The organism is Tepidimonas charontis (assembly GCF_007556685.1).
In the GTDB taxonomy this organism is placed as follows: domain Bacteria; phylum Pseudomonadota; class Gammaproteobacteria; order Burkholderiales; family Burkholderiaceae_C; genus Tepidimonas; species Tepidimonas charontis.
In genome coordinates this window covers 1-56,478 of sequence record NZ_VJON01000002.1, presented here as the reverse complement: position 1 = coordinate 56,478, position 56,478 = coordinate 1, and the positions used below count along the sequence as shown (strand labels likewise).

Below are 56,478 nucleotides of genomic sequence, written 5' to 3'. Positions count from 1 at the left end.
ACCGCGACCACCGGCCCTACGCGGTGTGCGCTTTGGTCGGCAGTGCGGTTTACCTGGGCTTGGCGGCGTTGAACGTCGGCTCGGAATGGGCCAGTTTGGCGGGCGCGTTGGTGGCCACCGGCAGCCGTCTGTTGGCGGTGGCGCTGGATTGGCGGCTGCCCAGCTGGAGCCCACGCTCGCCCCAGTAAGTGCCCGCTCGCCTGGTGCCGCCAACCCAGCGGGCGCGGTGTACTCGACACCGCGCAACGGCTGGCCCAGGTCGCGTGCTCAGGCGTTGGCAAGCTCGGACATGGGCACGCAGCTGCAAAACAGATGGCGATCGCCCCAGACGTTGTCCACGCGTCCCACCGGCGGCCAGTATTTGTTGCCGGCGCCGCCGTGGGCGCGGTGGAAGGGCAGCGCCGCACCGAGTTCGCGCGGGTAGGGGTGCGGCCAGTCTTCGCTGAGGCAACGGCTGGCGGTGTGCGGGGCGTTTTTTAGCGGATTGTCGTCGCGCGGCCACACGCCCAGCTCGACGGCGCGGATCTCCTCGCGGATGGCAATCATCGCGTCGATGAAACGATCCAGCTCCGACAGCGGTTCGCTTTCGGTCGGCTCCACCATCAGGGTGTTGGCGACGGGGAAGGACAGCGTTGGCGCGTGAAAGCCGTAGTCCATCAGCCGCTTGGCGATGTCCTCGGCCATCACACCGCAGCTGTCTTTGAAGCCGCGGCAGTCCAGGATGCATTCATGCGCCACGTGCCCGTTGGCGCTGGCGTACAGCGTGGGGTAGTGCGGGCGCAGGCGGGCGCTCACGTAGTTGGCCGCCAGGATGGCGGTTTCGGTGGCGCGTTGCAGCCCCTCGGCCCCCATCATGCGGATGTACATCCACGAGATGGGCAGCACCGCGGCGTTGCCCAGGGGCGCGGCCGATACCGCACCGACCGGCGCGTCCTTGCTGGCGCCGCCCGCGTAGGCACCTGCGGCGTGCGCAGTGGCGTGGCCGGGCAGGTAGGGGGCGAGCTCGGCAGCCACACACACCGGCCCCACGCCGGGCCCACCACCGCCGTGCGGGATGCAGAAGGTTTTGTGCAGATTCAGGTGGCTGACGTCGCCGCCGAATTCACCGGGGGCGGCGGTGCCCACCAGCGCGTTCATATTGGCGCCATCGATGTAGACCTTGCCACCGTGCGCATGCACGATGTCGCACAGGGTTTTGACGCCGGTTTCGAAAACCCCGTGCGTGCTCGGATAGGTGATCATCACGCACGACAGCCGCGCGCTGTATTGCTCACACTTGGCGCGCAGGTCGTCCAGGTCCACATTGCCCTGGGCGTCACAAGCCACCGCCACCACCTGCAGGCCAGCCATTTGCGCGCTGGCCGGGTTGGTGCCGTGCGCTGAGGTGGGGATGAGGCAGATGTCGCGCTGTGCCTGTCCGCGCGCCGCGTGGTAGGCCTGGATGGCGAGCAGCCCGGCGTATTCGCCCTGTGAGCCCGCGTTGGGCTGCAGGCTCACGGCGGCATAGCCCGTGGCTTGGCTCAGCCAGGCGCGCAGCTGCTCGTCCAGCAGGCGGTAGCCTTCGAGCTGGTCGGCGGGAGCAAACGGATGCACCTGGGCGAATTCGGGCCAGGTGATGGGGATCATCTCGCTGGTGGCGTTGAGCTTCATCGTGCACGAGCCCAGCGGGATCATTGTGCGGTCCAGCGCCAAATCCTTGTCCGACAGGCTGCGGATGTAGCGCAGCATGGCGGTTTCGCTGTGATGGGTGTTGAACACCGGGTGAGTGAGATAGGGGCTCGTGCGGCGCAGCGCGGCCGGGATGAGCGGGCTGACCTCGGCGGCCAAGACGTCGAAATCGGGCTGCGTTTGGCCCGGCGCCGCAAAGACCGTCCACAGCGCCTCGACGTCGGCGCGCGTGGTGGTCTCATCGAGCGCGATCCCCACGTTGCCGTGCCCCAGGTCGCGCAGATTCATCCCCTGCTCGCGTGCGCGCGCCAGCAGCGCCGCGGTGGCCAGTCCGGTGTGCAGGCACACGGTGTCGAACGCTGTGCCGTTGGCCAGGGTATAGCCCAGGGCGCTCAAGCCGTGCGCCAGCACCGCTGTCAAATGCGCCACCCGCTCGGCGATGCGGCGCAGCCCATGCGGCCCGTGGTAGACCGCGTACATGCTGGCGACGACGGCGGGCAGCACCTGGGCCGTGCAGATATTCGAGGTGGCTTTCTCGCGCCGGATGTGCTGCTCGCGCGTCTGCAGCGCCAAGCGGTAGGCGGGTTGGCCGTGCGCGTCCACGCTGACGCCCACCAGGCGCCCGGGCAGCGAACGCTTGAACGCGTCGCGGCAGGCCAGAAAAGCGGCGTGCGGGCCGCCGGCGCCCATCGGCATGCCAAAGCGTTGGCTGCTGCCCACCACGATGTCGGCTCCCCACTCGCCCGGGGGGGTGAGCAGCGTCAGCGCCAGCAGGTCGGCCGCGACGATGAAGGCCGCGCCCTTGGCGTGCACCGTCTGCACGTCGGCGCGCCAGTCGTCGATGCGCCCGTGGGTGGCCGGGTACTGCACCAGCACGGCGAAGTAGTCGTCGCGCGCCAGTGCGTCGTGCCACGCCTCGGCGCTGGCGGTGACGAGCACCCGCAGGCCCAGCGGCCGTGCGCGCGTGCGCACCACCTCGATGGTCTGCGGGTGGCAGTCGCCCGAGACGACGATGGTCTGCCCCGGCGCCTTGACCGAGCGCCGCGCCAGCGTCATGGCTTCGGCGGCGGCGGTGGCCTCGTCCAGCATCGACGCATTGGCGATGTCCATGCCGGTGAGGTCGGAGACCATGGTCTGGAAGTTGATCAGCGCCTCCAGGCGCCCCTGGGAGATTTCGGCCTGGTAGGGCGTGTAGGCGGTATACCAGGCCGGGTTTTCCAGGACGTTGCGCAGGATGACGGTGGGGGTGTGGGTGCCATAGTAGCCCTGGCCGATGAAACTGCGCAGCAGGCGGTTTTTTTGCGCGATGGCCTTGAGCTCGGCCAGCGCCTGGGCTTCGCTGGCCGCAGGCGGCAGCGCCATGGCGCGCGCGCGGGCGATGGCGCGTGGCACGATGCCTTCCACGAGCGCTTGGCGCGAGGCCTCGCCAATGGCGGCGAGCATGCGCTGCTCGTCTTCTGGCGTGATGCCGATGTGGCGAGCGATGAATTCACCGGCACCGTCGAGCGCCGGCACGACAGACGTGGTCATCGTGGGGCTCCGATTACTGCGTCAACTGACCGTAGGCCGTCTCATCCAGCAGGGTGTCGAGCTCGGCGGGCTGGCTCAGGCGCACTTTGAAAAACCAGCCGGCGCCCAGCGGGTCGCTGTTGGCCAGGGAGGGGTCGGCACGCAAGGCTTCGTTGACCTCGATCACTTCGCCGCTGACGGGCATATAGACGTCGGCGGCGGCTTTGACGGATTCCACCACCCCGGCGACATCCTTCTGTGCATACGTCTTGCCGACTTCGGGCAACTCGACGAAGACCACGTCGCCCAGCGCGTCCTGCGCGTGGTGGGTGATGCCGACGGTGCCGACGTCGCCTTCGACGCGGATCCATTCGTGGTCGGGGGTGAATTTCAGGGTCATGGCTGGCTCCAGGAGAAGAGGGTCGGAAAGAAAGGCGTCGGGTCGTCCACGCTGCCGCGTGCACGCCCATCAACCGCGGTGGTAGCGCGGGGGCACGAAAGGCAGCGCCGTCACCGTCATCGGCACCGGCCGGCCACGTACGATGGCGTGTAGCACCGTGCCGACCGCCGCGTGCGCACTGGCCACATAGCCCATGGCGATCGGCTGGTCGAGCGTGGGCGACAGCAACCCGCTGGTGACCTGGCCCACCGCCTCGCCGGCCGGCGTGTGCAAGGGCGCTGGCTCACGCACCGGCACGCGCTCCTGCGCGATCAGGCCCACGCGCAGGCGCTGCAGCGGTGCGCTGCCGTCGAGCTGGGCCAGCACGCGCTCGGCGCCCGGAAAGCCGCCCGCGCGCGCGCCGCCGCGCCGGCGCACTTTCTGAATCGCCCAGCCCAGCGCCGCTTCGGCCGGCGTGGTGGTGGTGTCGATGTCGTGGCCGTGCAGACACAGGCCCGCTTCCAGGCGCAGTGAATTGCGTGCGCCCAGGCCGATCGGCTTGACCTCGGGCTGCGCCAGCAGCGCCTGCGCGAAGGCGGTGGCGGCGTCGCCCGGCACCGAGATTTCGAAGCCGTCTTCGCCGGTGTAGCCGCTGCGCGTGACGTAGAGGTCGGCGCCTTCCCAGGTGGCGGGCATGCCGGTCATGAACACCAGACGCTCGACCCCGGGCAGCACGCGTTGCAGCGCTTGCACGGCCAGCGGCCCCTGCAGCGCCAACAGTGCGCGCTCGGGCAGCGGCTCGACGTGGCAGCGTTGTCCGATGCGTGCTTGCAGGTGGGCGATGTCGGCGGCTTTGCAGGCGCCGTTGACCACCAGCCACAGGTCGTCACCGCGGTTGACGAACATCAGATCGTCCAGAATGCCGCCATCGTCATTGAGCAGCAAGCCGTAGCGCTGGCGGTGCAGGCCCAGCCCCAACACGTCCATGGGGATCAGCGTCTCGAGCGCGGCGGCGGCTTGCGCACCGTGCAGCCGCACCTGCCCCATGTGTGAGACGTCGAACAGTCCGGCCGCTTGCCGCGTGTGCTGGTGTTCGCGCAGCAGCCCCTGCGGATATTGCACCGGCATGTGGTAGCCGGCAAACGGTACCATGCGCGCGCCCAGCGCCAGGTGCAGGTCGTACAGCGGGGTTTTGCGTAAGGTGTCGGTGGCAGCGGACATGGGCGATGCTCCAGAAGGTGGCAACATCCGGCCTCCCGACGACGGGGAGCCGGGGCACACCTGCTGTCCGCTTTACCTGAGAGATTCACGCCATCGCGCCGCCAGCTCGGCTGCCATGGCATTTGCTCCTTCGGTGGGTGCGGCCCCCGAACGGGCCGACCGGTGGGTCCAGCGGTCGTCATGACCCTGCACCGCACCGCGGCCCCGCTGGGCGCGCGACACCTCTCTCCAGCAGGCAAGCGCCCGCACGCGAGCGCTGCATCAGTCCTTTTGCCTGAGCGTTCGGCGGTGGGCCTGCGCCTTCGGCGGCCGCTGGGCGGGCTGCAGTGCGTGCCTGCAAGCCCGGGCTGGCTCTCTCCTGATGAACCGCATTGTAGCGGCCAGACGTGCGCGGTGTCAGGTCCGGCCCGCGCAGTCGTTCACGGCGCGCGGTGTGCGGCCGCGTCTGCACGCTCGTTCACATACCGGCGTAGTTGGGGCCACCGCCGCCTTCGGGTGTGACCCAGACGATGTTTTGCGTCGGGTCTTTGATGTCGCAGGTTTTGCAGTGCACGCAGTTCTGTGCGTTGATGACGAGTTGCGCTGCGCCATCCTTTTCGACGAACTCGTACACGCCAGCCGGGCAGTAGCGGCTCTCTGGCCCAGCGTACTGGGCCAGATTCACCGCCACCGGGACGCTCGGGTCCTTCAGCGTCAGGTGCGGCGGTTGGTTTTCCTCGTGGTTGGTGTTGGAGAGGAAGACACTGCTGAGGCGGTCGAAGGTCAGTACCCCGTCAGGCTTGGGGTAGCGGATCGGCTCGACCTGGCTGGCGGCATGCAGGCGCGCGTGGTCCGGGGTGTGTCGGCGCACGGTCCACGGCGGGCTTTGGATGCCGAGCTTGGGCAGCAGCCAGTGCTCGATGCCGGTCATCAGCGCGCCGATGGTGTTACCTTTTTTGAACCAGGATTTGAAGTTGCGCGCGCGGTGCAGCTCCTGGTACAGCCAGCTTTGCTCGAAGGCGGCCGGGTAGGCCTGCAATTCGTCGTGCTGGCGGCCGGCTTGCAGGGCCTCGAAGGCGGCCTCGGCGCACAGCATGCCGGTCTTGATGGCGGCATGGCTGCCTTTGATGCGCGCGGCGTTCAGATAGCCCGCATCACAGCCGACCAAGGCGCCGCCGGGGAAGACCGTTTTGGGCAGGCTCAGCAGGCCGCCCGCGGTGATGGCGCGTGCGCCGTAGCCGATGCGCTTGCCACCTTCGATGTGCGCGCGAATGGCCGGGTGCGTCTTCCAGCGCTGCATCTCCTCGAAGGGGCTCAGCCACGGGTTCTGGTAGTCCAGTCCGACGACGAAGCCCAGCGTGACCTTGTTGCCTTCCAGGTGGTACAGAAAGCCGCCGCCGTAAGTATGCTCATCCAGCGGCCAGCCAGCGGTGTGTACCACCAGCCCGGGTTTGGCTTTTTCCGGTGGAATCTCCCACAGCTCCTTGATGCCGATGCCGTAGGTCTGCGGATCTTTGCCCTCGTCGAGCCGAAAGCGCGCGATGAGCTGTTTGCCCAAGTGCCCGCGCGCGCCTTCGGCAAATACCGTGTATTTGGCGTGCAGCTCCATGCCAAGCTGGAAGGCCTCGGTGGGCTGGCCATCTTTGCCCAGCCCCATGTGGCCGGTGGCCACCCCTTTGACGGCGCCCTCGTCGGTGTAGAGGATCTCGGCGGCGGCGAAGCCCGGGAAGATTTCCACCCCCAGGGCTTCGGCCTGCTCGGCCAGCCACTTGGTCACGGCTCCCAGGCTGATGACGTAGTTGCCCTCGTTGTGGAAGCACTCGGGCAGCAGCCACTGCGGGATGCGCAGAGCACCGTCGGCTTCCAAAAACAGGACCTCGTCGGCGGTGACGGGCTGGTTCAGCGGGGCGCCGCGCGTCTTCCAGTCGGCAAACAGTTCGGTGAGGGCGCGCGGGTCCATCACCGCCCCCGACAGGATGTGTGCGCCCGGCTCGGAGCCCTTCTCCAGCACACACACGCTGACCTCGGCGCTGCGCTCGGCCGCCAGCTGCTTGAGGCGGATGGCGGTGGCCAGGCCGGCCGGGCCACCGCCAACGATGACGACGTCGTACGCCATGGCCTCGCGCGGGCCATACTGTTCGATCAGATGCGCGGGCGTTTGCATGGGGGTCGGTCCTCCGGGTGGAGCGGCGCATCGCGGCTGCCGCTGTCAGATGGGTGTCAGGGTGGCGCGAGATTGTAGTCGGCGCTGTCGCACAATGTTTGTCAAGCCATTGACACGAAAGCCATCATCATGCGACTGGAACTGCCTGCCGAGCGAAGCCTCGTGCACACCATGACGATCCCCATTCGGTGGGGCGATATGGACGCCATGGGGCACGTCAACAACACCATCTATTTTCGCTACATGGAGACGGCGCGCCTGCAGTGGATGGACGAGTGGGGCATGCCGGCCAATCCGCGCGGGCAGGGCCCCGTGATCGTCAACGCTTTCTGCAATTTTTTGCGCCAGCTGCAATACCCGGGGGAGGTGATCGTGCGCAGCTACGTCGGTGCGCTGGGGCAGCGCTCGTTCGACATGTTTCACGAGATGAGCCGCAGCGACGACCCCGGTACGGTGTACGCGACCGGGGGCGCCACCGTGGTGTGGGTGGATTTTCCGGCGCAGCGCTCGCAGCCGCTGCCCGATGTCTTGCGTCAGCGCTTGGCAGCGGGCTAGGCGGGGCCCGCCGTGTGGGCCGCGGCACGCCAGCGCGGCCATTCGTTCAACGTGTTTTGGGGATGCGGCCAATCAGGTAAAACTCCGGATTGGGCACCATGCCGCTGAATGAGGCCATCCGGTTGGACAGACCGAAAAAGGCGGTGATGGCGGCGATGTCCCAGATGTCTTCGTCATCGAGCCCATGAGCGTGCAGGGCAGCGAAGTCGGCTTCTTCGATTTCGTGCGAACGCTGGCACACCTTCATCGCGAAGTCCAAGATGGCACGCTGGCGCGGCGTAATCTCGGCTTTGCGGTAGTTGACGGCGACCTGGTCGGCGATCAGTGGTTGCTTTTCGTACACGCGCAAGATGGCGCCGTGTGCCACCACGCAGTACAGGCATTGATTGGCGGCGCTGGTGGCCACCACGATCATCTCGCGTTCGCCCTTGGTGAGATTGGAACTGCGCCCAACGGTCTCGGGCATCATCAGCGCATCGTGGTAGGCAAAGAAAGCACGCCACTCCGCCGGCCGGCGGGCGAACATCAGAAAGACATTGGGTATGAAGCCGGCTTTTTCCTGTACCTCCAAGATGCGCGCGCGGATGTCGTCAGGCAGGGTGTTGAGGTCGGGCAGCGGGTAGCGATGGCTCATCGGGTGGCTCCTCGAAGAAGGCGTCGGCGTGGCCCACGGGCCGTCGAGACGAAGTGGGTGGGCACACGGCGTGATGCGACTCCAGTGCGGACGAGGACAGCCGCAACGGGCACCTGCGGCGACACGATATCGTACGTGGATCTGCGGGGCACCCCATCCGAGCGCCCTCGAGCGCCGCTCAGTCTTCATCGAGCGAAGCGCTCCAGCGTGCGTTCCAGCTCGGGCGTGCCTGCCCCGCACGCTCCCACGCTTGCAGGCGGCGCCGGTCGCGCTTGGTGGGGCGACCCTGGGTCAGGGTGGCAGCAGGCTCTGGGGCCAGGCGGCGCTGCTCGGCCCAGCGCTCGCGCGCCGCCAGCGACTCCGGCGTTTCCTCGTAGAGCAGTGCCGCTTGGGCGGCCGGCCCGCGCACGCGGCTCAAGCCCCGCACGATCACGGTGCGCCAGACGTCGCCCGTGCGCAGGCGCAGCGTGTCGCCCACGCGCGGCTCGCGGCTGGCCTTGGCGGCAGCATCGTTGACCCGAACCCAGCCGCGCTCGATGGCCTCGGCCGCCAGCGCGCGCGTTTTGTAAAAGCGTGCGGCCCACAGCCACTTGTCGAGCCGGATGCGGTCGGACGTGGCGTCGTCACGGGAGGATGGTCGCTGGGCTGACATGATCGATTCGACAGAGCAGTCGATGACCCTGAGGCAAGCAGGCGTGCGGCCTGCGTCGCTGGCGCATTAGGCGCTGGCCCCCATGGCCAGCGCCCGCTCGCGCGTAGCCTGGGCGGCAGCGGGGTCGGGTGCAACCGTGGTGGGCCAACCCGCCAGATGCCGCTCAGCGATATCGGCCAGTGCCCGCAGCCAGGCCGGATCGTCGTTCAGGCACGGGATGTAGTGAAAGGTGTGCCCGCCGGCGGCGAGAAAGGCGGCGCGCGCTTCCAGGTTGATTTCTTCCAGTGTTTCGATGCAGTCGCCGGTAAAACCCGGGCAAATGACATCGACGCGGCCCACCCCTTGCCGGGCCAGCGCCACCAGCGTCGGCTCGGTGTAGGGCTGCAGCCATTTGGCCCGGCCAAAGCGAGATTGGAAGGTCACCACGTACTGCTCGCGCGCCAAGCCCAGCGCTTCGGCCAGCAGGCGGCCGGTTTTGTGGCATTCGCAGTGGTAGGGGTCGCCGCGCAGCAGCGTGCGTTCGGGCATGCCATGAAAGCTCATCACCAGCCGCTCGGGCCGGCCATGTTGCGCCCAGTGCGCGCGCACCCGTTGGGCCAGCGCGCCGATGTAGCCCGCGTCGTCGTGGTACTGGTTGACGAAGCGCAGCTCCGGCACCCAGCGCAGCTGGCGCGCCCATTCGTAGACCGCGTCGAAGGCGCTGGCGGTGGTGGCGGCGCAGTATTGCGGGTACGCGGGCAGGATGAGGATGCGGGTGCAGCCGGCCGCCTTGAGGGCGTCGAGTTGGTGCCGGATGGCGGGCTCGCCGTAGCGCATGGCCCAGCGGACCGTGACGTGGTGACCCCGCTCGCCGAGCAGTCCCTGCAGATAGGCGGCTTGGCGCTCGGTCCAGACCTTCAGCGGCGAGCCCTCTGCCGTCCAGATGGTGGCGTACTTGGCGGCCGACTTGGCCGGCCGCACGTTGAGGATGATGCCGTGCAGGATCAACCACCAGATCGGGCGGGGGATTTCGACCACACGCGGATCACCCAAAAATTCCGCCAGATAGCGGCGCAGTGCGGCTGCCGTCGGGGCAGCCGGGGTGCCCAGGTTGACCCACAAAATGCCGGTGGCGGCCGTCTGGCCATGCGAGTAGGGGGGCTCGGTGCGCATGCTCATGCGCTATTCTCGCCCAGGGGCCAGCGGCGTGCAGCGCGCCCCGTAATGACCAGCGTGGGCAACCGGTTGACCGCGCGCCGGTCGATGTCGTGTCGATTCGTTCAAGGAGTGGCTCGTGCTGACGATTTACGGTATTTTCGCCTCGCGCGCCGTGCGCCCGTTGTGGGCCGCGCAGGAGCTGGGGTTGTCTTACACCCATGTGCCCACCCCGTATCAGGGCGGCGCCACGCGCACGCCCGAGTTTTTGGCGCTCAACCCCAACGGGCATATTCCAGTGCTGGTGGACGAGCGCCCCGAGGGCCGCGTGGTGGTGTGGGAGTCGATGGCCTGTGCGCTGTATCTGGCGCGGCACCATGGTCGCGGCGATGGCAGCGACATCGCGCCGGCCAATCCGGCTGAAGACGCCGAGGCGTTGCGCTGGGCGTTTTGGGCCATGACCGAGCTGGAGACCGATGCGCTTGCCGTGTTGATGCACCGCATCGGTTTGCCGCCGCAGCGGCGTGACGCTGGCAGACTGGCCGTGGCAGAACAGCGCTTGCGTGGGCCGTTGGGCGTTTTGGACGCGCACCTGGCGCGGCAGGCCGAGCACGGCTGTGCGTACTTGGCTGCCGAGCGCTTCACGATCGCCGATCTGTGCGTGGCCTGCGTTGCCAACTGGACCCGTCCGTCGCACGAGCTGATGCATGCCTTCCCCCATGTGCACGCCTGGGTGCAGCGCTGCCATGCGCGCCCGGCGTATCAGACGCTGAAGGCTGCTGACAAAGCGGCGGCGGCCGCCAGCCCGGAGCGCACTGCGCCTTCCAGCGTGGCGGGGTAGGGGCCGTCGATCGCGTCGCCCGCGGCCATCAGGCCGGGTGCGATGGTGGCAGGCGGTCGCTGCAGTCCAGCGGTGCAGGCGAAGGTGGCGCGCTTTTCGATCACCGTCAGCAGCGGCTCGGTGTGGGCCAGTCCGAGTTGCGTGCGGGCTTGCGCCTGTACGGCGCGCGTCAGCGCTTCGCGGTCGGTGGCCAGTGCGGGTTCCGGGGCGCTGGCCACCCACGCCAGATAGGGCGACGGCGCCCCCATGCGCCGGTGCCAGAACACGAACTGGGCCGGTGCCGACGCCGGGTCGCTGCGCAGCGCCAGCAGTGGCGCTGTTGCCGGCCAGCGCCACTGTGGCGGTGGGCGCAGATAGACGGTGGCAATCGGCAGATGGGTCAAGGCGCGCGCGCTGGCGCACCAGCGTCGAATGGGGTCTTCGTCGGCGCCCAGCGGTGCCAACAGGCGCGCTGCCTCCCACACCGGGCAGGCCAACACCACGGCGTCACTGGATAGGGTCGTGCCGTCGGCCAGCCGCACCTGCCAGCGCGCATCGGTATCACCGTGCTGCAGCGCCACCGCCCGTGCGCCCGTCAGCGGCCGCGCGCCGCGCCGCCGCAAGGCCGCAACAGCGGCGTCGGGCAGCAACGCGCCCAGGTCCACCCGTGGCACCAGCAGGTCGCTGGCCGCATACGGCGGTGGGGTACTGCCCAGCAGCGCATCGTGCAGCACGCGCAGAAAGACGGCGCCACTGGCCTGCGCCGGTGGGGTGTTGAGCGCGGCCACGCACAGCAACTCGAACAGCTCGCGGCGCACGCGCTCGGGCAGCGGCGCGCACAGGTCGGCCACGGTGGTCGCGGGCGTACAGGCAAAGCCTTGGCGCTGCCAGCGCAGTGTCACCTGCAGCGTCGCCAGCCGCTCGCGCAGGGTCCAGCCGCGCGCGCCCAGTAGCCCCACTGCCACCGCCAGCGGGGCCAGGGCGGCGGGCAGGTGCGCGCCCCAGCGCGGCAGCGCCACGCCATCGCCCTGCGGGGTGCGCAGCGTCAGCGGCAGGCGCTGCACACACGCTTGCGGCACCACGCCCAGGCGTCGTAGCAGTCCGAGGGTGGCGGTGTAGGCGCCGATCAGCAGATGTTGGCCATTGTCCAGAAACCAAGCGGCGCCATCGGCGTCACGTACGGTCAGTCGCCGCGCTCGGCCACCCCAGTGGCGCGCAGCCTCCAGCACGGTCACCTGCCAGCCAGTGTCAGCCGCGGCGACAGCCGCAGCCAGCCCCGCCCAGCCACCGCCGACGATGGTCAGCCGCCGTCCACTCACAGCCGCCCCAGTGCCTGCACCTTCCACGCCAGCCAAAATTTGCGCAGCGGTGTCAGCGCCACACGCTGCGTCAGTACCAAGCCGGGCTCGCGTGCGATCTCGCGCAACAGGGTGCGGTAGATGCTGGCCATCATCAGCCCCGGCTTTTGCGCGCGTCGGTCGGCCAGCGGCAGCAGGGCAACGGCCTCGTCATAGGTGGTCAGCGCTCGCTCGATCTGAAAGCGCAGCAGCGCGTCAAAGCGCGCTGCAAAATCGGGCCCGGCGCCGATGCCACGCTTCAAGATCTCGTGCGCTTTGACGCCGAAGCGCTGCAGTTCGTCGATGGGCAGGTACAGCCGCCCGCGCAGCGCGTCTTCGCCGACGTCGCGAATGATGTTGGTCAGTTGCAGCGCCAGCCCCAAACGATGGGCGTAGGCGGTGGTGCCGGGGTCGGTTTGCCCGAAGATACGCGCCGACACTTCACCCACCACACCAGCGACCAGATGGCAGTAGCGCTGCAGGGCCGCAAAGTCCAGGTAGCGGTTTTGGTGCACGTCCATCTCGCAGCCGTCGATGATGTGCCACAGCGGTTCGGGTGTCAGTCCAAAGGCGCCGATGTGCGGCTGCAGAGCTTGCAGCACCGGGTGCTGCGGGCGGCCCTGTGCGGCAAAGGTCAGCGCCACCTGCTCGCGCCACCAGTGCAGTTTGGTCTGCGCTACCTGCGGGTCGTGCGTTTCATCGACGATGTCGTCGATTTCCCGGCAAAACGCGTAAAAAGCGGTGATGGCGGCGCGACGCGCGGGTGGCAAAAACAAAAACGCATAGTAGAAGCTGCTGCCGGAGGCGGCAGCGCGCTCCTGGACGTAGGCCAGCGCGGTGGCCGGCACTGCCGTGGAAGGGGACCCCGTGGGGGCAGGAGAACGATTCATGGCACGGGACTCCGCGGTCGGCGCGTGGCCCGCATGGTCAACACGTACAAGGGGGGAATCACGAACAGCGTCAGCGCGGTGGACACCAGCAGCCCCCAGACGATGCTGGAGGCCACCGGCCCCCACAGCAGGCTGTGTCCGCCCAGACCAAAGGCCAGCGAGATCAAGCCGCCGATGGTAGTGGTGCTGGTGATGAGCACCGGCACCACGCGCCGCCGCGCCGCCCACAGCGCGGCGTGGATGATGCCCATGCCGGCGCGCAACCGCTCGTTGGCGGCGTCGATGAGAACGATGGCGCTGTTGACGGCGATGCCGGTCAAAGCGATCACACCGTACAGGGTGTACAGCGACAGCGGGTTGCGGGTGACGGCCAGCCCGATGGCCACGCCGGCAAACGCCAGCGGCACCGTCACCAAGATCAACAGCGGCTGCCCGTAGCTGCGGAACTGCGCGGCCAAAATCAAATAAATCAAACCGACGCCGAGCAGGAAGAGCTGCTGCATCGCGCCCAGGCTTTCTTCGATGTCTTCCAGCTCGCCCGAAAAATCGAGGTCGATGCCGGGGTGCTGCAAGTGCAGCGTCTCCCAGGCGGCGCGGATGCGGCGGTTGGCTTCGGCGGTGTCGAGTACCTCTTTGTCCAAATTGGCCTCCACCGTGATAGCGCGGCGCAAATTGTGGTGGCGGATGAAACCGCGCACGGGCTCGATGTCGGCGTGCACCAATTGGCCCAGTTGGGTGACCTGCCCGTTGGGCAGGGCCACCGGTGTGCGCAGCAGCGCCATCGGGTCGGGCAGGGGCTCGGGGGGCTCGGGGTGGCGCACGCGCAGCTCGATTTTGTCGCCGCCGTCGCGTGTGAACGCCACCACCTCGCCGTCGATGGCCAGGCGCACCAGGCGCGCGGCCTGGGCCGCAGGCACGCCCAGGGCGCGCGCGGCCTCGGCGTCCACCTGCAATCGCAGTTGTGGCCGGCCGGGCACGTTGTCGTCTTGCACGTCGCGTGCGCCGGGCAAAGCGGCAATGACCGCCTTGAGCGCGTCCGCCGCCGCTTGGATGCGCTCGAAGTCGTCGCCGCGTACCTTGACGCTGATGGCCTTGCCCGCCGGTGGCCCGCCCGACAGCAAGGTGAAACTCTTGCGTCCCGGGCCCGGAAGGTTTTCGATGTCGGCGCGCATGGCCTCGACGATTTCGCGCACCTCCCGGCTGTCGGGGGTACGCGGGTTGAGCGACACGAATACCTGCCCGTAATGGTCCCCATAGACCGGTTCGGTCTCGGTGAATTTCAGCCCCGCGGTGGAGGTGACGGCACGGGCCTCGTGCCCGGCGGTGGCGTCACCGACGCCGCGCAGGCGCGCGCGCACCGCCTGCTCGACGCGCTCGACCTCGGCCAAGGTGTCCTCCAAAGTGGCGTTGGCGGGCATGTCCACATTGACGTAGAACGCGCGCACCGGGTCGAAGGCGAAAAATTGCACCCGCACTACGCCAGTGACCACCAAGGCGCCGGCGCTGGCCATGATCAGCACGGCGACGGCCAGAAAGAGACCGGGGCGCCGCAACACCACCGCCAGCGCCTGCCCGTAGCGTAAGCGCAGCGCGCGGTTGAAGCGTTGGCGCCAGGCCTGCACGCGCGACGGCCGATCCAGCCGCAGCCGCAGCATGCTCACGTGCACCGGCATCATCCAGAACGCTTCCGTCAGCGAAATGAGCAGCGCCAGCGTCACCACGAACGGGATGACGAACATGAATTTGCCGACGATGCCCGGCAGCAGCATCAGCGGCAAAAACGCAGCCAGCGTGGTGGCCACCGACGCCACCACCGGCTTCCACACCTCGGCAATGCCCTCCAGACTGGCTGCCAGCGCGGCCTGCCCGCGCTCGATGCGATAGTAAATGGCTTCCACCACCACCACCGCGTCGTCCACCAACATGCCCAACGCGATCACCACGCCCAACAGCACCGAGATGTTGAGCGTGTAGCCCAGCCAGTGCAGCACCGCGAACGTGCCCAGCAGCGAAAACGGAATGCCCAGCGCTACCAGCACGCCGATGCGCCAGCCCAGGAACAGCCAGCTCACCGCCAGCACCAACAGCATGCCGTACAGAGCGTTGGTCTGCATGACGTCGATGGCCTCGCGCGTGGGGATGGTCTGGTCGTCGGTCAGCGTCAGGCGCAAGCCCAGCGGCGCCAGCACCGCGTTTTCACGTTCGATGTAGGCGCGGATCGATGCCAACAAGGTCAAGGTGTTGGTGCGTGCTTTTTTGGTCAGCGCCAGCGAGATGGTGGGCTGGCCATCCATCGAGGACAGTTGGCTGGGCTTGGCGCGCGCGCGCTCGATGCGCGCCACGTCGCCCAGGCGGGCGTGCACGTCGCTGCGGCCGGCCGCCGTCACCGGCAACTGGGCCAATACCTGCGGGTCGAGCGTGACGCCACGGACGCTGACCGACCACAGCCCGTCGGTCGTGCGCAGAGCGCCGGCTGCGGTGTCGCGCCACCAGGCGCGCAGGGCATCGGCGACGTCGGCGCTGGTGAGCCCGCGCGCGGCCAGCGCGTGCGGGTCGGGACGCACCAGCAGCTCCGGGTCGCGCAGGCCCGAGGCGAACACTTGATCCACACCCGCCAGCCGCTCCAGGTCGGTGCGGATACGCCGACCCTCGCGCCGCAGCACTTCATCGTCGGCTTGGCCCGCCAGCCGCAAAATCGCCGTGGGAAAGCCGTTGGAGGTGGAAATCTCCAGCACGCGCGGCTCCTTGGCCGTCTCGGGCAACTCGGCGCTGGCCTTGTTCTGGATCTCGCGCCGCAGGTCATTCATGCGCTTGTCGAACGTGCGATCGTCGATGTCGCGAAAACGCACCAGCATGCTGGAGACGTTTTCGCGGGAGCTGGAAATAACGAAACGCACGTCGGCCACACCCTTGATCGCGTCTTCCAGCGGATCGGTGACCAAACGCTCGACTTCTTCGGCGCTGGCCCCAGGCAGCACCGTGGTGATGTTGACCCAGTTGAAATTGATCTCGGGATCGCGCTCGCGCGGCAGGCTGAGGTAGCCCAGCAGGCCGAGCGCCATGACCACCACGAACGCGATGTTGGCCAGCGGATGGTTGGTGATGAGGGCGCGCAGCAGCCGCATGGTGCGTCCTCAGGGTTGATGCGGTGCCGCCGCGTCGAGCACGCGCACCGGCTGCCCCGCCTGCACGGCCTGCTGTCCGCGCACGATGATGCGCGCATCGGCCGGCAAATCCACCGGCGCCGCACGGCCTTCCTGGGCGGCGGGCAGCGGCACCCAGCGAGCGCGCGGCGGCTGCGCGCCATCGTCCACGACGAACAGGCCCAGCGTATCGCCGCGGCGCACCAGCAGCGCGGGCGGCACGTGCGGCTGGGCGCTGCGCCAGCGCAGCTCGCCATCGCTGCCGGGCAGCAGCTCGGTGGCGCCCAGCACCGCCAAGCGCACCGTCTGCAAGCGCGTGCCGCTGGCCACCGCGCCGGTGGCGCGCAGCCAGCGCAACGGTACGGTTTGGCCGTCGCGCGTCACCAGCTCGGCGTCACGCGCGTTGCGCAGATCACGGGCGTCGGCGGGGCTCAACTGGGCTTGCACCTCGGGCGCGCGCAACTCGGCCAGCACGAACAACGGCGTGCCGGTCGCCACCACCTCGCCCTGCTGGGCCAGGCGCTGCATCACGGTACCGGCAAAGGGCGCCCGGATCACGGTCTTGCTGAGCTGGTGTTCGGCGCTGCGCCATTGGGCGTGCGTGTTGGCCACCTCGGCGCGCTGCAGCGCCACTTCGGTTTCGCGTTGGTGCAGCGCCTCCGGCGACAAAAAGCCTTGCGCCTGCAGCTCGCGCGCGCGCCGCAGCTGGCTTTCGGCCAGCGCCAGGCGCGCCTGGGCGGCCTCCCAAGCGGTGCGCGCACGCTCGCGGGCCAGCGCGAGGTCGGTGGCGTCCAGCTGCGCCAGCGCTGCGCCGGCCGCTACGCGCTGCCCGACGTCGGCAAACCAGCGTTCGATGCGCCCGCTGACCTCGGCGCTGATGCGCGCCTCATTGCGCGGCAGCAACTGGGCCGGCGCACTGCGCAGTGGATATTGCCGCACGCTGGACCAGGCGGCGGTCGAAACCAACGCCGGCGCCACCGTGGGCGCTGCGTTGTCCGCAGAGCGGGCGCTGCCCGTGCTGCTGGCCCAAGAAGCGCTGAGCCAGCCCAGCGCACACGCCAGCACCGCCAGCCGTGGCTGGCGCAAAAATCGAATGCATTTCATGTCGTTGACGAATGAAAAACCGGGTCGGGAATGGTCACTGCGGGCGCACGGGCGTGGCGTCGATGGCGCCACAGGCTGCGCCACAGCAGCGCTGGGGCATCGGCCCAACGCAGCCGCGGGCGCTGCTGCCACGTACGTCCCCCCGTGCGCTCGATGCGCTCGGCGATGCGCCAGCCCCCCTCCAGGACCAGACGCAACTCCCAGCCGAAGCGTCCACCGACGCGCTGCGGCAGCGGCCAGCCGCGTGCCAACAAAGCGCGACCCGAGGCAGCCAGCTCGCGTACCGCGCTGGCCAGCCGGGCGGGGTCCCACCGTTCGGGGGGCTGCGCCGGGTCCAGGCCGTGGCGGCGCAGTCGCGCGTCACTCAAATAACAGCGTCCGCGCGCCAGGTCGATGCCCACGTCCTGCGCCATGTTGATGAGTTGCAATCCACTGCATATCGCATCGCTCTGCGCCACCGAGGCGGCGTCGTGCACCCCGGCCAAATGCAGCAGCATCCGCCCCACCGGCTGCGCCGAGCGGCGGCAGTACGCCAGCAGTTCGGCGTCGTCGCGCCAGCGTCGCCCACTGGCCTGCCAGCGCACGTCCTGCTCGAAGGCGTCGAGCAGGTCGAGTAAAGGGGGCAGCGGCAGCTGGTGGCGCTGGCGCGCCTGCGCCAGCGCTGCCAGCATCGGCGCGGCGGTGGATGCCGCCGCGGTGGGGGCGTTCCACAGGGCCATGACCTGCACCCGCAGGGCCTGCAATGCCGCCAGTCGTTGCGCTGGCGGGGCGCGCCCCTCGTCGGCCAAATCGTCGGCCGTGCGCGCAAAGGCGTACAGCGCACGCACGGCATCGCGCCATGCCGGCGGGCACAGCCAGGATGCGACGGGAAAATTTTCAGGGTGGTCGACGCCGTGGATGAACGCCATGTCGCGATGGTGCCACAGCTGAAGCGGCCACCGTGGCCATCCGGGTTTGCCCGCGCACTGCCCGCCAGGCGTTCGGTGCACAATCGAGCATCATGAGCAGACCGTGTGCGGTGCCGTCTTCCGAGGCGGCGCTGCACCGAAGCCAAGACAACAACAACAACCAACGACGCCTTCGTGTGCGGTCGCCATGCGGCACGTCATCGAACATCTCGAACACATCCAGCGGCTCACGCGTGGGCGCGACCGCGACAGCGTCGATGCCACGTTTGTCGAGGTGTTGCGGGCGTTGCTCGATGCGCGCCGGGTGGCGCTGGTGCAGGTGGTGCCAACCGACGACGGCGAGCGGTTGTGGACCCGGGTCAGTATGGAGCGGGGCTGGACCGAGCCGCAGTCGGCATCGGTATTGGCGGCGTTGGAGCAGGGACCGCTGCTGGCCGCGGACGCGGCAATCGCACAAGCCCTGGCGCAGCGTCGCACGCTCGCGCTGACGGACACGGGCGGGGTGCGCGTCGTCGTGCCGGTGGTGACGGACAGCGCCGACCGGCTCGCGATCGTCGTCGAGTGCGACGCCTGCGCCTCGGGCGCCGACTGGGCCGTGCGCCTGGTCGAGGGCTTGGCGCGCATCTACGAAAATTTCATCAATTTGCTCGACTCCAGCGAGCGCGACACCCTCACCGGGCTGCTCAACCGCGAGTCGTTCGACGACACGTTCTACCGCGCCACGCAGCCCGGGCCGGCTGCGGACGATGCGGCTGATCCGCGACGACACCGAGGCGGCGATGCGTATTGGCTGGCGGTGGTGGATGTCGATCACTTCAAATCGGTCAATGACCGCTTCGGTCATTTGATCGGGGACGAGGTGGTTGTTGCTGATGGCGCGGTTGCTGCGTAAGACGTTTCGGCACGACGATCGCATCTATCGGTTTGGCGGCGAGGAGTTCGTGGTACTGATGCGCGCGGCCGACCCGGAAGCAGCCCGCGCCGCCCTCGAACGCTTGCGCCTGCAGGTACAAGACTACCCATTCCCGCAGGTGGGGCGCATCACGGTCAGCGTTGGCTATACCCGCATCCGGGAACACGACACCCCGTCGGATGCCTTCGAGCGTGCCGACCGCGCGCTCTATTTGGCCAAGAGCCAGGGACGCAATCAGGTCTGCAGCTACGAAACCGACGTCAATCCCGCCGAGCCGAGCGCTGCCTCCCGCGGCGCGGAAGGCGACATCGAACTTTTTTGAGACGAGCAGGCGCCGGTGCGCTGCGATGCGGAGCTCTGGCGGCGTGGGTCTGCCGCTACAATCACGCCACTTTGTTCAGATGAGGTGCGCGCCCGTGGCCGCACCGCGCGCGGGTGGCGAAATTGGTAGACGCACCAGGTTTAGGTCCTGACGCCAGCGATGGCGTGGGGGTTCGAGTCCCCCCCCGCGCACCAAGCCGCACCGTCGGTGCGCCCCGCCGGCTCGTCCGCACGCCCCCCAGATGCTGACCGATGGCTTGGCGCCTCCGTGGCGCGACATCGCGTCTGCGACCATTTTTGCCGTGGTCTATATCGGTATGTTTCTGGGTGGCCTGCCGCGTCTGAAACTCGACCGCACCGGGGTGGCGGTGCTGGGTGCGATTGCCATGACCGCCGTGCATGGCTGGAGTGTGCCGGAGGCCGCGGTGGCGATCGACCTGCCCACCCTGGCGTTGTTGTTTGCCTTTATGTTGATTTCGGCGCAGCTGCGCCTGGGCGGCTTCTATGTCGCGGTCACCCGCGCGGTGGGCGCCTGGCCACTGCCGGCGTCGGCCTTGCTGGCGGTTTTGCTGACCGTGGTGGCGGCGTTGTCGGCGGTCTTCTCCAATGACGTGGTGTGCCTGGCGGTGACGCCGGTGGTGGTGCGCATCGCGTGGCGGCGCGGCTGGGACCCGGTGCCCTGGCTGGTGGGCGTGGCGTGCGCGGCCAATATCGGCTCGGCCGCGACCTTGATCGGCAATCCCCAGAATATGCTGATCGGTTCGGTGCTGCAGGTGCCGTTTGGCGCCTATGTGCGCGCCGCGGCCGCTCCGGTAGCGCTGGCCCTGCTGGCGCTGTGGGCATGGCTGGCCTGGCGGCTGCGGGCAGCGCCCGCAGCCCCGTCCTCGCCAGACGCGCAGTCCCGGTCGGACGGTGCGGCGGTGCCCGCTCGCCCCGACGCGCCCGCGCGGTTCGAGGTGCCGGCGGACGATACCGCAGACCGCTGGCAATCCACCAAGGGGTTGATGGTGGCTGCGTTTTTGCTGATCGTTTTTCTGTGGACCGATTGGCGACACGATGTGGCCGCCCTGGTCGGCGCGGGCGTGCTGTTGCTCAGCCGCCGCCTGCATTCCGCCCACGTGATGGGTTTGGTGGACTGGCCGCTGTTGCTGCTGTTCGTGGGGTTGTTCATCGTCAACCGCGGGTTCGAGCTGACCGGCTGGCCCGCACAGGCGGTGGCGACGCTGGCGCAGCAGGGCGTCACGCTGGCCGATCCCTTGGTGTTGGCCGCCGTCGGCGTGACGCTGTCCAACCTGATCTCCAACGTCCCCGCCGTGATGCTGCTGCTGCCGCATCTCAGTACCCCGGAGCAGGCGGTGACGCTGGCGTTGGTGAGCACGTTCGCGGGCAACTTGCTGCTGGTGGGCTCGATCGCCAACCTGATCGTGGCCGATTTGGCCGCGCGCGATGGCGTGCTCATCGATTGGCGGCAGCACTTGCGCATCGGGGTGCCGGTGACGGCAGCGAGCCTGCTGGCCTGGTGGTTGGCGCACGGCGGGCTCATCCGCTGAAGCCGCGCTGTCAACCAGCCCTGTCGGCGTGCAGGCCGATCGGCGTCGGGTTCGCGCCGGTAATCGCCTTCGCTACAATCCCTGATTTACCCTGCGGCGCGGGCGTTTGCCTGCGCTCGTTGGCCGCGGCAGCGGCGCGCGACGCAGCGGCCGTCCGTGCAGAGAGACGGCTGCGGCCAGCCCCCGCACCCCCGATCTCGGGATTTGCCCATGCGCAGATCCCCCAAACCCCAACAGGAGTCATCATGGCAGTCAACGTCGAAACCCTGGACAAGCTCGAGCGCAAGATCACGCTCGAGGTGCCGCTGGAGGCGATTCACAAGGAGGTGGACGCACGCCTGAGGCGCCTGCAGCGCCAGGTGAAGATGGACGGTTTTCGCCCGGGCAAGGTGCCGCTGTCGGTGGTGGCGCAACGCTACGGCGCCTCGGTGCAGTACGAAGTCGTCAACGATCAGGTCGGCGCTGCCTTCGGTCGCGCCGTCACCGAGGCCCAGCTGCGCGTGGCCGGGCAGCCGCGCATCACCGAGAAGGACAGTGCACCAGAAGGCATGATGGCCTTCGAGGCGGTGTTCGAGGTCTTCCCCGAGGTCAAGCTGGCCGACTTGTCGGCATTGGAGCTGGAAAAGCTCGACGCGCAGGTGGATGAGGCCGCCATCGAGCGCACGCTGGAGATTCTGCGCAAACAGCGCCGCACCTTCGGCCCGCGTGCCGAGGGCGAGCCGGCGCAAGACGGTGACCGCGTCACCATCGACTTCGAGGGCAAGATCGACGGCGAGCCGTTCCAGGGCGGGCAGGCCACCGATTTCACCTTCGTGATCGGTGAGGGCCAGATGCTCAAGGAGTTCGAGGGCGCCGTGCGGGGCATGAAGGTTGGCGAGTCCAAGACCTGCCCGCTGGCCTTTCCGCAGGACTACCACGGCAAGGAAGTCGCCGGCAAGACGGCCGACTTCTTGGTGACGCTGAAAAAAATCGAGCAACAGCACCTGCCGGAGGTCGACGAGGCTTTCATCAAGTCGCTGGGCGTCGAGGCCGGCACGCTGGAGGCGTTGCGTGAGGACATTCGCCGCAATCTGGAGCGCGAGGTCAAATTCCGCCTGCAGGCGCGCAACAAGAGTGCCGCGCTGGAAGCGCTGGCCGCGGCTTCCGAGCTCGACCTGCCCAAGGCCGCGGTGCAGGCCGAAATCGATCGCCTGGTGGAGGGCGCGCGCAACGATCTGAAACAGCGCGGCGTGCCCAACGCCGACCAGGCCCCGATTCCGCGCGAACTGTTCCAGCAGCAAGCCGAGCGCCGCGTGCGCCTGGGGTTGGTGGTGGCCGAGCTGATCAAGGCCAACGATCTGCGCGCCACGGCCGAGCAGGTCGACGCGCATCTGCGCGAGCTGGCCTCGTCCTACGAATACCCGGACGCGGTGGTGAACTGGTACAAGTCCAACCCCGACCGCTTGTCGGAAATCGAGGCCATCGTGCTGGAAAACAACGTCGCCGACTACATCTTTGCCCGGGCGCGCGTGACGCCCAAGACCATCGGCTTTGCCGAGCTGATGGGGCAGGGCTGAGCGGCGGGCGCACGGCTGGTGGGCTGCGGCTGCGGCGGCCACACGGCGCTGCAGCCCCAAAAGGGCGGACGCAGTGTCCGCCCTTTTTACTGGCTGCCGCCCAACCCGGGCGCGCAAGCGGTTACAGTAAGCCCTGGCTACGCATTCTTTTCGACACGGAGCAACCGACGCATGAGCGCATTGGACGTACAGAACCTGGGCCTGATTCCGATGGTCATCGAGCAGTCGGGCCGCGGGGAGCGGGCCTACGACATTTATTCCCGCCTGCTCAAGGAGCGGGTGGTATTTCTGGTCGGCCCGGTCAACGATCAGACCGCCAATCTGGTGGTGGCCCAGCTGCTATTCCTGGAAAGCGAAAACCCGGACAAGGACATCTCGCTCTACATCAACTCGCCGGGCGGCTCGGTCAGCGCTGGCATGGCCATTTTCGACACCATGAACTTCATCAAGCCCGATGTCTCGACCTTGTGCATCGGCATGGCGGCCAGCATGGGGGCGTTTTTGCTGGCCGCGGGCGCCAAGGGCAAGCGCTTTGCGCTGCCGAACTCGCGCGTCATGATCCACCAGCCGCTGGGTGGTGCCCAGGGTCAGGCCACCGACATCGAAATCCACGCCCGTGAAATCCTGCGTCTGCGCGCCGACCTCAACCGCATCCTGAGCGAGCGCACCGGCCAGCCGCTGGAGAAAATCGAGCGCGACACCGAGCGCGACTACTTCATGTCGGCCAGCGAGGCAGCGGCCTACGGCCTGGTCGACAAGGTCATCGACAAACGCGCCTGAGCGCTTCGCTTTCCTCTACCACACCACAGGCTCCATACCCATGCCCGAGAAAAAAGGCAGCCGCGACAAGACCCTGTATTGCTCGTTTTGCGGCAAGAGTCAGCACGAGGTCAAAAAACTCATCGCCGGACCGTCCGTGTTCATCTGCGACGAGTGCATCGACCTGTGCAACGACATCATCCGCGACGAGGTGGGACAGACGCCATCGGCCATCGGCGGCGACGGCGATGCCCTGCCTACGCCAGCGCAGCTCAAGGAGCACCTGGACCAGTACGTCATAGGCCAGGAAGTGCCCAAGAAGACACTGGCGGTGGCGGTGTACAACCACTACAAGCGCCTGCGCCACAACGAGCAAGGGCGCAAGAGCGGGGTGGAGCTGGCCAAGAGCAATATTTTGCTGATCGGCCCCACCGGCTCGGGCAAAACCTTGCTGGCCTCGACGCTGGCGCGCAAGCTCGACGTGCCCTTCGTCATGGCCGACGCCACCACGCTCACCGAAGCGGGCTACGTCGGCGAAGACGTCGAAAACATCATCGCCAAGCTGCTGCAAACCTGCGACTACGACGTGGCCAAGGCGCAGCGTGGCATCGTCTACATCGACGAAATCGACAAGATCACGCGCAAATCGGAAAACCCCTCCATCACGCGCGACGTCTCGGGCGAGGGCGTGCAGCAGGCGCTGCTCAAGCTGATCGAGGGCACGGTGGCCAGCGTGCCGCCCCAGGGCGGGCGCAAGCACCCCAACCAAGACATGCTGCAGGTGGACACCACCAACATCCTGTTCATCTGTGGCGGCGCCTTCGCCGGGTTGGAGAAGATCATCGAGCAGCGCACCGAATCGTCCGGGATCGGCTTTGGTGCGGCCGTGCGCAGCAAGCGCAAGCGTCCCATCACCGAGTTGTTTGCCCAGGTGGAACCCGACGACCTGGTGCGCTACGGGCTGATCCCGGAGTTGGTCGGGCGCCTGCCAGTGGTCACGGCGCTGGCTGAACTGACCGAGGATGCGCTGGTCGATATCCTGACCGTGCCGAAGAATGCGGTGGTCAAGCAGTTTGCCGAACTGTTCGCGATGGAAGGGGTCGAACTGGAGGTGCGGCCCGAGGCGCTGCGCGCCATCGCGCGCAAGGCGCTGGAGCGCAAGACCGGTGCTCGCGGTCTGCGCTCGATTCTCGAACAAGCGCTGATGGACACCATGTTCGAGCTGCCCAGCCTGCGCAACGTCGAGCGCGTGGTGGTCGAGGCAGCCACGATCACGGAGGGCAAGGCGCCGCTGCTCGTCTATCGCGAAGAGGCCAAGCAGGCCTGATGGGGGCGCCGGCTGCTTGAAGACGGCGCCCAGTGCCCCCACCTGCCCAGCCAGAAAGGAATTGCCGATGTCCGGACAAACCCCGCTGCCCTCTGAGCCCGTGGCGCTGCCGCTGTTGCCGCTGCGCGACGTGGTGGTGTTCCCCCATATGGTCATCCCTCTGTTCGTGGGGCGGCCCAAAAGCATCAAAGCGCTCGAAGCGGCGATGGCGCACGAGCGCCGCATCGTCTTGGTGACGCAAAAAACCGCGGCCAAGGAAGAGCCCAAGCCGAGCGATCTGTTCGAAATGGGCTGTGTGGCCAGCATCTTGCAGCTGCTCAAATTGCCCGACGGCACGGTGAAGGTGCTGGTGGAGGGGGTGCAGCGTGCCAAGCTGCTGCAGGTCGATGAAGGCGAGACGCATTTTTCCGCCAATGTGCTGCCGGTGGATGCCGAGGCCGAACGTGCCGACGCCGACCCGACCGAGCTGGAGGCGCTGCGTCGCGCCGTCATGCAGCAATTCGACCAGTACGTCAAACTCAACAAAAAGATCCCGTCGGAGATCCTGACCTCGATCGCCAGCATCGACGACCCCGGGCGCTTGGCCGACACGATTGCGGCGCACCTGCCGCTCAAGCTCGAGGCCAAGCAGAGCGTGCTCGACTTGGAGCGCTTGGTGCCGCGCTTGGAGTACCTGTTCGCGCAACTCGAAGCCGAGGTCGAAATTCTCAACGTCGATCGGCGCATCCGCGGGCGCGTCAAGCGCCAGATGGAGAAAAACCAGCGCGAGTTCTATCTGAACGAGCAGGTCAAGGCGATTCAGAAGGAACTCGGCGAAGGCGAGGCCGGCGCCGACCTGGAGGAGCTGGAGAAAAAGATCAAAGCCGCGCGCATGCCAGCCGAGGCGCGCAAAAAGGCCGAAAGCGAGCTCAAGAAGCTGCGGCTGATGTCGCCCATGTCCGCCGAAGCCACCGTGGTGCGCAACTACATCGACGTGCTGGTCAATTTGCCGTGGAGCAAAAAGACCAAGGTGCGCCACGACCTGGCCTATGCCGAGGAAGTGCTCAACGCCGACCACCACGGCCTGGAAAAGGTCAAAGAGCGCATTCTGGAATATCTGGCGGTACAGCAACGGGTGGACAAGGTCAAGGCCCCCATCCTCTGCCTGGTCGGCCCGCCCGGGGTCGGCAAAACGTCGCTCGGGCAGTCGATTGCCAAGGCCACCGGGCGCAAGTATGTGCGTATGGCCCTGGGCGGCATGCGCGACGAAGCCGAAATCCGTGGCCATCGTCGCACTTACATTGGCGCACTGCCGGGCAAGATTCTGCAGAGCCTGACCAAAGTGGGCGTGCGCAACCCTCTGTTCCTGCTCGACGAAATCGACAAACTCGGGATGGACTTCCGGGGCGATCCAGCGTCGGCCCTGCTGGAGGTGCTCGATCCCGAGCAAAACCACACCTTCCAGGACCACTACGTCGAGCTCGACTTCGACCTGTCGGATGTGATGTTCGTTGCGACCTCGAACTCGCTCAACATCCCGCCGGCGCTGCTCGACCGCATGGAAGTCATCCGCCTGTCGGGCTACACCGAAGACGAAAAAGTGGCCATCGCGCTGCGCTATCTGCTGCCCAAGCAGCGCGCCCACAACGGGGTCAAGGACGACGAGCTGGACGTCACCGAAGCCGCGGTACGCGACATCGTGCGCTACTACACCCGCGAGGCCGGCGTGCGCGCGCTGGAGCGCGAAATCTCGCGCATCTGCCGCAAGGTCGTCAAGGGTCTGCTGCTGGGCAAGATGAGCAAACCAGTGGTGGTCACCCCCGAGAATCTGTCGGACTTCCTGGGTGTGCGCAAGTACACCTATGGCCGCGCCGAGCAGCAAAACCAAGTGGGCCAAGTGGTGGGGTTGGCCTGGACCGAGGTCGGCGGCGACCTGCTGACCATCGAAGCGGCGATCATGCCTGGCAAGGGCAACGTCATTCGCACCGGCTCGCTGGGCGACGTGATGAAGGAGTCGGTGGAGGCGGCGCGCACCGTGGTGCGCAGCCGTGCACGGCGCTTGGGCATCCCGGACGAGCTGTTCGACAAGCGCGACATCCACATCCACGTGCCCGACGGCGCGACGCCCAAAGACGGACCCAGCGCCGGTATTGCAATGACCACGGCGATGGTGTCGGCCTTGACGGGTATTCCCGTGCGCGCCGACGTGGCAATGACGGGCGAGATCACCTTGCGCGGCGAGGTCACCGCCATCGGCGGCCTGAAAGAAAAACTGTTGGCGGCGTTGCGCGGGGGGGTGCGCACCGTGCTCATCCCGCAGGACAATGTCAAAGATCTGGCGGAGATTCCCGACAACGTCAAGCAAGGCTTGGAGATCGTGCCGGTGCAATGGATCGACCGGGTACTGGAGCTGGCGCTGGAGCGTCTGCCCGAGCCCCTGCCCGACGCCGAGCCGATGACGCCTACCCCAGTGGCCACGCCGGCAACCGAGGCGCCAGCGGTCACACACTGAAGCGCGGCCCTGCCTCCGTGCGCGCGGCCAGCGTAGCCACCGCCGACGCCGAGCGGCGGTGTGCGGTGGAGACCACCGCGCGGTGACGGGTTGGTGGTCTCTCGTCGATCGAAGCGATCCTTTTTTGGTGTAGAATACAGGCTTCAGACGGCAACGGCGGTGACAGCGAAACGGCTTCATCGAAAGGGGTCGTCAGACAGGTCAAGCGGGAATAGCTCAGTTGGTAGAGCGCAACCTTGCCAAGGTTGAGGTCGCGAGTTCGAGACTCGTTTCCCGCTCCAAACAGTAGGTGCCTGATGACACGCATCAGGTATCGAATCCGGCGGTCTGTCGGGTTGAACCAGACAAGGCGCGGTAGCAAAGCGGTTATGCACCGGATTGCAAATCCGAGTAGGTCGGTTCGACTCCGGCCCGCGCCTCCAAATTGGCGTCGGTGTCTGCATGACGCCGACACAGGCGGGAATAGCTCAGTTGGTAGAGCGCAACCTTGCCAAGGTTGAGGTCGCGAGTTCGAGACTCGTTTCCCGCTCCATCGTCATCCAGGGCCGGGGGTCTAAGCCCCGGCCTTTTCGTTTTCGGCCCAGCATCGTTTGAATGGAGCGTCCGGCGCTGCGCAGCGTGCGGCGGGGCATTGACCGGCGCTTGGCACAACCCCGCAGGGCGGGGCCCCCGGGCGTGCCGATGATGCGGGGCTCAGCGTGCTGCCGGGGTCTGGGCGACGCGCACGGCTTTTTGGTCACCGCTGGGCTGGCCGCGCTGGGAGGCTCCAGCCGTGCGAGACATCTGCTTTTTCGCCCGAGCGTGCTGCGGGTTGGCACTGCGCCCGGCTTGGGCTGCGGCCGTGCCGCGCGCCTGCGTGGGGCCAGGGTGCTTCTTCTTCCGGGCGAGCGCTGCAGCCTTGACCGGCAGCTGCAGCCGTAATGTCTGTCCGGCGCGCAAGCGGGCCTGCGGCGTCAGGTCATTCCAGGCCGCCAGATCGGCCACGCGCACGCGGTGGCGACGCGCCACGCTCACGAGCGTATCACCGGCGCGCGCGCGTACCTGTACCGTGCGGACAGCCGCGCGCTCGGGCGCCAGCAGCAGTTGGGCGTTGTCGGCCAAATGTTCCGGTACATCGCGGTCCAGTCGGCCATCGCGCGGTACCAGCAAGGTGGCACCGGCCTTCAGCCGCATGCGCGGCGGAATGTGGTTGACCTGGCGCAGGGCAGCTTCCTCCCAGCCGAGCTGGCGCGCTGCCTCGGCGGCCGTCATATCTTTGGGTACACGCCAGGCGGTCCAGCTCGCCAGCGGGCCATCGTGCTGTCGGAGCCGTTGCACGAACAGGACGGCGTTGTCCCAGGGCAGCAGAATTTCGGGGGTGCCCGCGGCCATGATCACGGGCTTGTTGTGCGACGGGTTGAGGGAGCGAAAATCGGCTTCGCTGATGTCGGCCAGACGGGCGATCAGGGCCACGTCGATGTCACGCTCGATGCGGACGGTGTCGAAAAACGGGTGGTTGCCGATCGCGGGCAGCATCGTGGTTTGGCGCTGGCCAGCGACCAAATTTTTCATCGCCTGCAGTTTGGGCACGTAGTCGCGCGTTTCGGCCGGCAGGCGCAGGTCCAAGTAGCCCGTGGCCAGTCCGGCGTCGGCGTTGCGGCGCACCGCCCGCTGCACATTGCCTTCGCCCCAGTTGTAGGCCGCCAGCGCCAGGTGCCAGTCGCCAAACATCTGGTACAGCCGCTGCAGGTAGTCCAGCGCTGCGCGTGTGGAGGCCAGCACGTCGCGCCGGTCGTCGCGGAATAGGTTTTGCTTGAGGTCGAAATGCCGCCCGGTGGCCGGCATGAACTGCCACATGCCCGCGGCCTTGGCGCGCGAGACGGCCTGCGGGTTGAAGGCGCTTTCGATGAAGGGCAGCAAGGCCAGTTCCAGCGGCAAGCCCCGCCGCTCCAGTTCCTCGACAATGTGGAACAGGTATTTGCTGGCGCGGTCGGTCATGCGTTGCAGGTAGTCGGGCCGGCTAGCGTACCAGCGCTCCCAGTAATCCACGCGTTCGTCCACCAGGTCGGGCATGGCAAAACCGCGTTGCATCCGTTCCCACAAGTCCTGTGGGGCCACGACGTTGGCCACCGGGGCGGTGGGCGGGAGCTGCGCTTGCGGCAGGCTCGCTGCGACTGAGGCGGTGTCGGTGGTCGGCGCGCCGGAGGGCGCCACCAGGGTGGCGTTGGCGGTGGTCGCGGCGGGATCCGGGGTGGGGATGGCTGTCGGTCGATCCGACATCGTGGCGCTCGGCACGCTTGAGGGGGAGGCCGTGGGGGCCGTCGGTAGGGTGGAGCAGGCGCTCAGCGCCGCGGCCAAACACAGCATTCCCAGGCGGAATACACACGTCATGGTGTTGCAGGTCTTGTGGTGCAGAAAAACGTCGAAAAAAACCAAGTGCGCGCGGCGGCGTCTCAGCGAAAGCCGTCTTTCCAGCGACGCAGGGCGGCGAATACGGCCACGTCGTCGCCAGCGCACGCCATGTGTTGCTGAACCGCGGCGCGCACGGTGGGTTCCCGTACGCGCAAAAACGGGTTGATTCGCCGCTCCTGGCCGATGGTGCTGGGCAGGGTGGGGGCGCCGCGTGCGCGGCGTTGCTCGGCCTCGCGCATGGCCGCCTGGACGTCGGCATTGTCGGGTTCGACGACGCGGGCAAAGCGCAGATTGGCCAGCGTATATTCGTGTGCGCAGCACACGCGGGTGTCGTCGGGCAGATGGGCCAGACGATCCAGCGACGTCAGCATTTGTGCCGGCGTGCCCTCGAACAGGCGGCCACAGCCGGCGGAAAACAGGGTGTCACCGCAAAATAGCCAACGCGGCTGGCCGGCTGCGGCCTCGTTGACATAGGCGACGTGGCCGGCGGTATGCCCTGGCACGTGCCACACCTGCCAGCGCTGGCCGAGGGCGTCGATAGTGTCGCCCTCATCGACCGCGCGCACGGCAGTGGGCAGCGCTTCACGCCCCGGGCCGACGACACGGCAGCCGGTGGCTGCTTGCAGCGCCGCCACGCCGCCGACGTGGTCGCCGTGGTGGTGGGTGATGAAAATGCCGGCCAGCGGCAACCCCAACGTCTGCAGGGCCTGTTGCACCACCGCCGCATCGCCGGGGTCGACCACCCACGCCGCTTGCCCGTCGTGTAGCAGCCAGATGTAGTTGTCTTCGAAGGCGGGCAAGGGCCGCACGTGCAGCGCCGCCGGCTCAGACGGTACCATCGTCATATGGGGATGATACCCGTCGATGAGGCCGTGGTCGAGCGCTTTGCCGACGCGCTGTGGCTGGAAGATGGTTTGGCGCCGCGCACCTTGGCGGCCTACCGCGGCGATGTGCAGGCGCTGGCCGCCTGGCTGGCGCAGCGCGGCAGCGGTTTGCTGCAGGCCGACGCCGCCTTGCTGCAAGGGTATTTGGCGCACCGTCTGCCGGGCAGCCGCCCCAGCTCCAGCAACCGGCGCCTGTCGGCCTTGCGGCGCTTTTTCCGCTGGGCGGTGCGCGAAGGGCTGATGAGCGCCGACCCGACCTTACCGCTGCTGTCGGCGCAGCGCCTGCAGCGTGTGCCGAAGACGCTGACCGAGGCCCAGGTCGAGGCGCTGCTGGCTGCGCCCGATGTGATGCAGCCGCTGGGTTTGCGCGACCGTGCGATGCTGGAGCTGATGTACGCCAGTGGCTTGCGTGTCAGCGAATTGGTGGGCCTGCGGCTGTTCGAGGTGAGTTTGGGGGATCAGGTGCTGCGCATCACCGGCAAGGGCGCCAAGGAGCGCCTGGTGCCGTTCGGCGATGTGGCCGCCGACTGGCTGCGCCGCTACCTGGCCGACGCTCGGCCGGCGCTGTTGGCCGGACGCCGCAGCGACGATGTATTCGTCACCGAGCGCCACGGTTGTGCCATGTCGCGGGTGATGTTTTGGCGTTTGGTCAAGCGCTACGCCGTGCAGGCCGGCATCCGCGTGCCGCTGTCGCCGCATACGCTGCGGCACGCCTTCGCCACCCATCTGCTCAATCACGGTGCCGATCTGCGTGCCGTGCAGCTGCTACTGGGACACGCCGACATTTCCACCACCACCATCTACACCCACGTGGCGCGCGAGCGCCTCAAGGCCTTGCATGCGCGCCACCATCCGCGCGGTGGCGGCTAGCGCCCGCCGCGTGCATTTCGCTCCCCCCACCTACCACCACGGGTGAGGGACGCACGCGGTGTCGATGCACCGCACGCCAGGGCGCACCGTGTTTGCCGCAAGCGGCCTGCGCCGGCGCCGCTCAGACGACGTGTTGCGCCAAAAAGGCCAGCTCCTCGGCGCTGAAGCCGGCGCGCTGCCGGGCGGCGGTATTGAACGGGGGTTTGAGGCGCGGCGCGCGGTAGGCGTCGACCAGGTAGCGATAGTGGGCCACGGGGTCGAGGCCGGCACGCGCACACAACCAGCGATACCAGTGGTTGCCGATGGCGACGTGGCCCACTTCGTCGCGCAGAATGATGTCGAGCACAGCGCAGGACTGCTGCGCCGCCGGTGTGCCGACGCGACGCAGCTTGGCCTGGATGAGCGGGGTGGCGTCCAGGCCGCGGGCCTCCAGTGTGCGTGGCACCAGCGCCATACGCGCCACGGGGTCGCCGGCGGTTCGCTCGCACATCGTCCACAGGCCGTCGTGGGCGTCAAAATCGCCGTAGTCCCAGGCCGCACCGTCAGGGCCCGGCAGGGTACGCAGATGCCCGCGCAGCAGACTGAAGTGCTCGGCCTCTTCGGCGGCCACGCGCAGCCAGTCGTCGTAGAACTCCGCCGGCATGCCGGCAAAGCGCCACAGCGCATCCAACGCCAGGTTGATGGCGTTGAACTCGATGTGGCAGATCGCGTGCAGCAGGGCGGCGTGGCCTTCGGTGGTGAATGGCGAGCGCGGCGGCACGGCCTGCGGCACGACGAGGCGCGGACGCGCGGGGCGTCCGGGCAGCGGCACTGCCGGCGCCGCCAGGCAGGCTTGGCTGTCCACCGGTAGGGGTGGCGTGTCGTCGCTCGGGTGACGGGCCTGCCACAGCGCCCGCACACCAGCCACCTTGGCGTCGGGATCAGCCACCAGCAGACAGTGCAAGGCAGCCTGGCGCAGCTCGCGCGGGGCGGTCGTGTGCACCGCCGCGCCTGCCGGGGCGCAGCCGGTGCCTGGCGTCGGGATGCAGGCTGCGGCACTGGCCGCTGGCGTCGGTCCGGCCGTCGCCGGTAGCGATCCATCCACCCCGTCAGACGGGCCGATGGAACTGGGATTCGACAAAACGGAGGGCATCCGTACAATTCTACGGATGAGCCTGTATCAACTCGACGACATTGCCCCCGACGTGCACCCGTCGGTGTTCGTGGCCGACAACGCGCGCGTCATCGGCCGCGTGACCCTGGCCGAAGATGCCAGCGTGTGGTTTGGCGCGGTGCTGCGCGGCGACACGGATCCGATCACCATCGGGCGCGGCAGCAATATCCAGGACGGCAGCGTTTTGCATGCCGACATCGGCTACCCGCTGACCATCGGCGACCATGTGACGGTCGGCCACCAGGTGATGTTGCACGGCTGCACCATCGGTGACGAGTCGCTCATCGGCATCGGGGCCGTGGTGCTCAACGGCGCGCGCATTGGCCGCCACTGCCTGGTGGGCGCGCGCGCCCTGGTCACCGAGGGCAAAACCTTTCCCGATGAGGTGCTGATTTTGGGCAGCCCCGCCAAGGTGGTGCGCGCCTTGACGGCGGAGGAAATCGAGGGTCTGCGCCAAAGCGCCCGCCACTACATCGACAACGCACGGCGCTTTCGCGTCGGGCTCCAACCCATCGGCTGACCAAGGGGTGCGCGTGTCCGAGCTGCACAAATTTCTGTTCGACGGTGCGCCGGTGCGCGGTGCGCTGGTGCGTCTGACCGACGGCTGGCGGGAGCTGCTGCAGCGGCGTGCCGAAGCCGGAGGCTACCCCGCCCCGGTAACCGAGCTGCTGGGCGAGATGACGGCAGCCGCCGTGTTGCTGCACAGCAACATCAAATTTGCCGGCGCGCTGGTGCTGCAAATCGTGGGGGACGGGCCGCTGAAGGTGGCGGTGGCCGAGGTGCAACCCGATATGGCCTTTCGCGCCACGGCGACCGTGACGCCGGGCGTGGACGCTGCGGCCGACTTGGTGCAGCTGGTCAACGTTCACGGACAGGGGTGCTGCGCCATCACGCTCGACCCGCGCCAACGTCAACCGGGCCAGCAGCCTTATCAAGGGATCGTGCCGCTGCACGATGCCGACGGTCATGCGCTGCACCGCTTGAGCGATATGCTGGGGCTGTATATGCGCCAGAGCGAGCAGCTCGACACCCGGCTGGTGCTGGCAGCCAACGACGAAGTGGCCGCTGGTTTGCTGATCCAGCGCATGCCCACCGCCGGACTGGGCAATCTGGCGGGCAGGGGCCACGAGCGCAGCGAAGCCGACGAGGACGAGGATTTTCGGCGCATCGCGACGCTGGCGATGAGCCTGACGCGCGATGAGCTGCTGCGGCTGGATGCCGACACACTGCTGCACCGTCTGTTTTGGCAAGAGCACCTGATGCGGCTGGAGGGGCCGCGCAGTGCGCCGCGCTTTGCCTGCACCTGCTCGCGCGAGCGTGTGGCCGCCATGTTGCGCGGCTTGGGGCCGGCCGAGGTGGAGTCGATTCTGGCCGAGCGGGGCGAGGTGGACGTAGGCTGCGAATTTTGCGGTCAGCACTACCGGTTCGATGCGGTCGATGCCGCGCGGCTTTTTTTGGCGCAGGCGCAGCAGCCGCCGGGGTCGGACCACGTCCAGTAGGGCCGGCAGCGCCACCGGCGCCGACTCACGGCGCGCCGCCTTGGATCTGCACGAAGATTTCGTTCGGTTTGACCATGCCGAGCGACTCACGCGCGATTTCTTCCACCGTCTGTAGCCCTTCGCGCAGATCGTGGACTTCGGCCGTGAGGCGCTCGTTGCGCTGGCGCGCCGCCTCGTTGGCCTGCTCCTGGCGCAGCAGCTCGCGCCGCAGCGCCTCGACGTTGGCGACGCTGGCGCGGCCCCACCAGATGTGCGCGTGGACCGCGCCGAGCAAGGCGAGCAGCCCGGCCGTGACCCAGCGCGCACGCATGGCAGGCCGTCGTCAGCGCAGGTTGTAAAACGCGGCCCGGCCGGGGTAGGCGGCCACGTCGCCCAGGTCTTCTTCGATGCGCAGCAGTTGGTTGTATTTGGCCATGCGGTCGCTGCGGCTCATCGAGCCGGTTTTGATTTGTCCGGCATTGGTGCCGACCGCGATGTCGGCGATGGTGGCATCCTCCGTCTCGCCCGAGCGGTGGCTGATGACGGCGGTGTAGCCCGCGCGCTTGGCCATCTCGATGGCGGCGAAGGTTTCGGTGAGCGTGCCGATCTGGTTGATTTTGATCAGGATGGAGTTGGCAACACCCTGCTCGATGCCTTGCTTGAGGATGCGGGTGTTGGTCACGAACAGGTCGTCGCCCACCAATTGGACCTTGCGACCCAAGCGCTCGGTGAGGTGTTTCCAGCCCTCCCAGTCGCCTTCGCCCATGCCATCTTCGATGCTGATGATCGGATATTTGTCGCACCAAGTGGCCAGCACGTCGGTCCATTCGGCCGCACTCAGCGTCAAGCCCTCCCCGGCCAGGTGGTAGCGACCGTCGCGGTGGAATTCGCTGGCGGCGCAGTCCAGCGCGATGGCGATTTGCTCACCGGCGACATAGCCGGCTTTGTCAATTGCTTCCAGGATCAACTGGATGGCGGCTTCATGGTTGGCGACGTTGGGCGCGAAGCCGCCTTCATCGCCGACGGCGGTGCTCATGCCGCGCTCGTGGATGATTTTTTTCAGCGCATGGAACACTTCGGCGCCGTAGCGCAGGGCTTCGCGCAGGCTGGGTGCGCCCAGCGGCACGATCATGAACTCCTGCAGGTCCAGGTTGTTGTTGGCGTGCGCGCCGCCGTTGATGACGTTCATCATCGGCACCGGCAGCTGGGTGGCGGCGCTGCCGCCGAAGTAGCGGTACAGCGGCAGGCCCGACTCCTCGGCCGCGGCACGCGCCACCGCCATGCTTACCGCCAGCAGCGCATTGGCGCCCAGGCGCGACTTGTTTTCGGTGCCGTCCAGCTCGATCAGCGTCTTGTCGAGGAACGCCTGCTCGCTGGCATCCAGCCCCAACACGGCTTCGGAGATTTCGGTGTTGATGTGTTCGACGGCTTTCAAAACGCCTTTGCCGCCGTAGCGCTTGGGGTCACCGTCGCGCAGCTCGATGGCTTCACGGCTGCCGGTGGAGGCGCCGGAGGGCACCGCAGCGCGGCCCATGACGCCGGACTCCAGCAGCACGTCACATTCCACGGTGGGGTTGCCGCGGCTGTCCAGAATCTCGCGGCCGACGATATCGACGATGGCGCTCATGTGGGTTCCTTCGATACGAACAAATAAACCTGGGATGTCGGAGATGGCGCTCAGCGTTGCCGCGGGTTTACGCCACTCCTTCGACGACGATCATGCGCATGATGGCGGCGTGTGCGCGCGCTTGGCGCGCGCGTCGGTAGGTGGGCGAGTCGTGAAACGCGCGCGCGGCCGCCACGCTGGGAAAACGCAGCACCACCACGCGCGTGGGGTGCCAGTCGCCCTCGAGGACGGTGACGGCGCCGCCACGCACCAGGACCTCGGCGCCGTGCTCCTCGATGGCCTGCGTGGACCAGCGTTTGTATTCCTCGTACTGCTGCGGGTCGGTGACCTGGACGTCGGCGATGATGTAGGCACTCATGGCATCAAGCGGTGAAAGCGTTTTCCAAAAAGCCGCGGCGCTTGACCACCTGGTCGATCTCTTGCAGCGACGCCAGCAGCGCGCGCATGTGTTTCAGCGGCACGGCGTTGGGGCCGTCGGACAGCGCGCGCGCGGGGTCTGGGTGGGTCTCCATGAACACCCCCGCCACCCCCGCGGCCACGGCCGCACGGGCCAGCACGGGCACGAACTCGCGTTGCCCACCGCTGCTGCTGCCTTGGCCGCCCGGCAACTGCACGCTGTGGGTGGCGTCGAACACCACCGGGGCCCCGGTTTCGCGCATGATGGCCAGCGCCCGCATGTCCGACACCAGGTTGTGGTAGCCAAAGCTCACGCCGCGCTCGCAGGCCAAGAAGTTGTCTTCCGGCAAGCCTTTTTCGCGGGCCGCGGCGCGCGCCTTGTCGATGACGTTTTTCATGTCCTGCGGCGCGAGGAACTGGCCCTTCTTGATGTTGACCGGCTTGCCCGACTGCGCCACGGCGCGGATGAAGTCGGTTTGCCGGCACAGGAAGGCGGGTGTTTGCAGCACGTCCACCACCGCCGCCACCTCCGGCACTTCGGCTTCGGTGTGCACGTCGGTGAGCACCGGCACGCCGATGTCGCGCCGCACCTTGGCCAAAATCTCCAGCCCGCGCGCGCGCCCCGGGCCGCGGTACGACTGGCCGCTGGAGCGGTTGGCTTTGTCGTAGCTGCTCTTGAAAATGAACGCAATGCCCAGCTCGGCGGTGATCTCTTTGAGCTGGCCGGCGACGTCGAGCTGCAGTTGCTCGCTCTCGACCACGCAGGGGCCAGCGATCAAAAAGAAGGGCCGATCCAGCCCGACCTCGAATCCGCACAGCTTCATGCCGCCGCTCCTGCGCCGGCACGCTGGTGTGCCAGCGCAGCGGCGATGTAGGCGTTGAACAAGGGGTGTCCGTCCCACGGGGTGGATTTGAACTCGGGGTGGAACTGCACCCCCATGAACCACGGATGCACGTCCTGTGGCAGTTCGATGATCTCGGTGAGCTGCTCGCGCTGGGTGAGGGCCGAGATCACCAGCCCGGCCTGGCGCAGCCGCTCCAGATACTGGGTGTTGGCCTCGTAGCGGTGGCGGTGCCGTTCGGTGACCACCGGGCCGTAGATTCGGTAGGCGAGTGTGCCCGGCAGCACGTCGGCGCTTTGCGCTCCCAGGCGCATGGTGCCGCCCAGGTCGCTGTGGGCGTCGCGTTTTTGCAGCGTGCCGTCGGCGTCCAACCATTCGTCGATGAGGGCGATGACCGGGTGCGGCGTGTGCGGGTCGAACTCGGTGGAGTTGGCCCCGGCCAGCCCGGCGACGTGGCGGGCAAACTCGATCGTGGCCACTTGCATGCCCAGGCAAATGCCCAGGTAGGGGATCTTGGCTTCGCGCGCGAACTGCGCGGCGCGGATTTTGCCCTCGACCCCGCGCTTGCCAAAGCCGCCCGGCACCAAAATGGCATCGAAGCCGCTCAGGCGCGCGGCCACGTCGCCGCTTTCCAGCGTCTCCGAGTCGATGTAGGTGATTTCGATGCGCACGTGGTTGCGCAAACCGGCGTGGCGCAGCGCTTCGTTGAGCGACTTGTAGCTGTCCGACAGGTCCACATACTTGCCCACCATCGCGATGCGCACCGCACCCTGTGGGTGCTCGACTTCATAGACCAGATCGTCCCAGCGTTTGAGGTTGGCCGGCGGCGTGTGCAGGCGCAGCTTGTCGCAGATCAGACCGTCGAGCCCTTGCTCGTGCAGCACGCGCGGCACCTTGTAGATGGTGTCGACGTCGGGCATGGAGATGACGCCCCACAGCGGCACGTTGGTAAAGAGGCTGATCTTTTCGCGCTCTTCATCGGGGATGACGCGGTCGGCGCGACACAGCAGCGCGTCGGGCTGGATGCCGATCTCGCGCAGCTTTTGCACCGTGTGCTGCGTCGGCTTGGTCTTGAGCTCGCCCGCGGCGGCGATGTAGGGCACGTAGGTCAGGTGCACGAAGGCCGCGTTGTTGGGCCCCAAGCGCAGGCTCATCTGTCGCGCCGCTTCCAGAAACGGCAGCGACTCGATGTCGCCCACCGTGCCGCCGATTTCGGCGATCGCCACGTCCACCCCTTCGGCACCACGCTGGATGAAGGTCTGGATTTCGTTGGTGACGTGCGGAATGACCTGCACCGTCTTGCCCAGGTAGTCGCCGCGGCGCTCCTTCTCCAGCACGGACTTGTAGATCTGGCCCGTGGTGAAGTTGTTGCTGCGCTTCATGCGCGTGGTGATAAAGCGCTCGTAGTGTCCCAGGTCGAGGTCGGTCTCGGCGCCGTCGTCGGTGACGAACACCTCGCCGTGCTGGAACGGGCTCATGGTGCCCGGGTCGACGTTGAGGTAGGGGTCGAGCTTGATGAGGGTGACGCGCAGGCCGCGCGACTCCAGCAGCGCAGCCAGCGACGCGGAGGCGATGCCCTTGCCCAGAGAGGACACCACGCCGCCAGTGACGAACACGTATTTGGTCATGACGTTGGGCGGGCCGATCCCGGCCCGTCTATGGAAAGGCCGATTATAAAAGCCGCTGCGGTGCTGCCAGCCCCTCGTGAGCTTGCCGCGCATGGCCCGCGAGCAGGCCGGCAGCGGTATAGTGCGCTCGCATGAAAGATCTCGACGGCAAATCCATCGTCCTTGGTCTGTCTGGTGGCATCGCCTGCTACAAGTCGGCGGAGCTGTGCCGCCTGTTGGTGCGCGCGGGCGCCACGGTGCAGGTGGTCATGACCGAGGCGGCGGCTCAGTTCATCACGCCGGTGACGATGCAGGCCCTGAGCGGCCGGCCCGTCGTCACCACGCAGTGGGACTTGCGCGAGCCCAACGCCATGGCCCACATCAACCTGGGGCGCACGGCCGACGCCATCGTGGTGGCGCCCGCCAGCGCCGACCTGATTGCCCAACTGGCGCAGGGCCGCGCGGCCGAGATTTTGACCCTGCTGTGCCTGGCGCGGCCCATCGAGCGCGTGCCGCTGCTGCTGGCGCCGGCCATGAACCGCGAGATGTGGGCCCATCCGACCACACAGCGTAACCTGGCGCAGGTGCAGGCCGACGGGGCCACCGTGCTGGGCGTGGGGCAGGGCGAGCAAGCGTGCGGCGAGGTGGGCGACGGCCGCATGCTGGAGCCCGAGGAGATTCTGGAGGACGTGGTGGCGTGCCTCAGCCCCCAGGTGCTGGCTGGGCAGCGTGTGCTCATCACCGCCGGGCCGACGTTCGAGGCCATCGACCCCGTGCGCGGCATCACCAACCACAGCAGTGGCAAGATGGGCTTCGCGCTGGCGCGCGCCGCGCGCGAGGCGGGGGCCGACGTGACGCTGGTGGCCGGTCCGGTGCATTTGCGCACGCCACGCGGTGTGCACCGGGTGGACGTGCGGTCGGCGCAGCAGATGCTGGACGCGGTGCTGGCGCACGTGCACGAGGTCAACATCTTCATCGCCGCCGCAGCGGTGGCCGACTGGCGTCCGGCGCAGGCGGCCACGCACAAGCTCAAGAAAGACGGCAGCGGGCAGCCACCGGCACTGACGTTCGTGGAAAACCCCGACATCCTCGCTACCGTGGCAGCCTCACCCCGGGCGCAGCGTGGCGAGTTGTATTGCGTGGGTTTTGCTGCCGAAAGCCACGACGTGCTGGCCCATGCCCAGGCCAAGCGGGTACGCAAGGGCGTGCCGCTGCTGGTGGGCAATATCGGCCCCGCCACTTTTGGGCGCGACGACAATGCGTTGTGGCTGGTGGATGAGCGCGAGACGGTGGAGCTGCCACCCGCCAGCAAGATCGCGCTGGCGCGGCAGTTGGTGCGCGAGATCGCGCGCCGACTCGGCACCGACGCCGGCGCGGGAGATCTCGGCCCGCAGCAGGCCGTTGAAAAATCCCCCCTGCACCCCTGTGGGGCGCTAAGATCTGAGCTATCCGCGAACAACCCGCACGAAGACGATGAGAGGCAGCCAAGACTTTCAGGGGACGATGTTCAGTGACATCAGTCTCGAAGAGTGAGTGCCAGCGGCACATCCCTTGCGCAAGCTGCGCGGCGTGGTCGATGCGCTGCTGGCGACCATGGACCGCGAGTTCGAGGCGGTGTACGCCCGACGTGGCCGACCCTCGGTGCCGCCGGAGATGCTGCTCAAGGTCACGCCGCACGTGGCCGCCAAGGACAAGCACTCGGCCGTGGACGGCCGCATCGAGCGGCACGAGGGCTACCAGACCTGGCAGCCTCGGAGGCTGGCGGGACGCGCACCATGCGTGAAACAGGAGGGTTAGTGCGCCCAAAATGGGCGAGATGGCGTCAAAGCGGGCATTGGAGACGGCCGAAATCGCCGCGCAACTCCTTTTGAGCCGCCCCAAGCGTCGAAATCAGGGGATGCGGTGTGTTTGATTGGCACTTTTTCAACGGCTTGGTAACGCTTGACCCGAATTCGCTCGCGCACCTGATCGAGCAACTTGGGAGGATGGGCTGGAGGTGTGTCTGTAGTCTGCACAAGCGTCCCCTATCGATAACGAGTCACAAACAGAACAACGACTTGCCATGCAACTGGACGCGTTATACACCTTCTGGCCATTTCGATATACACCTGTTCAGGTGTCTATTTCACGTTAGGTATTTGTGGAGGTACTTATGGCAATTGATCACTTCGCGAGAGCAGAGAAGGCCTGGCCATTACTGGTTCAACGAGCTAAAAGCGGTGGGTCTCCATTTACCTACGGCGAACTGTGCTCTCTACTCGGGCTGCACCCCCGCGCAGCCGGTTGGTTCTTAGGTGTTATCCAAGAGTACTGCTATCGCCACAAACTCCCACCACTTCAGGCTTTGGTTGTAAACAAAAAAACTCGCCGTCCTGGCCATGGGTACAAGGGGTCATCAATAAATGCTCATATTTATGATCTCGAATTAGCTGAGGTGCGTAGTCACGAATGGCCGTTGAGAGCACCCAACCTCCGCACCTAACATGGCACTCAACCTCGCTGCCTTCGGTCGCTGGACGCTGCGCGATGAGGCCGCGCAGCGCCGGTGACTTCTGCGTTAGACAGCACGGATCACAGCGCATCGAATGGCTCGCCGCAAAAAATATGTTCCTGCAGCTCCCCCGGCTCCGCCGTCGGCACCTCCCAAGGAGCCCTGGTACAAGCGGACGTGGGTCATAATCGCTGCTGTCGGATCGGCCGCGTTCACGCTCGGGATGAATGGATCAATACTGCTTCAGAACATCCGCAAACTTCCAACTGAAGTCGAAATGACCTACGATCAGTTCGTGAGTTGGCTGAAGGGGGATGCGAAATGGGCGGGAGATTGGTCGACTTTTCCCGAAGGGATCGTCGACATGGCGGACATGCGCTTGAGCGAGGGCATCGACCTCAAGATCTCACTGCAAGCGAAGAACGGTGAGCTTAGCGGAATGATCGCCGCAGGAAAGGTCTGCTCAAACGCGCCCTTCGACTTCCTACTGCTTAGGGGAAGTGTCTCCGGAACCGAAGCCAACGTAGAAGTTTTTGACATTATTGGTGGACACCAGCGTGTTTTTGAACGCCTCAAACTGGTCAGAGACGGAAACGTCATCACCGTTCATCCCCTCGGAGGGGCGTCGTCCTGGTTTCCCCAAGGCGCAAGAATAGGCAAACATCTGGATGCCAATGAAGCATTCATGAATGACTTCTGCAAGGAAAATAAGCTGCCAAGGACGGGACAGTGATGTCTAACTGTTCGTTCGTGTGGGACGGCTTCGCCGCCCCACAACTTCAACGCTAGGCCTACTCACAATGGAGATGAACGAATGGACAAAAACAGACAGTGGTGGCAAACAGTGCCTTGGAATGAGCGGACCCGTGGCCAAAAAATCGCCATGATCGCTGGATGGTTTGTAATTATCAGCGTTTTAATTGTTGGAGTCATTGAACAACCTAAGGATGACGGCGATTCCCGGAAACAAATTGGCGAAGCCAAGACTACAGAGCCTATCCCGCAACCTCAAGTATCGGAGGGAACGAAATTAAATGTCCCGAGTGCCAAAAATGTGAAAGACTTTCTCGCTAGGCTGGACGAATCTGTAAAAGCAGCAGATTTGGCTCTTCAGCGAGGCGACCTCAAAAGCCTTCACGAGCAAAGCAAGCTCATGAACCAAATTGCAAAGGATGGTGAAAAATTCGGTAATTCTGTTTTTGAAGAACCTTATGGATATTGTTTCGGAGCGGGAGTATTCGCACAAACTTGGTGGTTGGCGCGGCTCAACGCAGCACGGCGTGGTGGGGTTGAAGCAATTCATGGAGAGATTGCTGACGCTTTGAAGCAATACCAGCAAAACCGTTCAGCATGCGAGGCGGCATTGGATGCCGGAGGAAATGGTGTCGATACTAAGAAACACACAGGCTCAAATTTAGCTAAGTAACGCATGGGGTCAAGTCTCGCAAACATGTATCTGGCTTAACTTGCTCAAGCAGGCAGGCGTATCGCCTGACGAGTTCGTCAAGGCGCTTCATGCCCTAACAGGCCGTTGAAAAATCCCCCGCCGGCACGCCCGATGGCTGCTACGATCTGAAGCCAATCCAGCACGCGGACGAAGAGGACGATGAGAGGCAGCCAAGACTTTCAGGGGACGATGTTCAGTGACATCAGTCTCGAAGAGCGAGTGCCAGCGGCTCACCCCGTGCGCAAGCTGGGCGCTGTGGTCGATGCGTTGCTGGCGACGATGGACCGCGAGTTCGTGGCGGTGTACGCCCGCCGGGGCCGGCCCTCGGTGCCGCCGGAGATGCTGCTCAAAGTGCCGCCCGCTCGCCGGTGACGAACCCACGAGAGCACCACGGATGCCGATGCTCGCCTGTTCAAGAAGAGCCCGGGCGACAAGGGCGACGACTGCAAGGCCTTCATCGAGGGCTGCCGAAGGCTCAAGGTCACGCCGCACGTCGCTGCCAAGGACAAGCACTCGGCCGTGGACGGCCGCATCAGGCGGCACGAGGGCTACCAGACCTGGCAGCATCGGTGGCTGGTGGGACGCGCATCATGCGTGAAACAGGAGGGTCAGTGCGCCCAAAAGGGGCGAGATGACCTCAAAACGGGCCTTGGAGACGGCCGAAATCGCCGCGTAACTCCTTCTGAAGCTGCCACAAGCGTCGAAATCAGGGGATGCGGCGTGTTTGATTGGAAGTTTTTCAACGGCCTGGTAGGGGCGGCGGCCGCCCCTTCTGTCCACCAACGCCCGCTCAGGTAGCGGGGGCGCCGTCGGGCCGGATGCGGAACCACAGCGCGTACAGCGCCGGCACGAACAGCAGCGTGATGGCCGTGCCCACGGCCACACCGCCGATCAGCACGTAGGCCAACGGCCCCCAGAAGCTGTCCTGCGTCAGCGGCACGAACGCCAGCACCGCCGCCAGCGCCGTCAGCACCACGGGCCGCGCCCGCTGCACGGCGGCTTCCACGACGCCCTCAAACGGCGCCATGCCCGCCTCGAAGTTGTCGGCCACCTGCTGCGTCAGGATCAGCGTGTTGCGCATCAAGATGCCGGCCAGGCCGGTCAGCCCCAGCAGCGCCACGAAGCCAAAGGGCTGCTGGAACACCAGCAGCGCCAGCACCGCGCCAATCAGCCCCAGCGGGGCGGTGGCCACCACCATGAAGGTGCCGGCGAAGGAGCGCATCTGCAGCATGATGAAAATCAGCATGAAGGCCACCATCACCGGCTGCAGCTTCTGAATCGAAGCGTTGGCCTTCTCCGACTGCTCCACCGAGCCGCCGATGGCCACCCGGTAGCCCGCAGGCAGCTCGGCGCGCAGCGGCTCGAGCGCCTTCCAGACGGCGGCGGTGACGTCGTTGGCCTGCGCGCCGCGCACCTCGGCCTGCACGGCCACGAAGGGTTCGCGGTTGTAGCGCTTGATCACCGGCTCCTCGTAGCGCACCTCCAGCCGGCCCAGTTGCGTGACCGGCACCTTGCGTCCGTCGCGGTTGAGCAGCTCCAGTGCCGACAGGGCGGCCACGTCCAGGCGCGTTCCCCCCTGCGTGCCGCGCGCCACCAGATCGACACTGCGGTTGTCGCGGCGCAGCTGTGTCACCGGTACGCCGTCGAGCAGGAACTGCAGTTGCTGCGCCACGTCCTGCGGGGTCAGTCCCATCAGGCGCAGGCGTTCCAGGTCGGCGTGCAGGTGCAGCACCGGTACGCGTTCGTCCCACTCCAGGTGCGCGTCCACCACATGGGGGTTGGCGGCCATGATGTCGCGCACCCGGTAGCCGATGGCGCGCACGGTATTCGGGTCGGGGCCGAAGACGCGGAACTGCACCGGCCAAGCCACCGGCGGGCCGTAGAGCAAACGTGCCACCCGCACGCGCGCCTCGGGGAACTCACCCTCGCGAATGTGGCGGTCGAGTGTGTCGATGATGGTGTCGCGCGCGCGCTCGTCGTGCGCCACCACGATCAGCTTGCCAAAGGCCGCGTCGGGCGGCTCGGGGCTGGCCGAAATGAAAAAGCGCGGCGCCCCCGCCCCCACGTAGGCCGACAGGGTTTTGACCTCCGGCATCGGGCTCAGAATAGCTTCCAGCCGTCGCACGGTCTGGTCGGTGACGGCCACCGAGGTGCCTTGCGGCAGATAAACGCTGACCAGCACCTCCGGCCGGTCGGAGCTGGGGAAAAACTGCTTTTGCACCACCGTCGCCATGCCGATGGCCGACAGTGCCAACAGGCCCACCGTACCCACCACCACCGTTTTGCGGTGGACCACGCACCACGCCACCAGTGCGCGCAGCCGCCGGTAATTGGGGGTTTGGTAGAGCGCGGCGTGGTCATGCTGCTGGCCGGCCGGCACGCTGCGCAGCAGCTTCACGCCCAAGTAGGGCGCAAACACCACCGCCACCAGCCACGACACGATGAGGCTGATGCCCAGCACCCAGAAGATGTTGCCCGCGTACTCCCCCACGCCCGAGCGGGCAAAGCCGATAGGCAGAAAGCCCGCCACCGTCACCAGCGTGCCAAACAGCATGGGCGCGGCGGTGACGTTCCAGGCGTGCGCGGCGGCGCGCACCCGGTCCCAGCCTTCCTCCATCTTCACCAGCATCATCTCAACGGCGATGATGGCGTCGTCCACCAGCAGTCCCAGCGAAATGATCAGTGCCCCCAGAGTGATGCGGTCGAGGTTGATGCCCATCAGCTTCATCACCAGGAAGCTGATGCCCAGCGTCACCGGCACCGCAATGCCGACGATGAGGCCCGCACGCAGGCCAATGGCCAGCATGCTCACGCCCATGACCACCGCCACCGCCACCAGAAACTTGATCTGGAACAGATCGACCGCCTTGCGGATGGCGTCGGCCTGGTTGGTCAGCTGCGTCAGCTCCATGCCCAGCGCCAGCTCGGCCTTTTCGCGTTGCAGGTAGGCCTCCAGCCGCTGGCCGAGCGCCAGGCCGTTTTCGCCTTTGTTCATCACCACGCCGATCAGCACGGCATCCTGACCGCGGGCGCGCACCAGGTAGCTGGGCGGCTCCTCATAGCCGTGGCGGAGGGTCGCGATGTCGCCCAGTCGCAGCACCTTGGTGCCGGCGCGGATCGGCACTTGCGCCAATGTGTCGGGGTCGGAGAGGTCGGCGTCGAGCCGCAGGTACAGGCGCGGCCCGTCGGTTTCCAACCGGCCGGCGGGCACCAGCCGGTTGCTGGCGTCGATGGCCTCGAAGATGGCTTGCGGACTCAGCCCCAGGTTGACCAGGCGCGCGCTGTCGAACTCGACATAGACGCGCTGCGTGCGCTCGCCAATCAGTACCGCCTTGTGCACGCCTTCGATGCGTTGCAACTGATCGCGCAGCCGCTCGGCTTCCTGCACCAGATCGCTCATCGGCAGGCCCGGCGCCGTCAGCGCCAACAAGCTGAAGTACACGTCGGCGAAATCGTCGTTGGCCAGCGGGCCGATGACGCCGCTGGGCATGTCGCGCTGCGCATCCCACATGCGCTTGCGCACTTGGTAGAACAGCTCGGGCACCTTGGCCTGCGGGGTGTAGTCGTGAAATTCCACCTGCAAGGTGGCCTGCCCGGGGCGGATGGTGGTTTCGATACGGTAGAGGTACTCGACCTCCTGGATTCGTTTTTCCAGCCGGTCCACCACCTGACGCTGCAGTTGTTCGGTCGTGGCACCGGGCCAGGCCACGTTGACTTGCATCACCCGCACGGTGAACGCGGGGTCTTCCGCGCGCCCCAGCGAGACGAACGCGTACAGACCGCCCAGCACCGACAAGATCAGCAAAAACAGCGTGACGGCGCGCTCGCGCACCGCGAGCGCCGACAGGTTCGGGAAGCTCATGGCGCCAGCTCCCGCACCTTCATGCCTTCGTGCAGCAGGTGCGTGCCGAGCGCGACGACCCGGTCGCTGGCTTGCAGGGCGCCGGCGACCGTGGCCATACGCTCATCCACCGCCACGATGCGAACCGGCACGGGCTGCGCCTGTTCGCCGTGCAGGCGCCACACGCGCGCGCCCTGCCCGCGCTCGTCGAGCGCTCCCAGCGGCACGCGCCACAGGGACTCGGCGGCAGCCGGCACGGCGGCTGCGGCCGCCGACGGCCGCAAGGGGAAACGGGTGGTAACGATGCTGCCCAGCGCCACGCTCTCGGGCAATGCGTCAACGCTGTAGCGCACGCGGCGCGTGCGCCCCACGGGCTCGACCATCGGCGCGGCTTCGCGCAGGCGCAGCGCGCGGGTCTGGCCGTCGGCCAGCACCGCCTCTCCCTGGGCCGGCGGCGTGACGCCGTCCGGCATATATACCTCGACTTCGCGTGTGCCATGCTGCGCCAGCACGGCCACGGGTTGACCGGCGGCCACCACTTGGCCGGGTTGCCCGGTGACATCGACCAGCACCCCGGCCGCCGGGGCGCGCAGCTCGGTGTAGCCGCGCGTGTTGCGTGCCTGACTCAAGCGCGCCTGCGCCGCGTCGCGCCGGCTCTGTGCCTCACGCAGCGTCAGCTCCGCGCGCTCCAAGGCTTGTGCGCTGACGAATTCGCGCGCGTGCAAGGTGCGCACCCGCGCCAGCTCCGCCTGAGCGGTGCGCCAAGCCGTCTCGGCGGCGGCGGCGTCGGCCTCGGCGGCGCGCACCGCCTGCTCGACATCGGCGGGGTCGAGCTTGAACAGCAGTGCGCCGGCGGCCACGTTTTGGCCGGCGTCGGCCCAGCGCGCGCTGATGCGCCCGCCGACCTGGAAAGCCAGGGGCGCCTCGATACGCGCCCGCACTGTGCCCGACAGCCCCAGCACCGACGGGCCGACGGGCTGCACCGCGGCCGCGCGCACCAGACGCACGGCGTCGGCTGAGGCCTCGCTGGCCGGCGCCGTACGTTGACAGGCGCTCAAGGTCAGGATGCTGGCCAGCCCAAGGGCCAAACTCAGGTGGGATCGATAGCGGGAGTGTGCAGAACGTGGCATAGTGCAGACGATGCCCAATCACAATAACTGAACGGCATCGTACAGGAAATGGAGCCTTCTTGCAGTCCTACGCCGTCGCGTGAGCGTCTGCGGCGCGCGCCCGGACGGCCGGTTGACCCGGGCAAAGACCGGGTCATATTGGCAGCCGCGCGCGCGCTCATCCGCGCGGGTGGCCCGGCCGCCGTGACCATGGAGCGCGTGGCGCAGCACGCCGGTGTCTCCAAGGTCACCCTGTATCGGCGTTACGCCAACCGCACCGCCTTGCTCGAAGCGGTGGTGCGGCAACGGGCGCAGCGTTTGTGCCGGGCCTTGCGCGCGCCACCGGTGTCGGATGCCGACGTGCGCGCGCGCTTGTATGCGTTCGTCGAGGCGCTGCTGGCGTTTTTGTGTGGTAGCGAACACCGCCAGTTTTTGCGCGCTCTGAGCGGTGTGCCGCAGTCGCCGGCCGACGTGCAGCGGATCTGGCAATTGGGGCCGGCGACCGCCCATGCCGCCCTGGCAGCGTTTTTGCGCGCCGCGCATGCGCAGCAACAACTGCATTGCCCCGATGCCGATGCGGCGGCCGAGCAGCTGCTGGGGCTGGCCATGGGGTTGGATTTGGTGCGTTCGCTCTACCGGGTACCGCTGGCACGGCAACGGCGCGTACACCGCCGAGCCCATGCCCAGCAGGTGGTCGATGGGTTTTTGCGGGCGTACGCTGGCGGCTTCACGGCCGCCGCTGTCGCAAGCCCGGGGCCTTCGGCGCCAGCGGGCTGATTCGGAGGGGTTATCGGGGCGAGGATGGGGCGCTGAGGGCGGCGCGCACGGCCTCCTCGTCCAGGCCCTCGATTTCCACGCACTTGAGGCGGCTGGTGTGCCCGTGCACGATGCGTACCCGTGAGCGCGGCACGCCGCAGCGCTGGGCGATGAACGTCACCAGCGCGTCGTTGGCTGCACCGTCCACGGGCGGGGCGTGCAGTTGGATTTTCGGTTTGCCGTCGTGCAGGCCCGCCACACGCGTGATGCGCGCGCCCGGTTGGCAATACAGGACAATCGAGGCCATAGACGAGCGTGCATTGTCGCACGCGTGTTTCACCGTGTGCGACCGCGGGGCAACGCGCCGGTCTGCACGGCGCACCGTTGCGCATCTGGCGCGGGGTGGGCAGGCACAGGATGTTTTCGGCAGAGAAGGACGGATGGAAGGTTGGCTTTTGGCACTGGCGTTGGGCGCCGGCGTGCAGTGGGCGCGGCGGCGCGAGCAACAGGCGCGCATCGAGCGCTTGGGCCGCCATTTGCAGGGCAATCCGCTGGAGCGCTTGATGGCGCACGTGCTCGATGGCTATCTGCGCGCCTTGGACGAAGGGGATACCCAGCGACGCCAAACGCTGTGGGCCGCGCTGGAGGCCACCGAGCGGGAGCTGGCCGCGGCGGCGCGGCGACTGGCGGTGTCGTTTGCCGATGTGTGGCCCGATGACGCATTGGTCAGTACCCTGCCCGTGGCGCTGCCGTATGCGCACAAGCTGTTTCCGCGCGCCACGTTCGATATGCGGCGCGCGCTGCAGCTGCATGCCGACGGCATCGCCGCGGTGGTGGATAACGCGTCCGGGCGTTCGCGTCGCGATCGGGCGTATACGCTGACGGCGGAAGCACTGCTGCTGCAGCACACCTGTCACTGGTATTGCCGCTCCCGTGCCGTGGCGTCGGCTCGGCTGTTGGCGCGCCACCGCACCTCCTATGCCCAGGTGCTGGACGCGGTATCGCCGCAGACACGTTCTGCTTACCTCGCCCTGTTGGGGCGCTGAGGCGAGCGAGTCACCCGGCGGCCCGTTGCCTGCGCACTGTCTGGGCCGCCCATGTGCTGATGTGCCACTCCGCCGTGAGACGGGCGCACTCGGCGACGGGACTGAAAAACACAAAGCCCGCACGCGGGCGGGCCGTAGGGCAGCATGGTTTGGTGCCGCAAAGAGGATTCGAACCTCCGACCTACTGATTACGAATCAGTTGCTCTACCAGCTGAGCTATTGCGGCCCGCCGCGCAGTGGCTCAAAACGACGATGCGCGACATCAAAGGCTGCGCATTATAGCGCGCTCGGCGCGGTTGGCGCCGCCTCGGTGTGGTAGCGCGTGACGCGCTCGACTTCGTTTTTCGAGCCGAGGATCACGGCCACGCGCTCGTGCAGATGGCGCGGCTGGATGTCGAGAATGCGCTGCACGCCGTTGGTGGCCGCGCCGCCGGCTTGTTCGATGATCCAGGCCATCGGGTTGGCCTCGTACATCAGGCGCAGTTTGCCGGGCTTGTCGGGTTCGCGCTTGTCCCACGGGTACAGAAAGATGCCGCCGCGTGAGAGGATGCGGTGCACGTCCGCCACCATCGAGGCGATCCAGCGCATGTTGAAATCCTTGCCGCGCGGGCCCTCCTTGCCCGCCAGACACTCGTCGATGTAGCGGCGCACCGGCGCGGCCCAGTGGCGCATATTGCTCATGTTGATGGCGAACTCGCGGGTGTCCTCGGGGATGCGCACGCGGTCTTGGGTCAGCACCCAGGCGCCTTGCTCGCGGTCCAGCGTGAATATGGCCACCCCGTTGCCGACGGTCAGCACCAGGGTGGTTTGCGGGCCGTAGAGGCAGTAGCCAGCGGCCACTTGTTGGCGGCCGGGCTGCAAAAAGTCGGCCTCGCACACCGGGTCGATGACACTCGGGTCTTCGCGCTGCTTCTTCAGCACGGAAAAGATGGTGCCGATGCTGACGTTGCAGTCGATATTGCTGGAGCCGTCGAGCGGGTCGAACAGCAGCAGGTATTCGCCCGCCGGATAGCGGTTGGGGATGGGGTGGATGCCGTCCATTTCCTCGGACGCCATCGCCGCCAGGTGCCCGCCCCATTCGTTGGCTTCGATGAGCACCTCGTTGGCGATGATGTCGAGCTTCTTTTGCACCTCGCCTTGGACGTTTTCGGTGCCGACGCTGCCCAGGACGCCGCCCAGCGCGCCTTTGCCGACGCTGATGGCAATACGCTTGCAGGCGCGGGCGACGACCTCCAGCAGCAGGCGCAGTGGCGGCGGGATGCTGCCGTGCACGCGTTGCTGCTCGATCAGGTAGCGGCTGAGGGACACGGAAGACATGGGGGCTCTCCAAGCAGTGGGCGTCAGTCGGCCAGGGCGCGCGAGACGACCTCGCGCACATCGGTGCTCAACGGCTCGTGCGCCGCTACCACTCGTAGTGCCGCGTGGGCCTGCGACCGGTAGGGTTCGGCCAGCTTCTTCCAGCGATCGAGCGCACGCGCCAGGCGCGCAGCCACCTGCGGATTGAAGGCGTCGATTTCCAGCACGCGGTCGCGCCAGAAGGCGTAACCGGCGCCGTCGGCGCGGTGAAAGGCGGCTGGGTTGGCATGGCAGTAGGTGCCGATGAGGCTGCGCGCCCGGTTGGGGTTGCGCAGGTGAAAGTCGGGGTGTTGCAGCAGGGCCTGCACGCGCGGCAAGATGTCGCCGCCGCGGTCGGGGGCACCGGCTTGCAGGGCAAACCATTTGTCCAGCACCAGTTCTTCGTGGCGGAAGCGTTCGTGGAACAGCGCCAGCGCCCGTTCGGCCAGTTCATGCCCGGCGCTGACCAGGGCGCTGAGGGCCTGGTAGCGGTCGGTCATGTTGGTGGCATCCTTGAAGCGCTGGTAGGTTTTGCCGGGCCATACCGGGTTGCCGCTGTCGCGCGCCGCCAGGCACAGCATGTGCAGCGCCATGCCGGTCAGCGCGCGGCGCCCGGCGGCAGCGGCGTCGGGGCGGTAGCCGCCGCTGTCCTGGTGCGCTTCATAAGCCCAGATCCAGTCCTCGTGCAGGGCGTGGGCCAGCTGGGTGCGCATCGCTTCGCGTACGGCGTGGATACGTTGCGGATCGACCTCGTCGAGCTGCTCGGCGATATAGGTGTGGGCCGGCAAGGTCAGCGCCAATTCCTTGAAGGCGGCGTCCAGTGTGGGGTGGCGCAACACCGCGCGCAGCGCCTGCAGCGTGGCGGCATCCAAAGGCGCGTGCACGGGGCCCTCAGCGCGCACGGCCGCCAGCGCACGGCGCAGCAGCAGCTGCTGACCCGCCTCCCAGCGGTTGAAGGGGTCGGTGTCGTGCGCCAGCAGCACCAGCAGTTCGTCGTCGCTGAGCGGGTGTTCCAGGATGACCGGGGCGCTGAAGCCACGCAGCAGCGAGGCGATCGGGGGGCTGTCCACGTCGGGGAACACCACTTCGGTGTGCGGCTCGTGCAGCACGATCAGGCGTTCGCTGCCCGGCAGCAGGCGTCCTTCATGGTCGAACAGCGCCGCCGCCACCGGGATGACGAAGGGCTCTTTGTGCGGTTGTCCCGGCGTTGGGGGGCAGCTCTGGTGCAGCGACAGCGTGTAGGTGCGGGTCGCGGGGTCGTGCTGGCCACTGATCTGCACGCGCGGCGTGCCGGCCTGGGCATACCAGCGCATGAACTGCGGCTGCAGGCGCGCCAGCGGGCTGTCGGGGTTGGCGTCGGCGATGGCCTGGACCAGGTCGTCGCAGGTGACGGCCTGGCCGTCGTGGCGCTCGAAATACAGCTTCAGCCCCCGGGTGAAACCCTCGCGCCCGACCAGCGTCTGCATCATGCGCACGACTTCGGCGCCCTTCTCATACACCGTGACGGTGTAGAAATTGTTGATTTCGGCGTATTGGTCCGGACGCACCGGGTGCGCCATCGGGCCGGCGTCCTCGGGGAACTGGGCGGTGCGCAGCACGCGCACGTCTTCGATGCGCTTGACGGCGCGCGCCGACGGGCTGCCGGCCATGTCCATGCTGAATTCCTGGTCACGAAAGACCGTCAGCCCTTCTTTGAGGCTGAGCTGGAACCAGTCGCGGCAGGTGACGCGGTTGCCCGTCCAGTTGTGGAAATATTCATGCGCGACCACCGACTCGACGTTGGCGAAATCGGTGTCGGTGGCGGTGGCGGGGTGGGCCAGGATGTACTTGGTGTTGAAGATGTTGAGGCCCTTGTTTTCCATCGCGCCCATGTTGAAGTCGCTGGTGGCGACGATCATGAAGCGCTCCAGATCGAGCGGCAGGCCAAAACGCGTCTCATCCCATGCGATGGCGGCCATGAGCGAGTGCATGGCGTGCTCGGTCTTGTCCAAGTCAGCCGCTCGCACATAGATTTGCAGCAAGTGGTCGGTGCCGCTGCGGCTGCGGATGGGTTGGCTGCGACAGACGAGGTTGCCCGCTACCAGCGCGAACAGGTAGCATGGTTTGCGGTGCGGATCGACCCAGCGCGCGTAGTGGCGTCCGCCTTCCAGGTCGCCGGCCTCCACCAGGTTGCCGTTGGACAGCAGCACGGGGTAGCGCGCCTTGTCGGCGCGCAGCGTCACGCTGTAGGTGGCCATGACGTCGGGCCGGTCCAGGAAGTAGGTGATGCGCCGAAAGCCCTCGGCCTCGCACTGGGTGTAGAAGGTGCCCTGGCTGACGTACAGCCCCATCAGCTGGGTGTTTTTCTCGGGCGCGCAGGTGGTGAAGATCTCCAGCTCGAAGGGCTCGTCGCCTTCGGGCAGGTTCTCCAGCACCAGCTGCGCGCCGTCGATGCGAAAGCTGGTGCCGGCGCCGTTGACGAGCACGCGCGCCAGCGTCAGGTCTTCGCCGTCCAAGCGCAGCGGCTGCCGCGGCTGATCGGGGTTGCGGCGCACGCGCATGCGGTTGAGCACGCGCGTCTTGGCGGGGTCGAGGTCGAAGGTCAGATCGACGGTGTCGATCCAGTAGGCCGGCGGGCAATAGTCCTCGCGGCGGATGAGGCGGGCAGCGCCGTCACGCAGTGCGGTCATTGTCTGGGTTCCGTGGAGGGTGGGCGGGGCCGTCAGATACCCTGCTTGAGGGCGGCTTCGATGAACGCATCCAGGTCGCCGTCGAGCACCTTCTGGGTATTGGAGACTTCGACGTTGGTGCGCAAGTCTTTGATGCGGCTTTGGTCGAGCACATAGCTGCGAATTTGGTGTCCCCAGCCGACATCGGTTTTCGATTCTTCGAGCTTTTGCTGGCTCTCCAGGCGCTTGCGCATCTCCAGTTCATAGAGTTTGGAGCGCAGGCGCTGCCACGCCAGGTCGCGGTTGGAGTGCTGGCTGCGGCTGTCTTGCGCAGTGACGACGATGCCGGTGGGCAGGTGAGTCAGACGCACCGCCGAGTCGGTTTTGTTGATGTGTTGCCCGCCCGCGCCGCTGGCCCGGTAGGTATCCACGCGCACGTCGGCCGGATTGATCTCGACCTCGATGTTGTCGTCGATCTCCGGGTAGACGAACACCGAAGCGAACGAAGTGTGGCGTCCGCCGGAGGAGTCGAAGGGGGACTTGCGCACCAACCGGTGTACGCCGGTTTCGGTGCGCAACAGGCCGAAGGCATAGTCGCCTTCGACGTGGATGGTGGCGCTCTTGATGCCGGCGGTGTCGCCGGGCTGCTCGTCTTCCACCGTGGCCTTGAAGCCCTTGCGTTCGGCGTAGCGCAGGTACTGGCGCAGCAGCATCTGCGCCCAGTCGCAGGCTTCGGTGCCACCGGCGCCGGCCTGAATGTCGATGAAGCAGTTGTTCGGGTCGGCGGGGTTGCTGAACATGCGACGAAACTCCAGCCGCTCGACTTCCGGCGCGATGCGCTCGACATCGGCCTCGATGGTCAGCAAACCGGCCTCATCGCCTTCTTCGCGCGACATGGCAAAGAGCTCGGTGTTGTCGGTCAGCTCTTGTGCCAGTCGGTCCAGCACCAGCACCACGTCTTCCAGCGATTTTTTTTCCTTGGCCAGATCCTGCGCGCGCTTGGGATCGTTCCATACATTGGGATCTTCCAGCGCGGCGTTGACTTCCGACAGCTTCAGGGCTTTGGCGTCGTAGTCAAAGAAACCTCCGTAGGTCGGCGACGCGCTGCGTCAGGTCTTGCAGGCGGTTGGACAGGGCGTTGATACGTTCGGCTTCCATGGGCATGACCCTTGTTCGATGAAGAATCGTTGTATTCGGACAAACATGCAATTTTCTCACGCCCCGTGGCTTTGGTGTGGTTGTCCACCCAAGGCCGCTGAGGCTGCGATGGGCAGTGTACGGTGGCGTGCGGTGGCAGAGCGCAGCAGGACAGGACGGGAAAGGACAGGGCGCGACGGGGCAGCACAGGGCAGGGCGGAGGGCGCCCCACCACGGCATAAGCCATGGGCGGCCTACGTCCCGTCACGCCGCCCCAGTTGGGCCAGCAGCATGCCGGCGACGATGAGGGCCGCACCGCCCCAGCCGCGCCAGCCGATTATTTCGCCCAGCACCCACCAGCCACCGATGGCGGCAAACACCCCTTCACTACTGTAGATGATGGCAGCGTGCGAGGCACGCGCGCTGCGCTGCGCCACCACCTGCAGCGTGTAGGCGATGCCTATCGACAGCAGGCCGCCCCAGGCGATGGCACCGGCGGCCTCCCACAGCGCCTGGGCGGTGATGGGCTCGTCTCGCCAGACGGCGGCGACCCACGACAGTGCCCCCGCGACCAGGTACTGCAGGATGGACAGGCGGATGGCGTCGTGTCGGCGCGCCCAGTGGCCCACCAGCAGCACGTGCACCGCCCACACCGCAGCGGAGCCGAGCTGCAGCCAGTCACCGGGGGCAATGGTGGCGTCGGGCGGCACGCTCAGGAAGTACAGGCCCGCCGTGGCCAGGGCCACCGCGGCCCACACCGCCCAGCCCACGGGCTGCCCCAGCACGCGCATCAGCACCGGCACCAGCACCACGTACAGCCCGGTGATGAAGCCGGCGTTGGACACCGTGGTGCCCAGCAGCCCCACCTGCTGCAGGTTGATGGCGACGAACAGCACCACCCCCAGCAGGGCACCGTCGCGCCACAGGCCCACACTGTCCAGCCGCGGCACGGCCGCAAACGGTCCGCTACGCCACCACCACAGGGGCGCGATCAGGGCCACGCCCAGCATCATGCGCGCCGCGGTGTACGTGAATGGCCCGACGCTGTTCATGCCCAGTTGCTGGGCCACGAAGGTCGAGCCCCAAATCGCTGCAACCCCGACCATCAGCAGGTCGGTGCGCCAGGTGTGCGTGGCCACGTCAGCCTCCCGTGGCACCGCTGCTGGCGGCGGGCAAGGGGTCGGGCGCGTCCAGATGGGCTTCGATCAGCGCGGCGACCTGTTGCGGCTGGTCGTGGTGCAGCATGTGGCCGGCGTCGTCCACGCGCGCGGTGCGGCAGTGGGGCACCACCTGCAGGCGGCGGAAAAACTCTTCCAGCGAATGCTCACCGTTGCGAAACCACTGCGCCAGACTGTCGTCGCTGGCCACCACCGCCAGCACCGGCGCCGCGATGGCGGCGTGCACCGCCAGCACCTCGTCGAGCCGGTAGAGCTGGCTGCTGCGTACTTTGTGGGCCACGTCGCCGCGGATCACCCACGGGCCGTCGGGCTGCGCGGGATCGGCCGGGCGCCCCCAGTGCTGGGCCAACCAGCGGGCGCGCTCGCGTGTCAAGCGCCGGTTGGTTTTCATCAGGCGCTGCGCCACGCCGTCGAGGCCGATGTAGGTTTTCAAGGCCAGTGTTCCCTCGCGCAGGGCGCGCAGCTCGTCGAGCCAGGCCGCATAACGGCGCGGCGCCTGGCTGGGGTGCGACGCTGGCAGGCCAAAGCCTTCCAGATTGACCAGCCGGCGCACGCGCTGCGGGCGCACGCCCGCGTACAACATGGCCACATTGCCGCCCATACTGTGCCCCACCACGTCCACCGGCGCATCGGGCGCGCGCCCCAAGCGATGGTTGATGCGCTCGATGAGCGCGTCGAGATCGGCCAAGTAGTCAGCGAACAGGTAATGGTCGCCGTTGCCATAGGGTGGCGGGTCGGTGGGGGGTGGCAGGTGCGCCGCGCACGTGCGCCCAAAGCCCCGCCAGTCGGGCGCGATGCAGTGGCGTGCCTGCGCGAATGCATCCACCACGAACTGCCACGAGGCGCCCACGTCCATCCAGCCGTGCAGCAGCCACAGCGGCGGGCGGTGCGGCGTCGGCTCGCCCCATTCCCACAGGTGATAGCGTTGGCCGCGCAGCGTCTCGTAGGTGCTGCGCGCGGTGTGTCGAACTTGGTACATTTGCGCCATTATTCAGGAGACAACGGGGGTGCCGACGATGCCGAGTCCCGTCCACGACACAGCTGCCGAGCGCGACGATTACACTGCCTTGTACGCAACGTTTCGCTGGCACGTGCCGGCGCTGTAGAAGCAAGATAGTAATGTCCGCTTCCGGCAAAGTAGAAATGTCCGCTTGTTGGTCTGGAAGCGGAGGGCTGGGTGGACAAGCGCATCGAGATGAGCGAGCGGGAGATCGAGCGGCTCAAGGTG

At 67.1% G+C, this 56,478-nt stretch carries 46 protein-coding genes, 5 tRNA genes, 2 pseudogenes and 2 riboswitches (1 of these 55 only partly in view); of the genes and pseudogenes, 24 read left to right on the top strand and 29 right to left on the bottom strand.

Going from position 1 to position 56,478, the window contains the following annotated elements:
• Positions 1-188 carry the 3' end of a trimeric intracellular cation channel family protein gene (locus Tchar_RS01045; RefSeq protein ID WP_144327243.1) on the top strand. 448 nt of this gene lie to the left of the window's left edge, so 188 of the gene's 636 nt are visible here — the last part of the coding sequence; its start codon lies beyond the left edge, outside the window; it ends in the stop codon at positions 186-188.
• A gap of 79 nt (positions 189-267) precedes the next feature.
• Here the strand turns inward: Tchar_RS01045 and gcvP are convergent, their stop codons facing one another.
• The 4 genes from gcvP to Tchar_RS01025 form a co-directional block, all read right to left on the bottom strand.
• The gene (gene gcvP, locus Tchar_RS01040; RefSeq protein WP_144327242.1) at positions 268-3,198 is read right to left on the bottom strand and encodes an aminomethyl-transferring glycine dehydrogenase; all 2,931 of its coding nucleotides are present in this window, start codon (positions 3,196-3,198) and stop codon (positions 268-270) included.
• Positions 3,199-3,211: 13 nt separating this feature from the next.
• Complete coding sequence (gcvH, locus tag Tchar_RS01035) at positions 3,212-3,577, bottom strand: glycine cleavage system protein GcvH (RefSeq protein WP_144327241.1); 366 nt, start codon at positions 3,575-3,577, stop codon at positions 3,212-3,214.
• A gap of 69 nt (positions 3,578-3,646) precedes the next feature.
• Positions 3,647-4,777, bottom strand: coding sequence for a glycine cleavage system aminomethyltransferase GcvT (gcvT, locus tag Tchar_RS01030; RefSeq protein WP_144327240.1), 1,131 nt, complete (start codon positions 4,775-4,777; stop codon positions 3,647-3,649).
• A gap of 53 nt (positions 4,778-4,830) precedes the next feature.
• Positions 4,831-5,019, bottom strand: a riboswitch (glycine riboswitch).
• Between the two features lie 10 nt (positions 5,020-5,029).
• A riboswitch (glycine riboswitch) is annotated at positions 5,030-5,148 on the bottom strand.
• A gap of 86 nt (positions 5,149-5,234) precedes the next feature.
• Positions 5,235-6,920, bottom strand: a complete 1,686-nt coding sequence (locus Tchar_RS01025) for an electron transfer flavoprotein-ubiquinone oxidoreductase (RefSeq protein ID WP_144327239.1) — start codon at positions 6,918-6,920, stop codon at positions 5,235-5,237.
• A 129-nt stretch (positions 6,921-7,049) separates the two neighbouring features.
• On the opposite strand from Tchar_RS01025, the gene Tchar_RS01020 reads away from it, so the two are divergent.
• On the top strand, positions 7,050-7,475 hold the full coding sequence (locus tag Tchar_RS01020) for an acyl-CoA thioesterase (protein ID WP_144327238.1): 426 nt from the start codon (positions 7,050-7,052) through the stop codon (positions 7,473-7,475).
• A 46-nt stretch (positions 7,476-7,521) separates the two neighbouring features.
• Here Tchar_RS01020 and Tchar_RS01015 read toward each other — a convergent pair whose 3' ends face one another.
• The 3 genes from Tchar_RS01015 to hemH form a co-directional block, all read right to left on the bottom strand.
• Complete coding sequence (locus tag Tchar_RS01015) at positions 7,522-8,109, bottom strand: peroxidase-related enzyme (protein ID WP_144327237.1); 588 nt, start codon at positions 8,107-8,109, stop codon at positions 7,522-7,524.
• 178 nt (positions 8,110-8,287) lie between these two features.
• Entirely contained in the window at positions 8,288-8,761 is a 474-nt protein-coding gene (locus tag Tchar_RS01010) for an RNA-binding S4 domain-containing protein (protein WP_144327236.1), read from the bottom strand.
• Positions 8,762-8,827: 66 nt separating this feature from the next.
• Positions 8,828-9,919, bottom strand: coding sequence for a ferrochelatase (gene hemH / locus Tchar_RS01005; RefSeq protein WP_144327235.1), 1,092 nt, complete (start codon positions 9,917-9,919; stop codon positions 8,828-8,830).
• A gap of 115 nt (positions 9,920-10,034) precedes the next feature.
• Between hemH and Tchar_RS01000 the strand changes: the two genes are divergently transcribed.
• A complete protein-coding gene (locus Tchar_RS01000) occupies positions 10,035-10,736 on the top strand; it encodes a glutathione S-transferase family protein (RefSeq protein WP_144327234.1) in 702 nt (233 codons plus the stop codon).
• Here the strand turns inward: Tchar_RS01000 and hpnE are convergent.
• Genes hpnE through hpnC form a run of 5 tightly spaced genes read right to left on the bottom strand, consistent with a single transcriptional unit; the run spans position 10,658 to position 18,097 of the window.
• A complete protein-coding gene (hpnE, locus tag Tchar_RS00995) occupies positions 10,658-12,034 on the bottom strand; it encodes a hydroxysqualene dehydroxylase HpnE (protein ID WP_144327233.1) in 1,377 nt (458 codons plus the stop codon). The genes Tchar_RS01000 and hpnE overlap by 79 nt on opposite strands.
• A complete protein-coding gene (hpnD, locus tag Tchar_RS00990; protein ID WP_144327232.1) occupies positions 12,031-12,942 on the bottom strand; it encodes a presqualene diphosphate synthase HpnD in 912 nt (303 codons plus the stop codon). The genes hpnE and hpnD overlap by 4 nt, the downstream gene beginning before the upstream one ends.
• Positions 12,939-16,067, bottom strand: a complete 3,129-nt coding sequence (locus tag Tchar_RS00985) for an efflux RND transporter permease subunit (RefSeq protein ID WP_144327231.1) — start codon at positions 16,065-16,067, stop codon at positions 12,939-12,941. Before Tchar_RS00985 ends, hpnD begins: the two co-directional genes overlap by 4 nt.
• A gap of 9 nt (positions 16,068-16,076) precedes the next feature.
• Positions 16,077-17,189 (bottom strand): efflux RND transporter periplasmic adaptor subunit, encoded by a 1,113-nt coding sequence (locus Tchar_RS00980; protein WP_144327230.1) that lies wholly within the window; start codon positions 17,187-17,189, stop codon positions 16,077-16,079.
• The gene (gene hpnC / locus Tchar_RS00975) at positions 17,186-18,097 is read right to left on the bottom strand and encodes a squalene synthase HpnC (RefSeq protein ID WP_144327229.1); all 912 of its coding nucleotides are present in this window, start codon (positions 18,095-18,097) and stop codon (positions 17,186-17,188) included. Before hpnC ends, Tchar_RS00980 begins: the two co-directional genes overlap by 4 nt.
• A gap of 187 nt (positions 18,098-18,284) precedes the next feature.
• Between hpnC and Tchar_RS13885 the strand changes: the two genes are divergently transcribed.
• From Tchar_RS13885 to Tchar_RS00925, 11 genes are all read left to right on the top strand, one after another.
• On the top strand, positions 18,285-18,989 hold the full coding sequence (locus Tchar_RS13885) for a diguanylate cyclase (RefSeq protein WP_236640079.1): 705 nt from the start codon (positions 18,285-18,287) through the stop codon (positions 18,987-18,989).
• Positions 18,970-19,332, top strand: a complete 363-nt coding sequence (locus tag Tchar_RS13880) for a GGDEF domain-containing protein (protein ID WP_236640078.1) — start codon at positions 18,970-18,972, stop codon at positions 19,330-19,332. The genes Tchar_RS13885 and Tchar_RS13880 overlap by 20 nt, the downstream gene beginning before the upstream one ends.
• A 107-nt stretch (positions 19,333-19,439) precedes the next feature.
• Positions 19,440-19,526, top strand: a tRNA-Leu gene (locus Tchar_RS00965).
• A 47-nt stretch (positions 19,527-19,573) separates the two neighbouring features.
• The gene (locus Tchar_RS00960) at positions 19,574-20,881 is read left to right on the top strand and encodes an SLC13 family permease (RefSeq protein WP_144327228.1); all 1,308 of its coding nucleotides are present in this window, start codon (positions 19,574-19,576) and stop codon (positions 20,879-20,881) included.
• A 245-nt stretch (positions 20,882-21,126) separates the two neighbouring features.
• Positions 21,127-22,437 (top strand): trigger factor, encoded by a 1,311-nt coding sequence (gene tig, locus Tchar_RS00955; RefSeq protein ID WP_144327227.1) that lies wholly within the window; start codon positions 21,127-21,129, stop codon positions 22,435-22,437.
• Positions 22,438-22,608: 171 nt separating this feature from the next.
• A complete protein-coding gene (clpP, locus tag Tchar_RS00950; RefSeq protein ID WP_144327226.1) occupies positions 22,609-23,217 on the top strand; it encodes an ATP-dependent Clp endopeptidase proteolytic subunit ClpP in 609 nt (202 codons plus the stop codon).
• Between the two features lie 40 nt (positions 23,218-23,257).
• Positions 23,258-24,523 carry an ATP-dependent Clp protease ATP-binding subunit ClpX gene (gene clpX / locus Tchar_RS00945; protein WP_144327225.1) on the top strand — a complete coding sequence of 422 codons (1,266 nt, stop codon included), beginning with the start codon at positions 23,258-23,260 and terminating at the stop codon, positions 24,521-24,523.
• A gap of 67 nt (positions 24,524-24,590) precedes the next feature.
• Positions 24,591-27,014: an endopeptidase La gene (lon, locus tag Tchar_RS00940; RefSeq protein ID WP_144327224.1), complete on the top strand. Its 2,424-nt coding sequence runs from the start codon at positions 24,591-24,593 to the stop codon at positions 27,012-27,014.
• Between the two features lie 205 nt (positions 27,015-27,219).
• Positions 27,220-27,295, top strand: a tRNA-Gly gene (locus Tchar_RS00935).
• A gap of 67 nt (positions 27,296-27,362) precedes the next feature.
• Positions 27,363-27,436 (top strand) — tRNA-Cys (locus Tchar_RS00930).
• A gap of 34 nt (positions 27,437-27,470) precedes the next feature.
• Positions 27,471-27,546, top strand: a tRNA-Gly gene (locus tag Tchar_RS00925).
• 161 nt (positions 27,547-27,707) lie between these two features.
• Here Tchar_RS00925 and Tchar_RS00920 read toward each other — a convergent pair.
• Together Tchar_RS00920 and gloB are read right to left on the bottom strand one after the other, a co-directional pair.
• The gene (locus tag Tchar_RS00920) at positions 27,708-29,273 is read right to left on the bottom strand and encodes a transglycosylase SLT domain-containing protein (RefSeq protein WP_144327223.1); all 1,566 of its coding nucleotides are present in this window, start codon (positions 29,271-29,273) and stop codon (positions 27,708-27,710) included.
• Between the two features lie 173 nt (positions 29,274-29,446).
• Positions 29,447-30,220: a hydroxyacylglutathione hydrolase gene (gene gloB, locus Tchar_RS00915; RefSeq protein ID WP_144327335.1), complete on the bottom strand. Its 774-nt coding sequence runs from the start codon at positions 30,218-30,220 to the stop codon at positions 29,447-29,449.
• 36 nt (positions 30,221-30,256) lie between these two features.
• Here gloB and xerD point away from each other — a divergent pair, with 36 nt between their 5' ends.
• Entirely contained in the window at positions 30,257-31,159 is a 903-nt protein-coding gene (xerD, locus tag Tchar_RS00910; RefSeq protein ID WP_144327334.1) for a site-specific tyrosine recombinase XerD, read from the top strand.
• 121 nt (positions 31,160-31,280) lie between these two features.
• Here xerD and Tchar_RS00905 read toward each other — a convergent pair whose 3' ends face one another.
• Positions 31,281-32,141, bottom strand: a complete 861-nt coding sequence (locus tag Tchar_RS00905) for a ferritin-like domain-containing protein (RefSeq protein WP_236640077.1) — start codon at positions 32,139-32,141, stop codon at positions 31,281-31,283.
• Between the two features lie 166 nt (positions 32,142-32,307).
• Between Tchar_RS00905 and Tchar_RS00900 the strand changes: the two genes are divergently transcribed.
• A complete protein-coding gene (locus tag Tchar_RS00900) occupies positions 32,308-32,832 on the top strand; it encodes a gamma carbonic anhydrase family protein (protein ID WP_144327221.1) in 525 nt (174 codons plus the stop codon).
• Between the two features lie 13 nt (positions 32,833-32,845).
• Entirely contained in the window at positions 32,846-33,811 is a 966-nt protein-coding gene (gene hslO / locus Tchar_RS00895) for an Hsp33 family molecular chaperone HslO (protein ID WP_144327220.1), read from the top strand.
• Positions 33,812-33,836: 25 nt separating this feature from the next.
• On the opposite strand, the gene Tchar_RS00890 is transcribed toward hslO, so the two are convergent.
• The 5 genes from Tchar_RS00890 to Tchar_RS00870 form a co-directional block, all read right to left on the bottom strand.
• Positions 33,837-34,121 (bottom strand): septum formation initiator family protein, encoded by a 285-nt coding sequence (locus Tchar_RS00890; protein WP_144327219.1) that lies wholly within the window; start codon positions 34,119-34,121, stop codon positions 33,837-33,839.
• A 12-nt stretch (positions 34,122-34,133) separates the two neighbouring features.
• Positions 34,134-35,417 (bottom strand): phosphopyruvate hydratase, encoded by a 1,284-nt coding sequence (gene eno, locus Tchar_RS00885; protein ID WP_144327218.1) that lies wholly within the window; start codon positions 35,415-35,417, stop codon positions 34,134-34,136.
• A 67-nt stretch (positions 35,418-35,484) separates the two neighbouring features.
• Positions 35,485-35,775 (bottom strand): DUF1330 domain-containing protein, encoded by a 291-nt coding sequence (locus Tchar_RS00880; protein ID WP_144327217.1) that lies wholly within the window; start codon positions 35,773-35,775, stop codon positions 35,485-35,487.
• 4 nt (positions 35,776-35,779) lie between these two features.
• Positions 35,780-36,637: a 3-deoxy-8-phosphooctulonate synthase gene (gene kdsA, locus Tchar_RS00875; RefSeq protein ID WP_144327216.1), complete on the bottom strand. Its 858-nt coding sequence runs from the start codon at positions 36,635-36,637 to the stop codon at positions 35,780-35,782.
• Positions 36,634-38,283 (bottom strand): CTP synthase, encoded by a 1,650-nt coding sequence (locus tag Tchar_RS00870; protein WP_144327215.1) that lies wholly within the window; start codon positions 38,281-38,283, stop codon positions 36,634-36,636. The genes kdsA and Tchar_RS00870 overlap by 4 nt, the downstream gene beginning before the upstream one ends.
• 131 nt (positions 38,284-38,414) lie before the next feature.
• Between Tchar_RS00870 and coaBC the strand changes: the two genes are divergently transcribed.
• The 5 genes and pseudogenes from coaBC to Tchar_RS00845 all read left to right on the top strand — a co-directional run.
• The gene (gene coaBC / locus Tchar_RS00865; RefSeq protein ID WP_144327214.1) at positions 38,415-39,776 is read left to right on the top strand and encodes a bifunctional phosphopantothenoylcysteine decarboxylase/phosphopantothenate--cysteine ligase CoaBC; all 1,362 of its coding nucleotides are present in this window, start codon (positions 38,415-38,417) and stop codon (positions 39,774-39,776) included.
• A 19-nt stretch (positions 39,777-39,795) separates the two neighbouring features.
• A pseudogene (locus Tchar_RS00860) lies at positions 39,796-39,927 on the top strand (IS5/IS1182 family transposase); the annotation flags it as partial.
• A gap of 1,103 nt (positions 39,928-41,030) precedes the next feature.
• Entirely contained in the window at positions 41,031-41,486 is a 456-nt protein-coding gene (locus Tchar_RS00855; protein WP_161595424.1) for a hypothetical protein, read from the top strand.
• Between the two features lie 81 nt (positions 41,487-41,567).
• Entirely contained in the window at positions 41,568-42,179 is a 612-nt protein-coding gene (locus tag Tchar_RS00850; protein WP_144327212.1) for a hypothetical protein, read from the top strand.
• A 180-nt stretch (positions 42,180-42,359) separates the two neighbouring features.
• A pseudogene (locus Tchar_RS00845) lies at positions 42,360-42,758 on the top strand (hypothetical protein); the annotation flags it as partial.
• A gap of 232 nt (positions 42,759-42,990) precedes the next feature.
• Here the strand turns inward: Tchar_RS00845 and Tchar_RS00840 are convergent.
• Both Tchar_RS00840 and Tchar_RS00835 read right to left on the bottom strand, forming a co-directional pair.
• Positions 42,991-46,062 (bottom strand): efflux RND transporter permease subunit, encoded by a 3,072-nt coding sequence (locus Tchar_RS00840; RefSeq protein ID WP_144327211.1) that lies wholly within the window; start codon positions 46,060-46,062, stop codon positions 42,991-42,993.
• Positions 46,059-47,099, bottom strand: coding sequence for an efflux RND transporter periplasmic adaptor subunit (locus tag Tchar_RS00835; RefSeq protein ID WP_201739265.1), 1,041 nt, complete (start codon positions 47,097-47,099; stop codon positions 46,059-46,061). Before Tchar_RS00835 ends, Tchar_RS00840 begins: the two co-directional genes overlap by 4 nt.
• A gap of 210 nt (positions 47,100-47,309) precedes the next feature.
• Here Tchar_RS00835 and Tchar_RS00830 point away from each other — a divergent pair, with 210 nt between their 5' ends.
• Complete coding sequence (locus tag Tchar_RS00830; protein WP_236640076.1) at positions 47,310-47,927, top strand: TetR/AcrR family transcriptional regulator; 618 nt, start codon at positions 47,310-47,312, stop codon at positions 47,925-47,927.
• Between the two features lie 10 nt (positions 47,928-47,937).
• Here Tchar_RS00830 and Tchar_RS00825 read toward each other — a convergent pair whose 3' ends face one another.
• Entirely contained in the window at positions 47,938-48,213 is a 276-nt protein-coding gene (locus Tchar_RS00825; protein ID WP_144327208.1) for a DUF167 domain-containing protein, read from the bottom strand.
• A gap of 133 nt (positions 48,214-48,346) precedes the next feature.
• Between Tchar_RS00825 and Tchar_RS00820 the strand changes: the two genes are divergently transcribed.
• Complete coding sequence (locus tag Tchar_RS00820; RefSeq protein ID WP_144327207.1) at positions 48,347-48,952, top strand: hypothetical protein; 606 nt, start codon at positions 48,347-48,349, stop codon at positions 48,950-48,952.
• A gap of 150 nt (positions 48,953-49,102) precedes the next feature.
• Here the strand turns inward: Tchar_RS00820 and Tchar_RS00815 are convergent.
• From Tchar_RS00815 to Tchar_RS00790, 6 genes are all read right to left on the bottom strand, one after another.
• A tRNA-Thr gene (locus Tchar_RS00815) sits at positions 49,103-49,178 on the bottom strand.
• A gap of 50 nt (positions 49,179-49,228) precedes the next feature.
• On the bottom strand, positions 49,229-50,269 hold the full coding sequence (locus Tchar_RS00810; RefSeq protein ID WP_144327206.1) for a class 1 fructose-bisphosphatase: 1,041 nt from the start codon (positions 50,267-50,269) through the stop codon (positions 49,229-49,231).
• A 23-nt stretch (positions 50,270-50,292) separates the two neighbouring features.
• Positions 50,293-52,956: an aminopeptidase N gene (gene pepN, locus Tchar_RS00805; RefSeq protein ID WP_236640075.1), complete on the bottom strand. Its 2,664-nt coding sequence runs from the start codon at positions 52,954-52,956 to the stop codon at positions 50,293-50,295.
• Positions 52,957-52,988: 32 nt separating this feature from the next.
• A protein-coding gene (gene prfB, locus Tchar_RS00800; protein ID WP_144327205.1) for a peptide chain release factor 2 occupies positions 52,989-54,093 on the bottom strand; the annotation gives its coding sequence in 2 pieces (ribosomal slippage) (positions 52,989-54,011 and positions 54,013-54,093; 1,104 coding nt in all).
• A 233-nt stretch (positions 54,094-54,326) separates the two neighbouring features.
• Positions 54,327-55,211, bottom strand: coding sequence for a DMT family transporter (locus Tchar_RS00795; RefSeq protein ID WP_201739263.1), 885 nt, complete (start codon positions 55,209-55,211; stop codon positions 54,327-54,329).
• A 1-nt stretch (position 55,212) separates the two neighbouring features.
• Entirely contained in the window at positions 55,213-56,229 is a 1,017-nt protein-coding gene (locus Tchar_RS00790) for an alpha/beta fold hydrolase (protein ID WP_144327204.1), read from the bottom strand.
• Between the last annotated feature and the right edge of the window lie 249 nt (positions 56,230-56,478).

What these genes read in the sequence shown, in the direction of transcription:
- tig (WP_144327227.1), top strand. Translation starts at nt 21,127, where the DNA reads ATGGCAGTCAACGTCGAAACCCTGGACAAGCTCGAGCGCAAGATCACG.
- Tchar_RS13880 (WP_236640078.1), top strand. Translation starts at nt 18,970, where the DNA reads ATGGCGCGGTTGCTGCGTAAGACGTTTCGGCACGACGATCGCATCTAT.
- hpnD (WP_144327232.1), bottom strand. Translation starts at nt 12,942, where the DNA reads ATGAATCGTTCTCCTGCCCCCACGGGGTCCCCTTCCACGGCAGTGCCG.
- Tchar_RS00820 (WP_144327207.1), top strand. Translation starts at nt 48,347, where the DNA reads ATGGAAGGTTGGCTTTTGGCACTGGCGTTGGGCGCCGGCGTGCAGTGG.
- lon (WP_144327224.1), top strand. Translation starts at nt 24,591, where the DNA reads ATGTCCGGACAAACCCCGCTGCCCTCTGAGCCCGTGGCGCTGCCGCTG.
- Tchar_RS13885 (WP_236640079.1), top strand. Translation starts at nt 18,285, where the DNA reads ATGCGGCACGTCATCGAACATCTCGAACACATCCAGCGGCTCACGCGT.
- Tchar_RS01025 (WP_144327239.1), bottom strand. Translation starts at nt 6,920, where the DNA reads ATGCAAACGCCCGCGCATCTGATCGAACAGTATGGCCCGCGCGAGGCC.
- Tchar_RS00900 (WP_144327221.1), top strand. Translation starts at nt 32,308, where the DNA reads ATGAGCCTGTATCAACTCGACGACATTGCCCCCGACGTGCACCCGTCG.
- Tchar_RS01020 (WP_144327238.1), top strand. Translation starts at nt 7,050, where the DNA reads ATGCGACTGGAACTGCCTGCCGAGCGAAGCCTCGTGCACACCATGACG.
- Tchar_RS00850 (WP_144327212.1), top strand. Translation starts at nt 41,568, where the DNA reads ATGGACAAAAACAGACAGTGGTGGCAAACAGTGCCTTGGAATGAGCGG.
- Tchar_RS00960 (WP_144327228.1), top strand. Translation starts at nt 19,574, where the DNA reads ATGCTGACCGATGGCTTGGCGCCTCCGTGGCGCGACATCGCGTCTGCG.
- coaBC (WP_144327214.1), top strand. Translation starts at nt 38,415, where the DNA reads ATGAAAGATCTCGACGGCAAATCCATCGTCCTTGGTCTGTCTGGTGGC.
- gcvP (WP_144327242.1), bottom strand. Translation starts at nt 3,198, where the DNA reads ATGACCACGTCTGTCGTGCCGGCGCTCGACGGTGCCGGTGAATTCATC.
- eno (WP_144327218.1), bottom strand. Translation starts at nt 35,417, where the DNA reads ATGAGCGCCATCGTCGATATCGTCGGCCGCGAGATTCTGGACAGCCGC.
- clpP (WP_144327226.1), top strand. Translation starts at nt 22,609, where the DNA reads ATGAGCGCATTGGACGTACAGAACCTGGGCCTGATTCCGATGGTCATC.
- Tchar_RS00985 (WP_144327231.1), bottom strand. Translation starts at nt 16,067, where the DNA reads ATGCGGCTGCTGCGCGCCCTCATCACCAACCATCCGCTGGCCAACATC.
- hemH (WP_144327235.1), bottom strand. Translation starts at nt 9,919, where the DNA reads ATGAGCATGCGCACCGAGCCCCCCTACTCGCATGGCCAGACGGCCGCC.
- hpnC (WP_144327229.1), bottom strand. Translation starts at nt 18,097, where the DNA reads ATGGCGTTCATCCACGGCGTCGACCACCCTGAAAATTTTCCCGTCGCA.
- Tchar_RS00810 (WP_144327206.1), bottom strand. Translation starts at nt 50,269, where the DNA reads ATGTCTTCCGTGTCCCTCAGCCGCTACCTGATCGAGCAGCAACGCGTG.
- kdsA (WP_144327216.1), bottom strand. Translation starts at nt 36,637, where the DNA reads ATGAAGCTGTGCGGATTCGAGGTCGGGCTGGATCGGCCCTTCTTTTTG.
- Tchar_RS00790 (WP_144327204.1), bottom strand. Translation starts at nt 56,229, where the DNA reads ATGTACCAAGTTCGACACACCGCGCGCAGCACCTACGAGACGCTGCGC.
- Tchar_RS00870 (WP_144327215.1), bottom strand. Translation starts at nt 38,283, where the DNA reads ATGACCAAATACGTGTTCGTCACTGGCGGCGTGGTGTCCTCTCTGGGC.
- Tchar_RS00825 (WP_144327208.1), bottom strand. Translation starts at nt 48,213, where the DNA reads ATGGCCTCGATTGTCCTGTATTGCCAACCGGGCGCGCGCATCACGCGT.
- Tchar_RS00920 (WP_144327223.1), bottom strand. Translation starts at nt 29,273, where the DNA reads ATGTCGGATCGACCGACAGCCATCCCCACCCCGGATCCCGCCGCGACC.
- clpX (WP_144327225.1), top strand. Translation starts at nt 23,258, where the DNA reads ATGCCCGAGAAAAAAGGCAGCCGCGACAAGACCCTGTATTGCTCGTTT.
- xerD (WP_144327334.1), top strand. Translation starts at nt 30,257, where the DNA reads ATGATACCCGTCGATGAGGCCGTGGTCGAGCGCTTTGCCGACGCGCTG.
- Tchar_RS01010 (WP_144327236.1), bottom strand. Translation starts at nt 8,761, where the DNA reads ATGTCAGCCCAGCGACCATCCTCCCGTGACGACGCCACGTCCGACCGC.
- gcvH (WP_144327241.1), bottom strand. Translation starts at nt 3,577, where the DNA reads ATGACCCTGAAATTCACCCCCGACCACGAATGGATCCGCGTCGAAGGC.
- Tchar_RS00890 (WP_144327219.1), bottom strand. Translation starts at nt 34,121, where the DNA reads ATGCGTGCGCGCTGGGTCACGGCCGGGCTGCTCGCCTTGCTCGGCGCG.
- Tchar_RS00855 (WP_161595424.1), top strand. Translation starts at nt 41,031, where the DNA reads ATGACCTACGATCAGTTCGTGAGTTGGCTGAAGGGGGATGCGAAATGG.
- Tchar_RS00980 (WP_144327230.1), bottom strand. Translation starts at nt 17,189, where the DNA reads ATGAAATGCATTCGATTTTTGCGCCAGCCACGGCTGGCGGTGCTGGCG.
- gcvT (WP_144327240.1), bottom strand. Translation starts at nt 4,777, where the DNA reads ATGTCCGCTGCCACCGACACCTTACGCAAAACCCCGCTGTACGACCTG.
- Tchar_RS01015 (WP_144327237.1), bottom strand. Translation starts at nt 8,109, where the DNA reads ATGAGCCATCGCTACCCGCTGCCCGACCTCAACACCCTGCCTGACGAC.
- pepN (WP_236640075.1), bottom strand. Translation starts at nt 52,956, where the DNA reads ATGACCGCACTGCGTGACGGCGCTGCCCGCCTCATCCGCCGCGAGGAC.
- Tchar_RS00880 (WP_144327217.1), bottom strand. Translation starts at nt 35,775, where the DNA reads ATGAGTGCCTACATCATCGCCGACGTCCAGGTCACCGACCCGCAGCAG.
- Tchar_RS00840 (WP_144327211.1), bottom strand. Translation starts at nt 46,062, where the DNA reads ATGAGCTTCCCGAACCTGTCGGCGCTCGCGGTGCGCGAGCGCGCCGTC.